This is a genomic window from Paenibacillus sp. FSL R10-2778, from assembly GCF_038593035.1.
Lineage (GTDB): Bacteria > Bacillota > Bacilli > Paenibacillales > Paenibacillaceae > Paenibacillus_AQ > Paenibacillus_AQ odorifer.
Window position 1 is genome coordinate 5,933,571 of record NZ_CP151956.1, and the last position, 57,671, is coordinate 5,991,241.

At 43.6% G+C, this 57,671-nt stretch carries 41 protein-coding genes (2 of these 41 cut by a window edge); 13 read left to right on the plus strand and 28 right to left on the minus strand.

Annotation, left to right across the window (positions count from 1 at the left end):
* Together NST40_RS26560 and NST40_RS26565 are read right to left on the minus strand one after the other, a co-directional pair.
* Positions 1 to 486, minus strand: partial view of a sensor histidine kinase gene (locus NST40_RS26560; RefSeq protein WP_076277209.1) — the 5' portion only. It extends 1,317 nt beyond the left edge of the window; only the first 486 of its 1,803 coding nucleotides appear in the window; the start codon lies at positions 484 to 486; its stop codon lies beyond the left edge, outside the window.
* 19 nt (positions 487 to 505) lie between these two features.
* Positions 506 to 2,044, minus strand: a complete 1,539-nt coding sequence (locus NST40_RS26565) for a response regulator (protein WP_342410147.1) — start codon at positions 2,042 to 2,044, stop codon at positions 506 to 508.
* A 261-nt stretch (positions 2,045 to 2,305) separates the two neighbouring features.
* On the opposite strand from NST40_RS26565, the gene NST40_RS26570 reads away from it, so the two are divergent.
* Together NST40_RS26570 and NST40_RS26575 are read left to right on the plus strand one after the other, a co-directional pair.
* Positions 2,306 to 3,508: an MFS transporter gene (locus tag NST40_RS26570; protein WP_076277184.1), complete on the plus strand. Its 1,203-nt coding sequence runs from the start codon at positions 2,306 to 2,308 to the stop codon at positions 3,506 to 3,508.
* Positions 3,501 to 4,166 (plus strand): TetR/AcrR family transcriptional regulator, encoded by a 666-nt coding sequence (locus tag NST40_RS26575; protein WP_076194117.1) that lies wholly within the window; start codon positions 3,501 to 3,503, stop codon positions 4,164 to 4,166. The genes NST40_RS26570 and NST40_RS26575 overlap by 8 nt, the downstream gene beginning before the upstream one ends.
* A gap of 37 nt (positions 4,167 to 4,203) precedes the next feature.
* On the opposite strand, the gene NST40_RS26580 is transcribed toward NST40_RS26575, so the two are convergent.
* From NST40_RS26580 to NST40_RS26620, 9 genes are all read right to left on the minus strand, one after another.
* A complete protein-coding gene (locus NST40_RS26580; RefSeq protein WP_076220200.1) occupies positions 4,204 to 5,274 on the minus strand; it encodes a trifunctional transcriptional activator/DNA repair protein Ada/methylated-DNA--[protein]-cysteine S-methyltransferase in 1,071 nt (356 codons plus the stop codon).
* A 7-nt stretch (positions 5,275 to 5,281) separates the two neighbouring features.
* On the minus strand, positions 5,282 to 6,070 hold the full coding sequence (locus NST40_RS26585) for an isocitrate lyase/phosphoenolpyruvate mutase family protein (protein ID WP_076277183.1): 789 nt from the start codon (positions 6,068 to 6,070) through the stop codon (positions 5,282 to 5,284).
* A gap of 162 nt (positions 6,071 to 6,232) precedes the next feature.
* A complete protein-coding gene (locus NST40_RS26590) occupies positions 6,233 to 7,159 on the minus strand; it encodes a DMT family transporter (protein WP_076130480.1) in 927 nt (308 codons plus the stop codon).
* Between the two features lie 208 nt (positions 7,160 to 7,367).
* Positions 7,368 to 14,744 carry a pectinesterase family protein gene (locus NST40_RS26595; RefSeq protein ID WP_342410148.1) on the minus strand — a complete coding sequence of 2,459 codons (7,377 nt, stop codon included), beginning with the start codon at positions 14,742 to 14,744 and terminating at the stop codon, positions 7,368 to 7,370.
* Between the two features lie 80 nt (positions 14,745 to 14,824).
* Positions 14,825 to 16,411: a glycoside hydrolase family 43 protein gene (locus NST40_RS26600; protein ID WP_342410149.1), complete on the minus strand. Its 1,587-nt coding sequence runs from the start codon at positions 16,409 to 16,411 to the stop codon at positions 14,825 to 14,827.
* A gap of 75 nt (positions 16,412 to 16,486) precedes the next feature.
* Complete coding sequence (locus NST40_RS26605) at positions 16,487 to 17,857, minus strand: glycoside hydrolase family 28 protein (protein ID WP_342410150.1); 1,371 nt, start codon at positions 17,855 to 17,857, stop codon at positions 16,487 to 16,489.
* Positions 17,858 to 17,862: 5 nt separating this feature from the next.
* A complete protein-coding gene (locus tag NST40_RS26610) occupies positions 17,863 to 19,020 on the minus strand; it encodes a glycoside hydrolase family 88 protein (RefSeq protein ID WP_076219934.1) in 1,158 nt (385 codons plus the stop codon).
* 94 nt (positions 19,021 to 19,114) lie between these two features.
* Positions 19,115 to 20,671: an extracellular solute-binding protein gene (locus tag NST40_RS26615; RefSeq protein ID WP_076219935.1), complete on the minus strand. Its 1,557-nt coding sequence runs from the start codon at positions 20,669 to 20,671 to the stop codon at positions 19,115 to 19,117.
* A gap of 88 nt (positions 20,672 to 20,759) precedes the next feature.
* Complete coding sequence (locus tag NST40_RS26620) at positions 20,760 to 21,725, minus strand: ABC transporter permease subunit (RefSeq protein WP_305954105.1); 966 nt, start codon at positions 21,723 to 21,725, stop codon at positions 20,760 to 20,762.
* 275 nt (positions 21,726 to 22,000) lie between these two features.
* Here NST40_RS26620 and NST40_RS26625 point away from each other — a divergent pair, with 275 nt between their 5' ends.
* A complete protein-coding gene (locus tag NST40_RS26625) occupies positions 22,001 to 22,885 on the plus strand; it encodes a carbohydrate ABC transporter permease (protein WP_076130456.1) in 885 nt (294 codons plus the stop codon).
* A 64-nt stretch (positions 22,886 to 22,949) separates the two neighbouring features.
* Here the strand turns inward: NST40_RS26625 and NST40_RS26630 are convergent, their stop codons facing one another.
* From NST40_RS26630 to ascB, 9 genes are all read right to left on the minus strand, one after another.
* The gene (locus NST40_RS26630) at positions 22,950 to 25,196 is read right to left on the minus strand and encodes an AraC family transcriptional regulator (protein ID WP_076130455.1); all 2,247 of its coding nucleotides are present in this window, start codon (positions 25,194 to 25,196) and stop codon (positions 22,950 to 22,952) included.
* Positions 25,197 to 25,394: 198 nt separating this feature from the next.
* On the minus strand, positions 25,395 to 28,064 hold the full coding sequence (locus NST40_RS26635; protein ID WP_342410151.1) for a copper amine oxidase N-terminal domain-containing protein: 2,670 nt from the start codon (positions 28,062 to 28,064) through the stop codon (positions 25,395 to 25,397).
* Positions 28,065 to 28,241: 177 nt separating this feature from the next.
* Entirely contained in the window at positions 28,242 to 30,314 is a 2,073-nt protein-coding gene (locus NST40_RS26640) for a penicillin-binding transpeptidase domain-containing protein (protein WP_342410152.1), read from the minus strand.
* 557 nt (positions 30,315 to 30,871) lie between these two features.
* Positions 30,872 to 32,430, minus strand: a protein-coding gene (locus tag NST40_RS26645; RefSeq protein WP_342410153.1) for an IS3 family transposase whose coding sequence is annotated in 2 segments (ribosomal slippage) — positions 30,872 to 31,797 and positions 31,797 to 32,430 — 1,560 coding nt in all. Because the reading frame shifts where the segments join, the coding sequence is not laid out codon by codon here.
* A gap of 105 nt (positions 32,431 to 32,535) precedes the next feature.
* The gene (locus NST40_RS26650) at positions 32,536 to 34,593 is read right to left on the minus strand and encodes an iron ABC transporter permease (protein WP_342410154.1); all 2,058 of its coding nucleotides are present in this window, start codon (positions 34,591 to 34,593) and stop codon (positions 32,536 to 32,538) included.
* Between the two features lie 8 nt (positions 34,594 to 34,601).
* Positions 34,602 to 35,624, minus strand: a complete 1,023-nt coding sequence (locus NST40_RS26655) for an iron-siderophore ABC transporter substrate-binding protein (RefSeq protein ID WP_342410155.1) — start codon at positions 35,622 to 35,624, stop codon at positions 34,602 to 34,604.
* 149 nt (positions 35,625 to 35,773) lie between these two features.
* Positions 35,774 to 36,613, minus strand: a complete 840-nt coding sequence (locus NST40_RS26660) for a PRD domain-containing protein (RefSeq protein WP_036685434.1) — start codon at positions 36,611 to 36,613, stop codon at positions 35,774 to 35,776.
* 129 nt (positions 36,614 to 36,742) lie between these two features.
* Entirely contained in the window at positions 36,743 to 38,587 is a 1,845-nt protein-coding gene (locus NST40_RS26665) for a beta-glucoside-specific PTS transporter subunit IIABC (protein WP_076277176.1), read from the minus strand.
* Positions 38,588 to 38,867: 280 nt separating this feature from the next.
* A complete protein-coding gene (gene ascB, locus NST40_RS26670) occupies positions 38,868 to 40,280 on the minus strand; it encodes a 6-phospho-beta-glucosidase (protein ID WP_076220000.1) in 1,413 nt (470 codons plus the stop codon).
* 112 nt (positions 40,281 to 40,392) lie between these two features.
* Between ascB and NST40_RS26675 the strand changes: the two genes are divergently transcribed.
* Complete coding sequence (locus tag NST40_RS26675) at positions 40,393 to 41,361, plus strand: LacI family DNA-binding transcriptional regulator (RefSeq protein WP_341003837.1); 969 nt, start codon at positions 40,393 to 40,395, stop codon at positions 41,359 to 41,361.
* Between the two features lie 89 nt (positions 41,362 to 41,450).
* Positions 41,451 to 42,044: a YdeI family protein gene (locus tag NST40_RS26680; RefSeq protein WP_076098816.1), complete on the plus strand. Its 594-nt coding sequence runs from the start codon at positions 41,451 to 41,453 to the stop codon at positions 42,042 to 42,044.
* Positions 42,045 to 42,264: 220 nt separating this feature from the next.
* On the opposite strand, the gene NST40_RS26685 is transcribed toward NST40_RS26680, so the two are convergent.
* On the minus strand, positions 42,265 to 42,975 hold the full coding sequence (locus NST40_RS26685) for a LysR family transcriptional regulator (RefSeq protein WP_342410156.1): 711 nt from the start codon (positions 42,973 to 42,975) through the stop codon (positions 42,265 to 42,267).
* A gap of 135 nt (positions 42,976 to 43,110) precedes the next feature.
* Between NST40_RS26685 and NST40_RS26690 the strand changes: the two genes are divergently transcribed.
* The 7 genes from NST40_RS26690 to NST40_RS26720 all read left to right on the plus strand — a co-directional run bounded on the left by NST40_RS26690 (position 43,111) and on the right by NST40_RS26720 (position 49,302).
* Positions 43,111 to 44,724, plus strand: a complete 1,614-nt coding sequence (locus NST40_RS26690; protein ID WP_342410157.1) for a carboxylesterase family protein — start codon at positions 43,111 to 43,113, stop codon at positions 44,722 to 44,724.
* Between the two features lie 44 nt (positions 44,725 to 44,768).
* Positions 44,769 to 45,566 (plus strand): sulfite exporter TauE/SafE family protein, encoded by a 798-nt coding sequence (locus tag NST40_RS26695; RefSeq protein WP_076098819.1) that lies wholly within the window; start codon positions 44,769 to 44,771, stop codon positions 45,564 to 45,566.
* A gap of 281 nt (positions 45,567 to 45,847) precedes the next feature.
* A complete protein-coding gene (locus NST40_RS26700; protein WP_076220537.1) occupies positions 45,848 to 46,345 on the plus strand; it encodes a DedA family protein in 498 nt (165 codons plus the stop codon).
* Between the two features lie 30 nt (positions 46,346 to 46,375).
* Positions 46,376 to 46,939 (plus strand): methyltransferase domain-containing protein, encoded by a 564-nt coding sequence (locus tag NST40_RS26705; RefSeq protein ID WP_341003840.1) that lies wholly within the window; start codon positions 46,376 to 46,378, stop codon positions 46,937 to 46,939.
* 31 nt (positions 46,940 to 46,970) lie between these two features.
* Complete coding sequence (locus NST40_RS26710) at positions 46,971 to 47,651, plus strand: response regulator transcription factor (protein WP_076304971.1); 681 nt, start codon at positions 46,971 to 46,973, stop codon at positions 47,649 to 47,651.
* Positions 47,652 to 47,706: 55 nt separating this feature from the next.
* On the plus strand, positions 47,707 to 48,741 hold the full coding sequence (locus tag NST40_RS26715) for a HAMP domain-containing sensor histidine kinase (RefSeq protein ID WP_341004322.1): 1,035 nt from the start codon (positions 47,707 to 47,709) through the stop codon (positions 48,739 to 48,741).
* Positions 48,742 to 48,747: 6 nt separating this feature from the next.
* Positions 48,748 to 49,302, plus strand: a complete 555-nt coding sequence (locus tag NST40_RS26720) for a methyltransferase domain-containing protein (protein WP_081383349.1) — start codon at positions 48,748 to 48,750, stop codon at positions 49,300 to 49,302.
* Positions 49,303 to 49,483: 181 nt separating this feature from the next.
* On the opposite strand, the gene NST40_RS26725 is transcribed toward NST40_RS26720, so the two are convergent.
* Both NST40_RS26725 and NST40_RS26730 read right to left on the minus strand, forming a co-directional pair.
* Entirely contained in the window at positions 49,484 to 50,269 is a 786-nt protein-coding gene (locus NST40_RS26725) for an RNA methyltransferase (RefSeq protein ID WP_076277170.1), read from the minus strand.
* Positions 50,270 to 50,310: 41 nt separating this feature from the next.
* A complete protein-coding gene (locus tag NST40_RS26730) occupies positions 50,311 to 50,970 on the minus strand; it encodes a TrkA family potassium uptake protein (RefSeq protein WP_036685517.1) in 660 nt (219 codons plus the stop codon).
* 234 nt (positions 50,971 to 51,204) lie between these two features.
* Between NST40_RS26730 and NST40_RS26735 the strand changes: the two genes are divergently transcribed.
* Positions 51,205 to 51,441, plus strand: coding sequence for a small acid-soluble spore protein SspI (locus NST40_RS26735; RefSeq protein ID WP_076130310.1), 237 nt, complete (start codon positions 51,205 to 51,207; stop codon positions 51,439 to 51,441).
* A 100-nt stretch (positions 51,442 to 51,541) separates the two neighbouring features.
* On the opposite strand, the gene NST40_RS26740 is transcribed toward NST40_RS26735, so the two are convergent.
* The 5 genes from NST40_RS26740 to NST40_RS26760 all read right to left on the minus strand — a co-directional run.
* The gene (locus NST40_RS26740) at positions 51,542 to 53,140 is read right to left on the minus strand and encodes a peptide chain release factor 3 (RefSeq protein WP_076184819.1); all 1,599 of its coding nucleotides are present in this window, start codon (positions 53,138 to 53,140) and stop codon (positions 51,542 to 51,544) included.
* A 556-nt stretch (positions 53,141 to 53,696) separates the two neighbouring features.
* On the minus strand, positions 53,697 to 55,247 hold the full coding sequence (zwf, locus tag NST40_RS26745) for a glucose-6-phosphate dehydrogenase (RefSeq protein ID WP_036685526.1): 1,551 nt from the start codon (positions 55,245 to 55,247) through the stop codon (positions 53,697 to 53,699).
* Positions 55,248 to 55,452: 205 nt separating this feature from the next.
* The gene (locus NST40_RS26750; protein ID WP_342410158.1) at positions 55,453 to 56,268 is read right to left on the minus strand and encodes a YwmB family TATA-box binding protein; all 816 of its coding nucleotides are present in this window, start codon (positions 56,266 to 56,268) and stop codon (positions 55,453 to 55,455) included.
* A 193-nt stretch (positions 56,269 to 56,461) separates the two neighbouring features.
* Positions 56,462 to 57,115 (minus strand): response regulator transcription factor, encoded by a 654-nt coding sequence (locus NST40_RS26755; protein ID WP_036685532.1) that lies wholly within the window; start codon positions 57,113 to 57,115, stop codon positions 56,462 to 56,464.
* Positions 57,116 to 57,133: 18 nt separating this feature from the next.
* Positions 57,134 to 57,671 carry the 3' portion of a sensor histidine kinase gene (locus tag NST40_RS26760; RefSeq protein WP_341003843.1) on the minus strand. It continues 497 nt past the right edge of the window, so only the last 538 of its 1,035 coding nucleotides appear in the window; its start codon lies off the right edge, out of view; it ends in the stop codon at positions 57,134 to 57,136.

The window sequence follows — 57,671 nt, forward strand, 5'->3', positions numbered from 1 at the left end:
TTTATTCGCAGCCTTCGACTGCTTATACCATTCACTATTCATTACCTTTTCATTGATGACCTGATAGTTGCTGCCAGAAACAATGGAATCATTGTTTGTAAATACAGTAATCCGTTCAATCTGATTATTCACCGGCATATAGCTGTTCATGCGGTCTCTCAGCTGTTCATCAAAAGTGTCATAAAATTCAATAGAGTTCCCATATGTCCGCTCAAGCAATTCATACAGGTTCTTATCGGCAGAAAGCGTATAGCTGACAGCTACCCCACCTTCAATGAAGTCATGAATATCCTTTCGGGCTCTTTCTAAGGATATCTCCAGATTCTGCTGCTCTCTCGATTTGATCAGATCGGAAATCCGATCCAAAAAAACAAGGTTAATAATAATGATAGGGAGAAGAACACCTATGATATAAATAAGGGAAAATTTATAATTCAAGGGAATATCATTCACTACTTTTCTAAATCTGAATTTTTTTCTCTCCATATGAAACACCTTGCTTCCCCTAGAGCTGTTGGTTCTTATTCTCATTTTTATACACGGATGGTACTACCCCTACAAGCAGCTTAAACTTATCTATAAAATAATCAGTGTTAGAGAATCCCACCTGCACCGCTATATCCGATATCTTTAACTGTGTTCGCTTCAGCAGACTTTTTGCCTCTTCAATCCGTTTGGCATTTAGGTATTCACTAAAACCCTGGCCCGTTTGCTTTCTGAACAGTTGTCCCAAATAGGTAGAATTAATATGAAATTGTTGTGCCAAATCCTGAAGCTTTAATTTATTCCGAAATTCCCGATCCACATACTGAATAACCTTGTAAATCGTATTTTGTTCATTCTGCTGCTCTAGTTCAGACAGATAGACGGCAGCCCGTTCACACAGATTTTGTACATAACGGCTTAATATAAAATAATCACTAAGCTCACCTAGATTTCCGTATTCTTGCTGAAGCTTAGTCATAATCGTATCCGGGTCTCCATTCATTTGAGCTATAATTCTACAGATCGTAAGCTCTAAATGGGCCACTTTTGCTTTTACAACTTCAAGGGTCAACAGATTCTCGACGAAAGCAGTGAACGCTTCTTTTACACAAGGCTGGATCTGTTCCGTATCATTCGTTTGGACCTTATGCAGCAGCTGTCTGAAATGATCCTCATGAGGTTCTTCCTTTTTCAGGTTCCTAAGCTCACTATAATAAAAGACCCCTTTTTTCTGCTGATGCGTTTTTCGTTTCCATACCTCAAGTGCCTGCTTATAAATCTCTCGAATCGAGCTCACCCCGACCATTCTGCTGCTAAGTGCTAGAAAGACCAGCTCCTGTGATTGTTCAGTGAGATCTGAATGCATCTGGTTGACGATAGTCTCCAGGCTCTCATTGCCGATAGAAGCAGACTGAAGAATGATCCCCGCTCTTCCCGATCCGTCTTGAAAGAAGCAGAAGTGTTCCTCGGAAAAATAATCATTTATCTGCGGTTGGAATGGATTCATAGAGGAGGACGGTTCGATAAGAATACACATTAACTCTGCATCCGCTTGAAGCTTCAAGGTGTTTCGGGTTAGAAGCTCTAAATTTTCGTTATACTCCCCTTGGATCAGGCGGTTGATGATATTATTTACGATAAAAAATTGCTTTTTATCAAACTCCTCATTGGAAGCGATTTCATTTTGGATTATTGGAGTGATCCTGCTTAATAAAGCCTCTATTTCTTCATCATCAATGGGTTTTAATAAATATTCATTTACCCGCTGGCGCAATGCCGTACGTGCATACTTGAAGTCATCATATCCAGACAGAATCACAAATTTAGGAGGTTTCTCCATCACCTCATTCAACTTTGTAATAAGCTCAAGTCCGTTAATTACAGGCATATTAATATCCGTAAGAACCAGTTCCGGTTTATTCTCCTGGATAAGCCTCATCGCATCCGTGCCGTTTTGAGCTTCACCACAAACTTCATAACCGAATTTTTCCCAGTCGATCATCGTCCTTAGCCCCTCAAGAACCCAGGGTTCATCGTCCACGATCAGAACCTTAAGCATGATGTTCGCTCCAATCTTATTAAGATAAGCCCGCGCTTTACACCAAAATATATAGATCATGCTATCATACTTGGATAATGATGTGAATTCATAAATTTTCCTTCTTTTGTTTAAAACAGTACTTTTTTTACTTGAAAAAACGTACAAAAAACGACGTATCCTAAATTTCAGATACACCTTTACAAGGGCCCATCATTCCATTATCATGGTTTACATCGAGTAAATAATTACACAGTGTAAACCATATGGGAGGGCTAAGATATGAGCAGCTTATCTAAGTCTGCTAGATTTCCACTTTTCATTCTGATGTTGAATCTATTTATCGCTTTATTGGGGCAAGGTATGGTTATTCCCATTCTACCTGAGTATCTGAAGCTGTTTAATGCGTCAGGGGCTGCTGCCGGATATCTTATTGCAGCTTTTGGAGCAGCACAGTTTATTTTTTCACCTATAGGGGGACAGCTTTCGGATAAATGGGGAAGAAAATCAATGATCATTTCCGGAATGTTTTTAACCGTACTTTCAGATCTGATATTTGCTGTCTCTACGACATTGCCCCTACTCTATGTCGCTAGATTTATTGGGGGTATAGGTATCGGAATCATGATTCCTTCCAATATGGCCTACGTCGCTGATATCACCACCCATGAAACCCGCGCTAAAGGTATGGGGTACTTGGGGGCCTCCATGAATTTGGGTATGGTGCTTGGTCCAGGGTTAGGCGGCATTATCGCTGGGTTTGGCATACGGACGCCTTATTTTTTTGCGGGTGGACTTGGACTTATCGCTACGGTACTTTGTTTTTATATGCCAGAGACACTCCCAAAGGAAAAACGGAAATCCGTTAATAAACAGGCCCCTCGGGAATCCATTCGTAATCAAATCGTAAATTCATTCCGGACGTCCTATTTCCGCTATCTTCTGCTCATTCTGATCATGACATTTGGTCTGATGAATTATGAAACGGTGTACGCCCTTTTTGTGGAACAAAAATACGGTTTTGATGCAACGAAAATCTCAATCATTATCACAGTTGGTGCTATTATAGGCATTATTGTGCAAATCTGGCTGCTTGATCATCTGATTAAGAGACTTGGCGAGATAAAGCTTATACGTATATCATTGGTGATGACCGCTATAACCTTATTGTTGATGATATTCAAGATCAATTTAGGTTATTTATTAGTTGTATCCGGTTTATTTTTTGCTTTTAATGCTTTTTTACGACCCACAGTAAGTACATTGATTGCTAACTCAGCTGGTGATCGGCAAGGATATGCTGCCGGATTAAATACAACGTATACCAGCATAGGAAACATACTTGGACCCATTTTAGCGGGATTGATGTTTGACAAACACATGGATATCCCCTATATTTTTGGGGCAATTATTCTGGCATCTGCCTTTTTCATCACCTTACAAAAACCAAAAAAAGAACAAGAAAGGAGTGTAACCCATGACTGAGAACTGGCACCAGAATTTAAAAAACAGAAACCGGGAAGAATTGATTGCTGCGGCGAAGGATCTTTTTATGAAGCAAAGCTTTCTCAAAGTTAATATTAAGGATGTCTGCGACGTGGCTGGTGTAAGCCGGGTTACCTTTTATAAGCATTTTCAGTCCATGAACGAACTGATTTTTGAGGTCCAAATGGAAATTCTGGAGAGCATGACGCAATTTGTTAGAAGCGCACCTTCTTCAATTGAAATGAATGGTAAGCAAATGCTTGCTTCGATGCTTAATGCTTGGATTGATTATGCCCGGCAACACCCAGGTTACATCAAATTCATTCTTCTATTCGATTTGCATTTTGAAGCCTATGATTACAGTAAAGAACTCAAAGAAAATTACAGAAATTTTGTGATGCGGGGTAAAGAACGACATTTCTTAATGGATGCTCTGGAGGCCGGAGTTAAAGATGGATCATTAAAATTTGATACAGAACCCTTATCCACTGCTCATTTCATCTTCACGTCTATGATGGGTTTATTGCAGAAAATGAGCCTGATTTCCAAAGACGATTTCAACAACGAACTTCAGGATATTCAAATTGCTAACCGATTTGTGGACATGTTAGTTCAATATTTAAGTACAGAAAGTGATGAATCTCCTGCCTTGAAGTAAGGGAACCCATCACTTTCTCCGTAATAGAAAGAAGTAGTTAAATGAAATTATTCTGCTTTAAGGAGCGGTTAGACTCATGTTTGATTAACCATTCTTTTCTGGCAAGCCCGCCTCCATAGCCCCCCAATTCACCATTGCTATTTATCACTCGATGACATGGAACCAAGATTGAAAGTTGATTGGTGCCATTCGCCCTTGCTACAGCGCGGCAAGCAGAAGGATTGTTGATTTTCTCTGCAAGCTCCTTATAAGAAGCTGTCTGTCCCAGAGGTATTTTCCGGAGTTCATTCCACACCTTTTGCTGAAAGTCTGAGCCCAGATAACGAACCGGCGTTGTAAATTCCGTAAGTTCACCGGTGAAATACAGCTTCAATTCCTCCTCAATTTGGTGAAGGACGGCTACCTTTTCAGGTAATATAGTTGCATTTAAGCGAATGCGTAATCTCTTGATTTCATTTTCAAGTCCCTTGCGATCCACAAATTCCAGCAGTAAAAGACTCTCTTCATCGGAGATGGCCAGCATAGAACCCAATATCGTTTCTATCCAATTACAGTACAGCACTTTAATCTGCTTGGAATGATTCGGGACAGTCCCCATCGTTCGTGAAAAAGCATCCCTAAACCCATTGCTCGAATCGTACCCGCTTTCCAGTTGTGCGTTAATGATTGAATCCCCATTCCTAATATGTTTGAATGCCAGTCCTAAACGTCTAGAACGTGCATATTCGATAAAGGTCATTCCAAATTGTTTCTTAAATTGGCGGCGTGCCGTGTTTGCACTAATAGACAGCTCATCAAAATCTTTATCTGTCCATTTTCGTTCCGGATTGCTCTCAATAGCTTCTACAAGCCGCTTTACTTCAGGAGACATTTTTGTTGGATTGGATAGCGGCTGACACCTTTTACAAGGTCTATATGAAGCTAATAAGGCTTCCTTGGCTGTAGCAAAAAACTCACAATTTTCTTTTAATGGCTTTTTAGCGGGACAAGTTGGCCTACACATGATGCCCGTTGTTTTCACTCCTACAAAAAATACGCCCTCATAATTCGAATTTTTCTCGACCAGCATCTTATAATATTTATCGATATCCTGCTCATTAGTTATCATAGTGTGGTTAGCTCATTTCTAAATAAAGTCCTGAGGCATCAAGCGTTTGCCGGGCATTTTCTTGGAGGTTATGTTGTGCCTGAAAGAAACTACGCGGTCCATAGCTAATCCGTTTCACGCCAATATTTTGCAATTCATGATTCGAAAGCATACTGTCCATAACCATGATATTCACAGGCAGTGGCGATTTTTTAACAAATTGTTCAATCAAGCTTGGATCAGCGAGCCCCGGTATAAAAATCCCATCCGCTCCAGCGTCTGCATAAGCATAGGTACGTTCTATAGCTTGATTGACTAGATCCATCGAATGTTCCTTAGCCTTGAAAAAGATATCCGTTCTAGCGTTAATAAACACGCGCTTTTGCAGTTCGGAGGCTACTTGTTGTATGGTTTTAATCCTCCGGCTTTGTTCGCTGGTCTCCCATAGTTCATTGTTAGGATGATTTACGATCTGATCTTCAAAATTGATACCACAGATATCTAATTGAAATAACTGCTCCATGTTATGCGCTAAAATATCCTCATCTATAGCATATCCACCTTCGATGTCTACGGTCAATGGAACTGCTACTCGTTCGGCAATCTTTGATATCATCCAAAGCATAAGCTCAAATGTAAGCTGTTCACCGTCCGAATATCCCCACGCTTCCGCCATGGAATAGCTGCTGGTTGCTAGCGCCTTTGATCCAGCTTGCTCTATTGCTTTAGCCGAGGCTACATCCCAGCAGTTGTACAGGATCAGTGGATTTTTTTGATCATGCAGCGTTTTAAAATAGTCATAGTTTTTAGTGTTCATAAGTGGTCATCTCCATTTAGTTAAGAATAGAACCACTATATAATAGACATCCATTATCGATACCAGAAAAATTAACACCAATCTTTTTTTCCACAAAAAAAACACCGATAGATAATCTAATCCTCTCAGGATCAGATCATACCATCGATGCCAGTTTGCCGATTAAAGTTCTACCTTACGGAGTGATTGTTTTGGTGATGGTTTGGATGACTTTTTCCCTGTCCCCATCGGTAGGATTTGTGGAGCTGCGATCCCGATCAGAACTACGATAATCCCGATCCAGCGAAGTAATGATACCTCTTCTTGCAGAACTAACACGGAGGCTACTACAGCTGCCGGTAACTCCGCTGCCCCTAAAATCGCGCCTAGACCTGAACCCAGCTTCGGAACCCCGATCGAAAAGAACAGAACTGGAATTACGATGCCCAACAAACCTAGAGGTAGGCCGTATTTCCAAAGCCCATCGGTAATCGCACCGTCATATAAAAACGAAGGCGAAAAAACAGTCATAATAATAACCATTGCACTAGTGGTCATATACAAGCTTTTATTAACGGCAGGCACCTGCGTAGCTACTCTTCCACTCACAAAAATATAGAAAGCAAACGACACGGCTGACATTAAGCCAAAAATCACACCAGTGGTCGTAATTCCACCTATACTCGGCTCAAGGATGCCCCCCGCTAATACTGTACCAATTAGAAGGATAACCATCGAAATCACTTTTTCCCGACTAGGAAGTTTTCGATCTACAACTGCCTCCAGAATTACACCGATCCAAGTAAATTGGAATAACAGTACAATCGCAATCGAAGCAGGTAATTGTTCAACGGCGAAGCCATAAAATATGCCAGTTAAACTGATGGTGATCCCAGCGGCTAATAATTTCCCGCCTGTTTTTAACCCTAATTTCTTTCGAGAAAATAATAAGACCAGCAAGAGCAGCATACACCATCCAAAAAAGTATTGTGATCCTACCAATTGTTTCATTCTAAAGCCATCGTTCATTCCAAGCTTGACGATCGTAGAGAGTGAGCCATAACTACAAGCGCCTAAAAAAACTAGTAAAGCATATTTGAATAACTTCATATTCATCGTAAACCTCTTCCCTTTCTCTTGAGCAAGCTCATTAACATAATAAAGCCCCTTGTCATCGAAATGACAAGGGGCGATTGAAACCAAAGAATACATCTTTGACAAAATTCCGCCACTCCATCCACTGGATAGAGTTTGGTTTATTTACTTATAACAACTCCAATCATAATATGATAAATCACACAGGGTGTCAACTTGAAATTTAAGGATTTAGCTGGAACAATCGATAGACAATAACAGCTGCCTGAGCACGAGTTGTATTGGCTTTAGGTGCAAAGTTATCTTTTCCTACACCTTGAATAATCTTTGCTCCGCTCATGAATTGTACAGCCTCACGAGCGTAGGCTGAAACGTCAGCGGCATCATTGAAATTCACTGGCTGGTCCACTCCCACGACCGTAAGCTTAGCGAGCTGTGCTGCACGATAAGCCATCAACGCCATTTCCTCACGGCTAATCGTTTCATTAGCACCGAAGGTTCCATCAGATCTGCCCTGAATAATTCCTAGCTGCTGAGCAGCAGCAACAGAGCTGTAGTACCAAGCATCCAGCGAAACATCCTTAAATGTACTTGCCGCATTACCTTCCTCTAGCTCTAATGCAAGCATCAGCATCTTCAAGAACTGTGCCCGAGTTACATTCAGCTGTGGCCCGAAATTATGATCTCCGGTGCCATTCAGGATGTCTCTGGCGGCGAGGGCTTGAATGCTATTTTGTGCCCAGCCTAGTCCAGCGATATCCTTAAAGGAATTTTCCGCATATGCTACTGCGAATCTGCTGGAATTGTCTGGTCTAAAGATGATCTTGCCAGTTGTCAGATTAAACTGAGAGTTTCTAACCACCTCCACAGTCCCGTCTTCACGGATTTGGTAGACTACTATTTGTTCTACACCTGAAGTTGTCTTTGGTTTGTAATCCCGTTCAACCTTCAGTCCACGCCCAAAGCTGTCAAACTGTTTGCCATCAACAAAGAACTTAAACTCATAAATATCCCCGACATCTGTCTGAAGCGACAGTGTCTTCGCGTCAACTTTGCCAACTACAAGCTTAACGCTTACGGCGTCAGATCCTGCCATCGCAAGAAGCAGGTCAGCATTTATTCGGAACGTAGACAATCCCATGTCTATTTCTAAAAGTTGAATTGCTTTTGCTCCCGCTCCAGCCAACTCACGAGCTGGCAAGGTCAGTTCAACCACCGAGCTGGCAGAGGCTGGCTTCACTGTGATTCTCAATACTCCACTCTGCATTGAGCCAATTGCTTGTTGCAGAATCGCTGAGGATACCTCTGCAATAGCTTTACCATTCACATCCGCTGTCACGGAAAGAGTAACTCCATTTGCGTTCACAGTTGGTTCCGGTTGTTTCACTGGTTTGACTGTCGTTGAAGATGAAGTACCGCCCGATTCTGAAACCTGCGATTCTGCCATAATCTCAATGGACATCGTGCCTACAACACCAGAGCCATCTTTAGCTGTCGCTTTCACGGTTACCTTGCCTGCTGCAATTGCAGTGAGCAAGCCGGTATCCGTAATAGATGCTCGCTCAGTAGCTGATCCATCCTCATTCACCACTGACCAGCTCACTGCTGGATCGGATGCATGGTCCGGCAGGATTACAGCTGCCATTTGCAGGGTTTGCCCTGACTTGATTTCGCTCACATTATCTTTGGAGGAGACTTTTATCTCCATGACGGATATAGGAATGACATGAACAACCGACTGTGCCTCATGCAGGATGTCAAAATCAACATCTGTGTTGGATCCCCGGAAGGAAATAAATCCAAGCGGCACGGCGATTTCACGGGTTGTCTTCTTCGCTTTGAAGATCATTTCTAAGAATTCCGCATCATCGGTCAGGATATTTCCTGCCTCCGTTCCAGCTACACTAACTGTTATTAGACCTGGACTGTCCTCATTAATATGAGTGATGCTGAATCCGTCTGGCAAGGTCTGAGCGGATACGAATTCCACACCAGATACGTCATATGCCATGGTAAAGTCTACAGCATACACTTCCTTGTAGACGGAGGTAGTAACATTTGTAAGCCCTACACGGTAAGTGAAATCCTGTCCTGCCGCCACTGTGACCGGTCCGTTAAGCGTTGCAGCGGGCAGATTACGGGCAATCTCATCTTGTCCGCTGATGTTAATCTCTAGGCTTCCGGATACTCCACTTCCATCTAGAGCTCGCGCCGTTACTTGAACGCTACCGTTCTTTCTAGCTGTAAGCAAGCCCTTCTCATTAATAACCGCTTTATCCGTTGAGGTTACCCCATCTGCTTCAGTTACCGTCCAGATAACTTTAGGATTCGTCGCATTCTGTGGAAGCACAGAGGCTTGCAGCTGCAAGGCACCGCCCTTCGACTCAATGCTGCTAATTCCATCTTTACCTGCTAAAGTAATTGAAGAGACATGTACCGCAGGTATCTGCTCTTGTCCCACTAAGATCTTAGATTGCTGTGGATTCCAGCCATCACTTCCACCAAGCACAGCTTCAATCGTATAGGCAGCCGCCTCTTCTGCTGTTAATTGTTTGGACCAGCTGTAACGTGAAGCTGCATTAGCACCCTCTCCGTAACTTAAAAACTCAGAGAACCGTGCAGTTTTGGAACGACCTTCATACCATTCATGCCAGCCAGTAGCACGAATATGAGCTCCCATCTCCGTATTAATGAAGGTAGAGCTGCCGTATTCTCTCCATGGCCGGCCCAAATCAACGGTTCCAGCAGCAACGCCCTCACTGGCAGTTAGTCGATTATTGATGAACACATAACCAGGCTTACCCGTTGCCGTGGAAGGCGCAGTAACATAGCCAGCACCCGCACTTTGAATCACATTATTCTCGAATACGGCAGCGGAATTACCGAAGATAAAGTCTACTGTACCTTCAATATGGCTGTCGACGAAATAGGCTCTTCCCTTATCTGCGAACAGGGTATCCTGATATCCTAGAAGCTTAACATTTCTGTACACTCCCCGGTCTCCTTCAGCATATAAAGCGACTGCCTGACCGGCATCCCGCCCAGCACTGTTCTCAACCGTCATGTTCTCCAGTGTGAAATCAGTTGCCGCAACCTTTAATGTATAGCTGCCGCTGGTGCCCATTTCTTTACCATCTGAGCCAATGGTTTTCGCGGAGTCACCGTTAATAAGTACGGTACCTTCCCGGCTCTCACCGATGATACTAATATTCATCTTACTAGAAGGTACAAGCACCTTCTCCTTATATGTGCCGTTCTTCACTTTAATAATCGTGGTTAGGGCACTGTTATCAGGTACTGCTTGAATAGCGTCATTAATCGTCCTATAATCTCCTGTCCCATTCTGAGCAACAATTATGACAGGAGCTGGATTTCCCTTGACTACCTCGGATGGAAGACTAGCCCCCTTATCACCGATGGCGATTACCGCATATTGATAGGCAGTTCCGTTGATCAAGCCTTTATCGGTATAATCGGTTGCTTCGATGCTGTCGGCCACGATCGCATAGCTGCCACCGCTCTCCGAGCGTAGAATTTGATAGCTGCTAGCTCCATCAGCTACATTCCAAGTCAGATGGATATCAGTGTTGCCAGGCTCAGCACTAACTCCTTGTGGAGCCTGCGGCTGGCCGGAATTCTGGTATGGAACCGCTGAGGCAACAGCTGAATCTAGACTACTACGGATACCTTTTATTGCTTGGACTTTGTAATAATACGGCGTTCCGTTTACGAGCCCACTATCAGCAAAGCTTGTGTCTGATAAATCAGACCCGAGCACTTCATAAGGACCATTCGCCGATGAGGCGCGTTTGACAATATACTGGCCCGCTTCCTCAATCGCTGGCCAGCTGAGTTTCATTACACTGTCACCAGCTTCAATGGAAACGACAGGCGTACCCAAAGGAGATTGCGGAGTAGCTTCAACAGGCGCTGATTCTTTTCCCTCTCCGGCCACATTGGTTGCAGATACGACGTAACGGTAGGTTTGCCCGTTGGCCAGACCTCCGACGCGGTAAGTTGTGCCGGTGATTTCTTTTGCCACGAGTTCATAGCTGCCTGAAGTCTCATTCCACTTCTTGATGCTGTAGCTGGCTGCATTCTCCACAGCATTCCAGCTGAGATCCAGCTGAGCATTCCGGCTTACAGCCGCGAACGATTCTGGCGCAGGCAATTTCACCGCCAAAGCGGATGGGGTAATACTAATTTCATTGGAATTTCCCGATTCACCAGTGGGCGCCATCGCCGAGATAACATAATAATAGGTAGTTTCGTTGGTAACTTCAGTATCAATATATGAGGTCTCTGTAATAGCGTTGGCAATAGTCTCATAAGGCCCCCCGCTCTTAAGACTTCTCTTAATATTGTAGGAAGTTGCCCCTTCAAGAGCAGGCCAGGATAGCTGGGCTGCTTGGTTTCCTGGAAGTCCAGTCAGTCCAAGCGGTGTTTCAATCGGCTCAACATAGATCTTTAAATTATCTAAGTAATAATTTCCTGAGCCGCCGCCCGGTGTCTTGGACAAAATACGCCCAATGCCATAGCTGGCGAAATTCGTGGTTGTGAACGGAAAAGAGCCCGCAGGCTGATCATCGATATATACATCCACTTTATCGTTGTTCACATCCACCTTTAGCTTCAGGTTATACCATTGTTTTAGGGAATAAGAGTTCATCAGTTGATGATACTGGCTGCTCCCCCTGCTCATGGTTAGCGTATATTTACCTGTAGCTTCAGGAAGCGTTGGCTTTCTGCTCTCAATGGAGAATGCCGTTTTGCTTCCATCTGTACTCTGGGCCTGCAGGAACACCGAGGTTCCCGATTCTGTCGCAAACATAAAGTCAGTGTCAATAACGAGTGCACCCGTAATTGGCGCGAATTTGCGGATAAACTGCACGCTGCCGTTCGCACCATCGAACACATTCAACACTTGATCTGACGTATTCCCCTTACTGTCAGACGGTGTGGGAGATACAATAACCTTTTGAATTTCAGTCTGTGGATTTGGAGTCACATCATAATACTCTGGTGTCACACCCACAGCAACTTGTTCAAAGTCTTCATCCACATAATACACATTACCTGCTTCACCTTCAGCCGTAGCGCTGGCCTCATCGGAATCAAAGCTTTCACCAAGCTCATTCACTGCACTGACCACGTAGTAATAAGTTTTTCCGGAGCTGAGTCCGGAATCAGTATACAGGCTATCTTTAATTTCAGTATTGATCGTCTTGTATGGACCGCCTGAAACCTCACTACGTTTAACACTATACGACTTGGCAGAACCAACATCCTCCCAGTTCAGCTTCACTTTTTCCTCACCTGCTGTCGCTGTAAGACCACGGGGTGCAGTAGGAAACTGATCACTAAGCGGTTTCAGCTCCACCTCACTGAAGACAGATGCATTATAACGATTAACCTCGTTATCTACCTTAGCGGCATCGGCTGCAAGACCAAAATAAACCGTATCATTCAGGTCAAGCTTCACCGTGCCTACCTTGCTCCATGTTACTTTATCCGGCGATACCAGACCTGTCACTTCATTACCAAGACGAACCAGTTTCACCCAATAAGGTGTATTGATGAAGCTGTCCGGTTCTGTTTTTACCACCTTGGCTCCTGTGGTGGAGCGGGTAATCATAACTCCCTTCTTGCCATATTTGACATAAGGAATTGCCAGCATTGTCATTTTAGAGTTCTCATTGAGATTATCACGAATCATGACACCTGCTTTGGCATAATCGTCAGTTCCCGTTACGGAGTCGATTCTAGCAATAATTTCACCATTGCCTGTCAGGGTTTGATAAGCAAAATGAAAATTATCAACAGCCGTTTCGCTCTCTGATGTTGCTCCGATAAGTCCAGCCGATTTGAGCGTAATCTTCCCGCTATCCGGATGAAGCGTAGTCACTCCCGCTATCCCTGGATGGCCAATATCCACCGAAGTCCAAGGAAGAACGGATCCAGACGTGTTGACATGAATAGCCACGTTATCAGATTGTGTCTTGAGACCCTTATTGTCTATAGCCTGAACAACGAGATAATAGGTACCATCCTGCACATTGTTCCAATCGAAACTATAAGGTGCTGTGGTAGCTTCGGCTTGCTTCACACCATTAACGATAAATTCCACCTTAGCAATACCATCACTATCACTGGCAGAGGCTGTAACCTTCACATTGTTGCCTGACTCTATGATTTGGTTATTCACAGGATAATTGATAGCGGTTACAGGATTGTCTGTATGCTCATCCCCTGCTTTTCCCAACACAATCAGATCATTCAGATACACTTCTAGATTCGTATAGCCCTCCGCAGATAACGTCGTCTTCTTACCATCCTCAGAATCGGTAGGGTCTAGTCCATTAGCAATCTCCCAGCTGTCATCCATACCGTCATGATCCATGTCGATTACATTGGAAGCTGTCTCTGTATAGTCTGGGTAACCGCCTATTTCAATAGGTGAATTAATATGCTGTCCAGTGCGATTCTTCACATCATTAATGACCCGCGCATCGTAAGCATCACGCCTTGGCAAAGTGGCACCAGCATCCGCCATTACATTTGCGTAGGCTTCCTCCGCCGACACTGCCATATAGGGGTTAGGCATCTTTGCCGGCTCCGTAAGCTTAGAGATATCCGAATACTTTTGCACACCCTTCCAGTTGTCTTCAGTAACCTTCGGATTACCATCCATGATGTTCCCATCTATAAACAACCGGGTTTCTGGTGACACTTCCCCAAACAATTGATTTTTTACACTGGTGTAGGTGTTTGGACCATTTTTATAATAATTGTTAGTGATATTATATCGATAATCTTCTGCTCCCCCACCATAGGTCGAAGCGAATCCCCAGTTATAGATAACGTTATTAGACATTTCCGTCAGGTCCACCAATTTGGTCACCGTCGGCAAACGGGGGTTGCGGCTGGTGCTATGAGCAATCAGATTGTGAAGGAAACTGGCATTTTTGCCACCCCAGATTCCTCCGTAGCCGTGACGTCCCTTCTGGTGCGTCGTCATCAGCATACTTTCAGCAGATATCGACCATTGTACGGTAGTATTCTCGTTGTCATACAGACTGACCACTTCATCCACCGACCAGCTGAATGAGCTATGATCGATAATGAGATCCTTATGGTATCTTGATCCAAAAGCATCATCTTCACTAGCTACCCGGTCGCCTAACCGGAAACGCATATAGCGCATAATAATATTGTCAGCTTCAACAGAGGTTGTGTAGTCGGCAATTGTAATTCCGTCACCTGGAGCCGTTTGTCCGGCAATCGTCAGATTTGAGCCGGTAATCTTGAGGGATTCCTTCAGATGGATGGTTCCCCCCACTCGAAAAACAATGGTCCGATTACTTTGGCTTACCGCATCGCGGAAGGAGCCGGGGATCGGAGTTTCCTTGATACCATAATCAGCCAACGTCGTTACTTCATACACAGGTTGAGCTCTTCCGCCGGTTACATATTTGCCGCCGCCTTCCGCGCCCGGAAAAGCAGGAAGCGCTTCCAAAGAAGCGGCCTCGACACTACCAAATGGCATACATGTTGCAAGAAGACTCGCGACCAGCGTCCCGGATAACCATTTTTTCTTCATATAAGACCTCCTAATATCTATTGGAATAAGAAGGGGGCCCTATCCTCAGAGCAACCCCTTCCTTAGTAAAGCCGTGTGTATTATTCCTTGCCCTGATAACGGAAATATGCGAAATCAGCACTGCTGCCACCGAACTGCTGCATATCATGCGCCGCAATGCCAACAAAGTTCCCAGTGAAACCTCCCGACAAAAAGCTGATATTCTGCGGATCGCCAAGTGGCTTCCACTCCGTATCGTCACCCTTAAGATAAACAAACTGCCCAGTCACTTCCTGCACCTCAACCGCGATCCGCAGTGTTTCCCCTGCATTTAGTTCAATCATTACAGGCTCCGCAGTGAATTCATCGCGCTGACAGCGCATTAACCGCAGCACCTTGCCACGTCCTTCTTCATGGCTGATATACGCATAAAGATAATTATCTTCATTCAGGTATAACAGTAGTCCTGCCATCTGCAGATAAGTATTCGGTTCATATTCAAGCGCTGTTTCAGCGCGGAAGCTTATATCCGTCTGGCGAATAGCCAGAATATGATGCTCAAACAGACTCTGCACGGACTCCCCGGCCCTGATTCTTAACCAGCCCGGTCTTTCAGCAAGGGAACACCAGCTTTCATTCCTAGGAATCCGCAATGTATTCCAGTTCTTTTTCAATTCCGGGCCGTTAAAATCATCCTCAAATTCAAGCGTCCGCACTTGGTTCAGGAACTGTGTTCCTTTAGGTGCTGGTACCTTGAGCTGTGGTGTATTTCCGCCTGAGGTTAGTCTTAACCAGCCCTCCTCATTCCAGTGCACCTGCTGAACGGCAGTCTCTCTCCCCAGTATGGCGTATTCGCCTTCCAGGGGTCGCGTACATAAATGGGCCATATACCATTCACCTTCTGGTGTCTCTACCAGACTTCCATGGCCGGCACATTGAAGCGGCAGCTCGGGATTATCCCGTGAGGTCAACATCGGATTGAGCGGATCCACCTCATACGGGCCAAGCAGCGCCTTGGAACGCGCTACGGTTACCGCATGCCCTGATCCAGTACCGCCTTCCGCTGTAATTAAGTAGTAATAACCTCCCCGCTTGTAAATATGCGGCGCTTCCGTCTTCTTTAGTGGCGTGCAATCAAAGATTTTCACAGGTTCACCTATTAATTGGCACTGCTCTGGATCGTACTCCTGAATTACAATCCCGCAGGATTTGTTGCCTTCCGTAATCCGATAATCCCACAGCTCATTCAGCAGCCATTTGTGCCCATCCTCATCATGGTACAGAGATGGATCAAACCCGCTGCTATTCAGGTATACCGGGTCAGACCAAGGCCCCTCAATATCCTCCGCAGTGATCAGATAGTTATGACAATCTTTAAAAGGCCGTTTAGTGCTCTTAACATCGGTATAAATCAGATAAAACAAACCGTCATAATAGCTAAGCTGTGGAGCCCAGATACTGCAATTTTTCGGATTTCCCCGCAGATCCACCTGATGAGTCAGAATATCTGTGCAATGCTTCCAGTCTGCTAAGTCCGCTGATTGATACACCCTCACACCGGGCAGCCATTCAAAAGAAGAAACAGCAATATAGTACATCTCCCCTGCTCTTACAATACAAGGGTCAGGATTGAAGCCTTTTAATATGGGATTGTGAATAACTCCAGTCTGAATGTTATCAGTAATCATCTTCATACTCCTTCCTATTTCCATACATCCGCACCCTTCACCCTAAGCAAATCTGCAGTCTATCCTGTTCAATTATCAGTCTGTCTGCTCACTTAGATCTTCCTGTGACGGGACAACGGTCACCTGCTGCACTAACTCTTCCACTTTACGGGTGTTTCTCGATTGGCAGCCGGTGATATCTACCATTTCTCCATTTTCAATATAAAAAGCCGGTCCCTCATGATTCTCGATCGTCACTTGGCGGAAGCGGATATCTCTTACGTTGCCCAGATAGAACCCACGGTTGTTCATATCCTGGATTCCTGACATCATGGCTGGACGACCAGGGATTGCATTCTCTGCCATCGAAATATCAATATCGGAAAAGGTAATTTCTGAAATGTATTGCTCCGCAAGGCCGTAAAGAAAACCTGCAGCTGCGTGAACATTCCGAGCAGTAATATTAGCAAAATGAATCCGTCGGAAGCAGGGAGTCTCCTCCGTCACCGGATAAGGATTCTTATCCCATACGTATTTGTCCTTACCACGTGGTCCGCAGAAATAGTAAAGATTAAGAATAAACGGACAGATCACGTCCTCCATCACGATATTGCTGACACGAATATCTTCGACAACACCTCCGCGCCCGCGTCTGGACTTCAGCCGAATGCCGCGGTCCGTCTGCTTGAACACGCAATTGCTGATCACGATATTGCGGATATCTCCGCTCATTTCGCTTCCCAGCACCACACCGCCATGACCATGAATCATCGTGCAGTTAGTTATCGTGATATTCTCGCAGGCAACCCGCTCCTTCGTATCCTCCGTCCCTGCTTTAATGGCGATGCAGTCATCACCCACATCGATATTGCAGTTGCTGATACGGACATTCACACAGGATTCTGGGTCAATACCGTCTGTATTAGGCGAATCCGCCGGATTATAGATCGACAGATTATCAATCGTAACGTCATGGCAACAGATAGGATTCACAGTCCAGCTTGGGGAGTTCACGAGTGTCAGATCTCTGAGCGTGACTCTACGGCAGTTGTCGAAGCTGATAAGCTTCGGGCGGGGATACAGCAATGAATCAGGAGAATTCCGATGTTTATCCCACCAAGGTGCACCCCTTCCATCCAGCTTGCCTGCACCTGTAACCGATACATTCTCTAGATTTATTCCAAAAATACATGAAGCATGGACGTTCTGCTTCACACCCTCCCAACGGGAATCCACCACCGGATAATCGTTAGGATCAGAGCTGAAGCTAAGCACAGCTCCAGGACTGAGCTTCAGCTCAATATTGCTTTTCATGAAGATAGCACCCGTCTGATAGTGCCCGGAAGGAACATAAACTGTTCCTCCCCCTGCCTCGCTTGCCGCATGAATGGCACTGGCTATCGCTTCCGTTGAAGGCTCTGCACGATTAGGATGTGCTCCGTAGTCATTTATATTGTAGATAGACATGTGCTTCACTCGCTTCCTTTCGTCACGGCGGGACGCTGCAAATATTCATATTCTCCACAAGCCAGGAGAAATGCGCCAAGCCCCTTCTGATCATTGGTTACGATCGGTTCACTGATATAATAGGCGTAAGTACCATCTCTCCGGTCCTCACCACCGAGTCCAGCGACCTGGCAGTTTTTATTCAGGTTAACCCAGCCATTTTTGGTTTCCAGCACAAATTCAGCAATAAGACCTTGATAAGCACGGTCAAGAGTCTCGAACCAACTATCATCGAGTACACCAATCCGAATGCCCTTAGCCATTGCATAGGTGATCATGCTAGAGGCGGAAGCCTCCAAATAATTGCCTTTACGGCCGCCCATGTTTACAACCTGATACCAGACTCCAGCATCCGCATCCTGAACCTGACGAAGCGCTGTCAGCGTATCTGTCAGAATACGTGCCAAGATCTCGTAATCCGCGTGTTCCTTAGGGAGCATTCCGAGTACATCCACTAGCGCCATCACATACCAGCCCAGCGAACGCCCCCAAAAGTTCGGAGACAACCCCGTTTCAGGATCGCACCACGGCTGTACCCGCTTTTCATCCCATGCGTGAAACAGGAGACCCGTCTCAGCATCCTTGGTATGACGCTCGCACAGAATAAATTGCCGGGTCACATCGTCCAGACCCTTGCCGCCTTCATACTCAAGTAAATACTCCAGATAGAAAGGAGAGCCCATATACAAGCCATCCAGCCAAATCTGATAAGGATATACATTCTTATGCCAAAACGCACCTTCCGAGGTTCGAGGATGCGTTGTTATCTGCTTTCTTAATAAATCTGCAGCCATTTTATATTTCGCTAACCCAGTTTCTTTATGGAGCACAAACAGGATCTTCCCGTTATTTAAGTGATCAATATTATGTTCGCTCAGGCGATATCCCTTCACAGAGCCGTCTTCCTCAATAAAATAATCCATATTATCTTTGATGTATTGATAATATTTAACCTGCCCGGTCTGTCTCCACAGCAGCTCAAAACCCTTCAAGATGACTCCATAATCATAAGACCATTTTCCATGATATCCGTTATCCTCATATAATCTTGGCGTTCGCTCCATAATCGAATCTGCCATTCGAACACCCCAGCCCATACTCCTAAGTGCATTGTTGTCTTTCATTTTTTCCTCCTGTTTGAATAGATATGGTCCTAAACGCAGCCTCCCCATTTAGGACCCCTCTACTATTTTCTTAGAATATAGTCTGTAGTACTTCTTAAGGATTTACAGCTTTATAAGCAGCTTCATATTCAGTAATGATTTTGCTGCCGCCGGATTTTTTCCACTTTTCAACCTCAGCTTTAAATCCGTCCAAATCAATTTTGTCTAGGATATATTTATAAGTGGCATCTGTCATAATCTTCTGCAACTCAGATCCTTGAGTAGAATAGGTCTCAGATTCCAGAGAGTAAGCAGGATTCAGTACAGCATATTTAGCATTCTCAACGATCAGCTTATCAGCTTCAACTTTGAGTGGATCAGCATCATGGATAATGAATCCATTTTCTAATGGACGAGATGCCGAAAATGGCTGAACTTCTTGCTTCCAGAGATCTGTATCCTTAATCGTAACCGCTTGTTCTCCATCGATTGTATAGTGGACATCCTTAATACCATAAGTCATCAAGCCATAGACATCTTCATTCATGAGATCATTAACAAATTTCAAGATCCGTCTTAACTCATTTTCATCCTTGACTTCGGATTTCGGGAAAGACAACAGTCCCCCAATTCCGTTATTACCAGCCCAGATGGCGCGATCCGCTTCATTACCGGTGGAAGTGATATCGTTAACCATAACCAAATCCATACCATCCTGTATGCCTTTAGACAAATTCAGCAGATTCTTGCTGTCAAACAAGGCACCCACATAAATTCCAGCCTTCCCTTGCGCAAAATTCTGCTGCTGATCTGTTTTAGCCGTCACAGCGAAATCCTGATTGATATAACCACCATCATAAAGAGTCTTCATATAATCCATGGTCTTGACATAAGCCTCTGTATCGAACTCCGGTGTCATTTTACCCGCATCATCTACACTCCAATAGTTCGGTGTTCCAAAGTATGAGCCTAATGTCTTAAATGCTCCATATACAAGATCACTGCGGTCCATGAAGCCTGTGGTATCCTTCTTGCCATTACCATCAGGGTCTTTTTCGGTAAACGCTTTCGCAACTTCCATCAACTCATCTGTTGTTTTTGGAACCTGCAACCCAAGCTTATCCAGCCAATCTTTACGGAGAACAACGCCGTTTCTAGCCAAGGACTTCTGGAAAGGAACTCCGTACAGCTTACCTGCAATCGATGCCGATGTACGTGTATCCTGTGAAATTTTAGCCAAATTCGGGAACTCATCAAGATAAGGACTTACTTCCCAGAACATACCGGCCTTCAGTGCATTACGTACAGAAGAGTTATCAAGAATAGTCAGGGTAACGATGTCTGCCAGGGAATTCGATGCTAATGAAGTATTAATACGTTCTTCTTTGGAAGGATCGGGAATCCATGAGAATTCAATCTCTGTATTCGTCAATTCTTCAATTTTGTCCAGAATAGGACCCGTTGGTGTTGTAGACGTTTGTAAAATGTTCAGCCAGCTAATCTTTGCTTTAGCATCTAGCACATCTGCAGGTGCAGCAGTTGTTTTAGCCGTTGAATCCGTTCCCCCATTTGAAGAATTTGACTCCTTCGCGTTATTGCCTCCTCCGCATGCAGTGAGTACTAACCCGCTACACAACATTAAGGCTGCAATTTTTTTGTAATTGCGATTCATCAACATTACCCCTTTTACTAATGTATTTGTGTTGTATCTTCCACCTCTGCCCTTAAGGCAGAGGTAAGAATTCAGCATACTGTGAAGCCTAGTAAACACCATCTTCACCGATTTTTTTGGCTAACTTGTTCGACAGCATAACGAGAATCAAGCCAACCACACCCTTGAACAGACCTACTGTGGTACTGAAACTCAATTGTCCGTTCTTTAAACCAGCTGTATAGATATAGGTATCGAAAATTTCTCCAACTTCGCGGTTCAAGGAATTGATCAGCAAGTACATATGCTCAAAGCCCAGATCCAGCGTGTGGCCAATCTTCAGAATAAGCAAGGTAATAATGATTGGACGAATCGCTGGCAGGGTGATATGCCAAGTTTTGCGTAATCTTGCCGCTCCATCCATCTCAGCTGCTTCATATAACTGCGTATCCACTACGGTAATGGCTGCCAAATAAATAATGGTTGACCAACCAATTTCTTTCCAAATGATCTGTCCGATATACACGGTACGCAACCACTCAGGAGAAGTCAAAAAGCTAATCTTCTGCATCCCAAGGGCCGCTAACATCTCATTCAACACCCCTCCATCCACATTCATAAATACATAGGAAATGGAGACGATGATAACCCATGACATGAAATGGGGGATATAAATAATCGTTTGTATGGTGCTCTTAAATAACTTGTGCTGAACTTCGTTAAGCATCAGCGCCACTATAATAGGTAGTGGAAAGAAAATAACGATGTTTAATGCAAATAGGATAAGTGTGTTACTCAATAGCATAAGGAAGGTAGGTTCTGTAAACAATCGGACAAAATGCTTAAACCCTACCCACGGGCTATCCGCTATGCCCAGAAACGGCTGATAATCCTGAAATGCAATGATAAGACCGCCCATAGGCAGGTACTTAAAAATAACAAAATACAAAAATCCCGGGAGTATCATCAGATACAATAACTTGTTTCTTTTTAAACTCAGCCAGCTAGGCCCCGTTCGCTTTTTTCTTACTGGATTAACTTTCGTGTTCAGCATGGTGACGTTTGCCTCTTTCACCTGATCGGCCTCCTTGATCGCGTTTCTTTACGATTCCCAGATTACGATCATTCGTCCATTACGTATATAATCATCAGATACTGATACTCCAAGAACCCTACAGCTATAAGGTTTTCCAGGTCCGTGCATCTTATAGTGATTACTACAATACATAAAGATCATCTATGCCTTATCTCGCTTTTTCCTCCCAAAACAAAGCCCAAGCTAATGATTATATACGGAATAACAGACCCCTGTTAAAGTTTCAATGAAACGATTACAAGGAGGATATCTGCATGTCGCAATCATCTTTTAAAAAAGAAAATATGGGTAGCCGGCTGTTTACTATTGTAAATACCACACTGCTTACACTCATTGCCCTAGCCTGTCTTTTACCCTTTGTCAATGTGTTTGCCAGTTCCTTTGCTTCAACACAGGAGGTAGTAGAAAAAAGCTTCATCCTGTTCCCGACGACATTCTCTTTGGATGCTTACCGTTATATACTGTCAACGCCTACTATCTTTAAAGGGCTTGGCGTATCCATCGGTGTAACCTTAGTGGGTACAGTTGTCAGTATGGTTCTTACCTCTTTAATGGCTTATGGATTATCTAGAAAATATCTATACGGAAGAGATTTCATCAATTTCGTAATCGTGTTCTCCATGCTCTTCAGCGGGGGAATGATCCCTACTTTCCTGGTAGTTAAATATTTCGGATTAATCGATTCGTACTGGTCCATGATCATGCCTGTTGCGATCAATGCTTTTAACCTGATCATTATGCGTAACTTCTTCCAGGCGCTGCCGGAAGGGCTAGAGGAATCAGCCAAGATTGACGGCTCTAATGATTTTGGTGTATTTTTCAAAATCATGCTTCCGCTGGCGATGCCATCTATCGCGACCCTCTCCTTGTTCTACGGGGTAGCTTACTGGAACACTTATATGAGTGCAATTTTATATATGACAGACTCCACTAAGTGGCCTATTCAAGTCCTGCTGCGCCAAATTGTTATCGTCGCCAGCGGGATGCAGGGAGATAATGCTTCTGTTGATATTATCCCACCTGCTCAAACCATCAAAATGGCGGTTATCGTAGTCGCAACCGTTCCAATGCTGCTCGCCTATCCTTTCGTACAAAAACACTTCACCAAAGGAGCCCTGCTGGGTTCTGTAAAAGGCTAAAACATTGCAGCTGCACAAACAGCCAGCCCCGGTCTCCCGGGGCTGGCTGTTTGTGTTCAGCGCCTTACTTCTCCTGTTTCTGGGTTCGGTATGCACCTGGTGTTACATGTTCTTTTTTACGGAAGGATCGAATAAAGTTCTGCGGATTATGGTACTGCAGCCTTTCAGCAATCTCTTTAATGGTCATATCCGTTTCCACCAGCCACTTCTTAGCCATTTCCAGACGATAGTTCATTAGATACTCGCTAAACGTCATCCCGTACTCTTTTTTGAAAATACTGCTTAAATAGTTCGGACTGTAATGGAGGCGATCACCAATTAATTCTAGCGTTAAGTCCTGATCAAATTCCGAGCGGACAATCACCGCAATTTTATCGGATAAGAGGCGGAACTGACGGTCTGTCTTCTCCTTAACGCTGGTCACCATCGGATGGATAACTTCTTTGACCAAAATGCGTTCGATCTCTTCCGGATTACGGATGTCTAACAATCGGTGATACAACGTAGAATTGTCCTCTGTCAGCAGAACCTCTACACCCAGCAGCTGCTCCAGCTGAATCAGATTGTTGACGAAACGTATTAATGTGACTTCGAAATTCAAAGGGTTCTTACTGTGCTTCATCATTTCCCCGAGTAATGGATACAGAGAACAGGAGACTTGTTCTTCATCTCCAATCCGAATCGCGTCAAATAACTGGGACTCAAACTCAGACGGATAATGCAGTAGAACTGGACCCGAGATCACCTTCGATATATCCTCATAGAAGATGATAGACTCTTTGCCCAGATTTAAACGATGATGCAGCGCCTGCTTACTCATCTCGCAAGCTTCCCTACTAAACAATAAATTATCATAAAAATTGCTGATTCCAACGCTAATGGATAGTTTCAGGATTTCTCTAGCTGTTCGAATAATTGTCTTGGCATAGTCCAGTGCTATTCTCCGGTTCTCCTGTTCATTCGCTCCCTCAAAGATCAGGATAGTCGCTTGTGTACGGTCATTTAATAAGATAGGAATCATCCGCCTCTCCTGCGGAATCAGCTCTTCCACCAGTTTGTTAACCGCTACAAGCAGAAGATCCTTATCACTAGCCTGCCGTTCCCCATAGTTATCCAGCTGTATTAGCAGCGTTGCGTACACCGAATTCTGTGACAGCTCATAACCGAAACGAGGCAAACCCAGATTAAGCTCTTCTTGGGATATCCGGCTACGAAACAGATTTAGAATAAACTGAGTTTCCAACTTAGGCATCTCAGACTCAATCAGACCCTCTAGGCTTTCTTTCTCCGATAAGATGGTATCAATCGAATTAATAATCCAGTCTACCTCATTCTTAGGCTCTAGCTCCGCATTGGCAGGCAATAATCGGCGCTGAATCTGCCGGAATGGCTTGGTGAAATACAAAGAGATCACATAAGCGACTACCGCAATCAACAACGTAATAAGCAGTACCATCATCACAATCCCGAATCGGGTTGTCTTTAGTGCATCAGAAATTTCTGATTTATCCAAAATAGTTACGTAAATCCAATTATTATAAGAAGATTTAGCATAAATAGCTTTAATCGATTGGTGATCAGCCCGCTCCATGGCAATCGTCCCCAATTGCCCCCCGCCTCCGGCAACATTAGTGATATGGCTAAGTTGATTATTAGTCAGCAGGGACTTTCCAGTTTCCGACTCATATAAAAGCTCACCCTCCCGGTTAAGAATAAACACCGGTGTGTTTCCTTCGGTCTGAAGGGTGCTCTGCAAGGTCTGAAGGGATATATCAGATAAGGCAATCGCCTGTTTGGTCTGTGAGAATACCGGCAGGGTATTTACAAAGCGGATACCCTTATCCGTCTTAACCCAAAACAACCCCCGGCTACGGTTATTAATATAGCTCTCATAAAGTGTCCTGCTCTCTTCTTCCGTTAAATGTGAAAGCTTACCATTGGAAATCTGCCATTTCTGCTCCAAACTGATTAGAGAATAATTAACAAAATCCATCCCCATGCTGGCAATGTAGTTAAGCTGGGAATTAATCTCGCGATACTTCTCAAAATCCTGCTCGGTGATCGGATTTTGCACGACCTCCCTGAAGGAACTGGTGGTACTGTAAGTATTAAAAGCGTATTCGATGGTCTGAATTTTCTGTTCCAGGGTGTTTTTAATTTGAGTAATTAAACTCTGTTTATCATCCGCTACTCTTTCATTTACCGAATTAATCGTCGTCAGATAAATATAGCCACCGAAGCTAATAACCAGGCCAATTCCCAGCACCAGAATAGGAACAAAAATCTTGTAGAATATCCTGCCTCTTTTCATGATAGACTCCTTAAGCATGTAATTATTTTCAATTATAGCGCTTCCAATAGGTTAAACCAAATGTTTTAAATGTGTATAATCGCAACCCTATTTTTATAAAAAATAGAAAACAAAAAAACAAGGCAAAAAGCGCTTCATCAAGCCCAGTGCTCAATAAAGGTTTTTTGCCTTATATTATAATGATTTTATTCCCTATCCTTATATTTCAATCTCTTCCGTTGAATACGAAAGACCACCACTTTGCACGCCATTGTTATTGGCTACCGCAAGAACATATACTTTATATTTAACACCCTTAACAATTAATGCACCATTAACATCTCTTCTCGAGGCAACAATTGTAGGATTCGTTCCGTTAGGCGTTATCGACGTATAATACGAGGATTTCACCTCAATTGCTTCCGCTGAACCAAAACCTTGTTTGGACGGAACCACCAGAATTCGATATTCCGAAATGTTAGACTCGTTAGAGGAACGGTTGAAACTCACTAGTATTTTACCCTCATCCACACTGTACGTTACATTAGTGACAGAGGTTACCGGCAGCTTAGTGGATAAAGTTATGGCATTCGACTCTGAGGACAACACATTAGTACCTGAGTACTTGCCGCTGCCAATCGTTAACACATACACTCTGTAACTGATTCCACTCTTTATTAAATTTCCGTTTACGTCTCTGGCTGAAGAATCCAAGACTTGACTGGTGTTATTTCCAGAAATGCCTACCGCTGTGTAATTGGAGCTAGAAACAGCATTTGCCTGTGTTAAGCTAAAGCTACTGTAATAGGAAGTAGGTACAATCAGGATTCGATACTGGCTAATGTACGTTTCATCCGTGGCATGGTTAAAGGATACTTTTATATCCCGGCCGTCTTCGTAATCATTAACGTCCCTTACATCCAAGCTCGAAATAGGAGCCAATTTGTAATCTACATTCAACGTAATTAAAGGTGAACCAGAAGAAAGAATATTGCTGCCCGAGTAATTCCCGCTTCCGACCGTTAACACATAAACTCTGTAATTGATTCCACTCTTTATCAGGTTACCCCGCACGTCCCTTGTTGACGAGGTTAACACTTGATTGGTGCTCGATCCTGTTGTGCTCACTGCTGTGTAGTTGGAACTATACACATTATTGGCGTCAGATAAACTGAAGCTGCTGTAATAGGAAGTAGGTACAACCATGATTCGATACTGGCTAATATAGGTTTCATCCGTAGCGTGGTTAAAGGATACTCTTAAATCCCGGCCATCATCATAGTCATTTACGTCGCTTACATCCAAATTGTAGACAGCACTCACATTGTAGTTAAGAGCCAACGTAATTAATGCTGAATCCGCTGAGAGAATATTGGTTCCCAAATTCTTGCCGCTGCCAATCGTTAACACATACACTCTGTAAGGTGTTCCATTCTTAATCAAATTACCACGTACGTCTCTTGCTGACGAGGCTAACACTTGACTGGTGCTAGATCCTGTTGTGCTCACCGCTGTGTAGTAAGCGCTGGAGACATTATTCGCTTCAGATAAACTGAAGTTACTGTAATAAGCTGTAGGCACAACTAGGATTCGATATTGGCTGATATACGTTTCATCTGTAGCGTGGTTAAAGGATACTTTTATATCCCGGCCATCGCCAATGTCACTAACGTCGCTTACACTTAAATTAGAGATATTAACCGAGGACAGCATAATCGCAGATGAAGCAGCAGACAACAAATTGTTGGCTGTATTACTGCTACTATCTACCCCCATAACAAAGATACGGTAACTAACTCCCGTCTTAATGACGGCTCCATCCACATCCCTCGCTCCTGATGATAGGACTTGGGTAATATTAGAGCCTGTTTTGTTAACCTGCGTGTAATTTGAACTGCTAACAGCATTTGCTGCCGCCAAATTAAAAGAAGAATAATTAGAAGCTTTGACCACAAATATTCGATAAGAACTCACCTTAGATTCATCCGATACCCTATTAAAGCTTACGGCTAAATCACGGCCATCACTATAATCGCTCACATCACTTACTTGTACATTACTTGGGGCAACGACTACAGTGTTAGTGTTAAGCGATATAGTCGCAGAACTATACGAGAGAGCGCTGGTATTATTGCCTTTACCCACTGCGTAAACATAAGCTACATAGGTTTGATTACCTTTAATGAGATCACCATGAACATCCCTTGAATTTGCTGTCATTCTAATCGTAGGATTAGTGCCTGTAGCTAAAACCGTAGAATAATTGGCAGATGTAACCTTTTGTGCAGATGAGATATTAAAAGTGCTCCAAGCCTTTACAATCATTACCCGGTAATGATCCACAAGAGCTTCATTAGAAGATTGGGTGAAGCTGACCTGAAGATCACGGCCGTCACCGTTATCACTTACATCCTTTAACTGTACATTCGATGCCGGATTTACAGTTCCAGTTTTACCGCCGGAAGTTGTTATGGTCACCACTTTGGTGCTCGGATTCCATCCCACATCATGACCCAATGCCTCACTTACAAACCGTGTAGGAACCATCGTTCTCCCTTTCAAATTCTGACCCGGCACATCTAGAGTTACAGCTTTATTGTTAATCGTGGCTGTCTTTGAGCCAATCTTTAACATAATCGTTGTATCATCCTTAGTTGCAGTTACAGTTTGTGTTTTCTGATTCCACTTGATAGTGGCATTAAAGGCTTCAAAGATTGCCCGTAAGGGTACCATCGTCCGTCCATTTACCATCACCGGTGCTTGATCTGTGGACAATCGAACTCCGTCAATAAAAATACTGATGGGCGCAGTAGCAGCTTTTACTGAAGATTGAAACATCATTGGCAAAACTAATAAGCCCACTAAAATAGAAATCCATAACTTCTTCACAGATTCACCCTCCTGGAATGACGAATACATTTTTTTCCTAACCTTTTGACGCTCCTACTAGGATAAAAGTTTCACGCTTTATGGTTACAATATTTTAATCTGGAACCCGTTCCTTCGATCCGCCACAAACCGCTCTGTAAAAAGAAAAAGAAAGCGCGGTTTGCGCTCTCCTTTGGGTCATTCGCTGATGCTTTTATCCACATTTTTCTTCGGAATTCCATCCAATCCGTACTCCCAATCATAAGCATCAAAAATTTTTCTCGCTACAGGTGCTGCACTGCTAGATCCAAATCCGCCTTCAGGAATAACTACAGCTACAGCCAGTTTTGGATTTTCGCGTGGTGCAAAAGCTATAAATACTCCGTTATCACGGTTTATGTTTTTACTATCCGTCTGTTGTGAAGTCCCTGTTTTACGTGCAAAATCATAAGGGAAGTCACCGAAGGCACCTTTAACGTCACTGTTCATCCCTTTCTTTATTTCCCGCCAATAGGATTTATCGAAAGTAGTCACTTCATCAAGCACTTCCCGTTTGAATTTTTTGATAACCTTACCTTTGGAGTCCGTGATCTTGCTTACTAGCTGTGGTTTGATTCGTTGCCCTTCATTGGCTAGTGTAGCCGCATATTGCGCCAACTGAAGAACGGTATAACGCCCCTGCTGCCCAAAAGAAGCATACACAAGTGCAGACTGCACTGAACCCGCTTTAGCTTCAGCTTTATAATTCAAATCACCCAAGTATTCCCTTGGTAAGCCTATTCCTGTTGGAACACCCAAACCGAATTCTTTCATATAGGTGTCCCATTTATCAATACCCTTAGACTTGTATTTGTCGTACAATTTTTTCCCGATCATATCAACCATATATACGTTTGAAGATTTTTCAATTGCTGTATGAGGATACAAAGAGCCGTATACATGATTGGATGAGTTCCTTACATTAGTCTCATGTCCTTCTCTACCAAATGAGGTGATCCCTTTATCTTGATAGGTAGAAGAAGTACTTATAAAGCCCTCCTTTAAGCCAATTAACACACTCAATGGTTTTATGGTCGAACCGAGCAGCACGGTAGATTCAAAATTATGCCCTGATCTTCCTGATGAGTATGGAGTTATCGTTCCATTTTGGTAATGCTTTTCAATTTTTTTATACACCTCTGGAGAGATCGAACCCGTAGCCCAGCTGTTGGTATCATAGTCAGGCATACTTGCCATTGCAATAATATTACCTGTATCCACTTCCATGGCCACAGCGTAACCTGTTAAAGCATCCGGATGTGTTTCTCCCTGAACGGTGTGTGAGTGCAACCACTGAATCTGATCTTTAATGGCTTCTTCGGTCTTCAGCTGAATTTTTTTATTAAGGGTAGTCCAGATAGTACTTCCTTTGACCGGGGGTTCAATACTGACAATTTTTTCCGCCATATTCTGCGGATCTACGGAAACTTCCTTATAACCATTCTGTCCCCGAAGCTCCTTCTGGTATTGCAGCTCCAAGCCATCAAAGCCTACTAGCTCATCCTCTTTATAGTTAAGTCCAGGGTGCTGATTATTTTTCATCGCCTGAAGTACATCCTTATAAAGATCTAAACTAGTAGAGGATTTGAAAAATTTCACGTAGCCAACAGCTTGTACAGCCACCGTATCGGTATCATAATGCCTGCTGCTTTCCTCTATCACTTCAAGGTTTGGATATTCGTTTTTGTGTTCTAAAAAATAAGCGATTTCTTTCTTAGTTAAACCTGATTTAATTCTTCGCGCTACATAACCAGAGAGTTTTTTTGAATATAAATCCATAGACTCAAGGATCTCTTCTGTGGTTAGTTTTTTCTCATTAGGATCACCATAAGTTTCGAAGGCTTCTGCTAACTTGGTGGCGAGTACCTTTGATTTATTATTTGCCTCAGCAGTTAAGGTAACTTTTTTCGTAGTTTTATCTGTTTTTGTTGCGGTATATTCCTTATCCAAAGTAAGGTACAAAGATTGAACGGGCGTTGAGTATGCCAATTTCTCACCATCAGCAGCGAGGATATTCCCTCTCAATGCCGATAATGCCACTATTTTCGTATCCCGATTAGCCTCAGCTTCAGATAACGTAGGTCCTTCGACAAATTGCAAGACCGCAAGGCGTAGGATAATTACACAAAAAATAATAAAAGTGCTAAAGAAAAAAATATTGATTCTTAATTCACCAGAGTTGTTAATAGCTTTGCTGCCATCTTGTATACCTTTTCTGTCGAAGAGTCTCACATAATCCCACTCCTTATTTCCAAAATTCTACAACATAAGATACAAGTATAAACTAGCAAACGAAAATATACAAAATTAAGAATAATAGTTAAATAATTGTTCACGAATCGATAATATCCAATTAAAAAAGCAGCGATCCCCAGTATGGGAGAATCGCTGCTTTTTGTTTATGGGCGTTGGTGGCCTGCACCAAAAATTTGTCATTATTCGCTGAGGCTTAAGGACTCAGAAGACGTTATATGCGGATTTTTAGCCTTTGGAGCTTGGTTTCGGACTCCAGCGACGTTACTCCATAGGAAGAGGGCCAATTGGGGTACTTTTTATGCCAATAGCGACTATGCGGTCCGTTGTCACTTCAAATGTGAAATAAAGCTGCGTTTAAGTTCATCTGTGTCCGATAGCTGTTAGCGTAAGGGAGGGGAATTTTAAACAGATGAAACGATGTTTGAGGAGTTCTTGATAGAGCAAGCTCTAATTAATCAGGGGGTGCCCAGCAGCCATTTTACGGCTGATGAACTGCACCCCGTCAAGTAGACAGCAAAAAAAATAAAAGTAGTTTAAGCGGCCTTAGTCCTAAATTCAATGGGACTGAGGCCGTTTAGTTTTGCCTGTAACCGTTCGTTATTGTAAAAATGAATGTAGGTATCAATATCTGTTTGGAGTTCTTCAAAGGTCTGGTAGGAATGTAAGTAGTACTTCTCACATTTCAATGTTCCCCAGAAGGATTCCATCGGCGAATTGTCAATGCAGCAGCCTACTCGGGACATGCTTTGCTTCAGTTCTGCATCGTCCAGCATCTTTTTAAAATGCAGAGAGGTATACTGAAAACCACGGTCGCTATGGAGTAAGGTTCGGCTCTCCGGTGCTGCCTTCAAAGCTAATTCCAGTGTGTTAAAAACTAGCGAATTATTATTGGAATGACCCAGAACGTAAGCAACAATCGACTTGTCATACAGATCTTTTATTGCACTTAAATACGCCTTCTTGCCGTTTCCGTATTTGAATTCCGTTACATCCGTTACCCATTTTTGGTTTGGAGCTTCAGCCTCAAAATTACGGTTCAGCACATTCTCTGCAACCTGCTGAGGCGTGGAGCCTACATACTTCTTTCTCTTTCTGCGGATGACTGACTGGATGCCTTGGCATTTCATCAGCCGGTACACTCGCTTTGCGTTAATAGATTTATCCATTTGTCTGCGCAAATGCAGGGTCAATTGGCGATACCCAAAGGTTCGCTCCACCTTCTCATACAAGAGGAGCATAGCCTCTGTCAGTTTCTCGTTGTCAGCCTCTCGAGAACTGGGTTTGCGATTCAACCATTTGTAATAACTTGACCGTGAAATCCCTGCGATGTCACACAAAAGCCGAATGGAGCAAGATTGTTCCTGCTGAACGGCCTGAATGGCCAGGTAAATGTTCACCTGGCGAATGGTCCTTAACGTCTCCTCCTTTCGAGCTCCTCTAACTTTTTTAGAAAAGCATTCTCCGCACGCAGGCGTGCATTCTCGTATTCCAGTTTTTGCATCGCGAGTTTGTGGCGATCTGCTTCCGTAAGTTCTTCAGGCGCTTTAGTGCGTCCTCTACCGTCTCGTAACGCCTCTTCACCACCAGCTTCGTACTTCTTTACCCAGCTATATACTTGTTGGTAAGACACGTGAAAATGGCTTGCCGTCTTCGCATAGTCTTCTCTGTTCGAAAGGCAGTACAGCACGATATTTATCCGTTCCTGCCAAGTGGTTACGCGTCCTTTGGTCATAGCTTTAGTTCCTCCTGAATGAGCTGTTAAGCTGTTGCTATGACCATTATACTTCCTAATCCAGTTGGCAAGTTGGGTTGAACTTGCAATCTTATACTTGCAGATGATTTGGTTTTGCGACAATCCTCCCTCGAGATAGTCCTTAACGGCATGGAGTTTAAGTTCTGCAGAATATGTACGATTGTAGCTTCGGACTTCCAGCCCTTCGTATCCATACAATTGATAACGTTGCCGCCACTTCACTAATGAGTTTTTGGATATTCCATACTTCCGGGCCGCAGTTTTCAAACCAATGTCGCCCCGTTCAATTTCTTGGAGAATCATTAACTTTTCCAGTGCTGTAAACTTCTTTTGTTCCATAAAAATGCTCCCCATACAGCGACAGGTTTTTATTATTTCACCTGTCTACTATATGGGGAGCATATCACTGATGGGGCACCCCCTGATTTTTTCTTATAACAAAAGCTACACTTTTCTAACCTGTGACCGGTACATTAAAAACAAGAAATACGGAGCCCCGATCAGCATAATAATAAGGCCTGAAGGAATTTCTTTTGGCGCCATTATGGTTCTTCCGAGCGTATCGGCAATCACGAGCATCAAGCCGCCAAGTAATCCTGACAAAACAATCGATCGTCTCGTATGATGACCAATCATCATCCGCACCGCATGCGGCGCCATGAGCCCGAGAAAGCCAATCGTTCCCACACTTGCAACAGCTCCCGCTGCAAGCAAAACGCCGATAATCATAGCCCAGAGCCGCGTTCCTCGAACCGGCAAGCCCAATCCTGTTGAACTCTCGTCACCAAATGCCAACAAATCGCATTTTCGGCCCAAATAGTATGCAATCGGTACAAGTACAAGCAGGAATACAAATAGGATGTAAAATTGATTCCAGCTTCGTCCATAAGTCGAACCCGTTAACCAAATTAAGGAGCTACTGCTCCATAAACTTCCTTTAACGATCATGACCTGGATTCCGGCAGAGGCAATGGCAGAGACTGCGATTCCAAGCAAGATCAGAACCGATGGATTCAAGGACCTGCGCCAAGCCATAAAAAAGACAAAAGCTGCAGCCAGTGCCCCACCCACGATTGCGGCAAGCGGAACGGCAAATACCGTCAATGCTGGCCAAACGATCATTACGGCCAAAGCACCAAAGCCAGCCCCTGAGGTCACACCAATAATAGAAGCATCTGCCAGTGGATTTCGAACAGCACTCTGAATCAGTACACCACTGATTGCAAGTGCGATCCCTCCTGCAGCAGCTACGAGTGTACGGGGAAGCCGTAAATTCAGCAGGACGGAATAGGATTGATCCCCCCTATGGAACAGACTGCTTAGCAATTCGCTGATCGGTATTTTTGTTCCCCCAAACGATAAGCTTACAAGGATAATAACAATGAGCAGCACGGCCATAAATATAGCCGTCGGCACAAAGCGCAGACGCAGCCCCGCTCCACCGATGCTCATCGATGATTGGGCAGAACCTGAGCCCGATATATTTTTCATCTTGGTGAGTACCAGCCAAATGAGCCATGGTGCTCCAATAATCGCCATAACTGCACCAACAGGCATTTCACCCACACTGCTTCGCACTACACGCGCAAGCGTATCCGCTGCCGTGATGAGCAGTGCTCCCCACAACGCGCTTGCAGGAATGAGCAGGCGATGCTTGCGAATCCCACTAAGCCGGACAAGATGAGGAGCCACTAAGCCGACGAAGCCAATCGGTCCGACCACACTGACTACAACCGCGGCCATTAATACCGATAGGCCAAGACCCGTCGCCCGAATTAACCCTACTCGCTGTCCAAGAGAACGGGCGGTTGACTCATCGAGTTCTAGCGCATCAAATTGTCTGCCGGCAAATATCGCTGCCAATAGCAGCACTACGACAAAAGGCCAGGCATATATAACACCGTCCCAATCCAACTGGATTAGGGAACCTGAACCCCATAAAAACAGATTTTGAGTTTCTGTTCTTTTAAAAATATGTATGGCCGATGTAAACGCTCCGAGCACCATGGAGACGATCATACCTGACAAAGCCAGCCGAACAGGTGTGGCCGCCTTGCCTCCACTCAATAAATAAGCGGCTAAAGCAGCAAGTAGTCCCCCTGCAACTGCGAGCAAAAATGGAAACTCATGCTGCAAAGCAGGAAAAGCTACCATACCAAGAACGACCATAAAGTAGGCCCCGGCATTAATCCCAAGTGTATCTGAGGAAGCAAGCGGGTTCTTCGTTATAGTTTGCAATAATGCCCCAGCCACAGCCAGAGCAGCCCCGGCCAGCAGACCAATAACTGTACGTGGCATGCGGATATCCCAGAGCAGATTATGTTCCATTATATCTTGGCGATTCAGCAAGCCATCTATTACAGTAGCTGCAGGGATCTTGGCTTCCCCAAAGCCTAAACTTAAAACGAACAGAATGAAGAGGACGGCAAAGCCGCCCCCAAATATTCCAATGATCCGCCAGTTCATGCCGATAGAGGCTTCTTTGCTACTCTTTTCGTTCATAACCGCACTCATTTCGTTAATGTATTTACAACTTCATCCACGATAACTTTGGAGGAGATCGGACCGCCGAACACCCAAGTAGTACTGCTCAATCCGAAGGTGCGATTCTCTTTCACAAAGTTAAGGCCATTCCAAACGGAATTATCCTTCAGTTCTTTCGTGAAAATATTATCATCCTCTTGGACGATATAGATCAGATTTGTATCCTGAACCGCAGGCAATGCTTCAACTGTAGAGGTGCTGAATCCGTAAACTTCGAAATTTTCAGGTTTCCAGTCGTTTTTCAGACCGATCCGATCCAAAGTTTGTACCGCAAGTGAATTATCTGTAAAAAGACGCATCGTTGCTGCATTCTGGTAGCTGTATGCTTGTGTCAGTACATAGTTCAAGCCTTCTTTGCCTGCATCAGCCAGCTTTGCCTTTGCATCTGCATAATGTGCATCCAAATCATCAAGAACCTTATCGGCTTCTGCTGTTTTACCTACTGCCGCTGCAATTGTTTTGAAAGTATCTTCCATCAGTGTGTACTGATTACCTTCTCCTTCATTCGGATACAAGCCGAAAATCAATGTTGGAGCGATACTTTTAAGTTGATCATAGATTCCTTCATGCCCACCCGTATTGGCAATAATCAGATCAGGCTTTAATGAAGCAATTGTCTCCAGATCTGGCTCGTCACGGGAACCAACATCAGTCACGTTTGCATCAAGCGGTGCTTCAGAAGTCACATACAGCTTATAGTTTTCGTTATCTGCGTTACCTACTGGCTGCACTCCCAGTGCAATAACATCCTCCGTAAAGGTCCATTCCAATACCACAACTCTTTGCGCAGGTTTGTCCAGCGTAATCTCACCTTTAGAATCCTTTAAAACAATAGGACCGCTTGTAGATTCACTGCCCGCGTTTTCAGCAGCTGGTTTATCAGTTGCTCCCGCGTTCGATGTTGAATTGTTCTTTTGGTTAGTACCACAGCCTGATACGACCAATATAATAGCAACAACCATAAATAAACTAATTAACTTTTTGTGCATTTACTTTATCCCCCTGGATTCAACGTTCGAAGTTTATTCTATGATAACAGTTATCAATCTATTGATAATGATTATCATAGAAAACATATTAGTAATCTTATACGCGATTCTCCTGAAAGTCAAAGTTAAAATTTAATGCTTAACCGTCTCTACTCCATGATCTGGTTTGTAATTCTTTCAATGTGTATGGTCAGATACAGCATTTCATCATTTGTTAACTCCCGATTATATGTTTTATCAATATAGATTTTAATTTTCTCAACGCTTGCGAAAGCTTCCTTATACTGCTGCTTTACCAAAATAAATAAGCCATTCTCATTATCAGGAGGTGGAGTACCGTTGATGAGACGTTGTGCAAAAAATTTCAAATGAGTGATAAAACGGTAATAAGCAAGGGACTCCTCGTCGTACTCTAGCCTGAAATGGCGCTTCACGATATTTAGGATGTCGTTCATGATCTTGGTGATATTCACCATGTTAGGCATCTCTTCATTTAGTTCTGCATTCACCAGATGGAGCGCAATATGTCCGGCCTCATCTTCGGGAAGTCTGACTCCGAGCTTGGAATGTATAATTTGAAGCGCAGCTTTCCCAACCTCATATTCTTCTTTATAGAATCTTTTGATTTCCCAAAGCATGGCGTTTTTAATCTTCATCCCTTTTGAGAATCTCTCCAGCGCAAAACTGATATGATCTGTCAGACTAACATAAATACTGTCATCCAGCATTTTACCGAGCTGCAGTTTGGCGAAGTTAATAATCTCTTCTGAGAGCTCCATGTGCTCGATTGGAATCTCGGAAAGCAGCGTTTTTAGCTTATCTGAAAGTTTTTGATTACTTAAAGTGAATATCTTTTCAATTTTATCTTCTTCTAAAAAGTCTCCACGTTTTTTCTTAAAGGCCAGTCCTCTTCCCATAACTACTAGTTCAAAATTTTGGTCATCTATGACAGTAACAACATTGTTGTTTAACACTTTTTCGATCCGCATATTACAGCTCCTTACCTTTTCATTTTACGAAGCTAGCACTTTTTTATAGTATTCTATAATAAAAAATCGATCTCTAAGTAGCAGTACTAAGAGATCGATTCCATTCATACCTTATGACTCTTCAATAGATCACACTACAACAGTCAGCAAATCTTCACCCGGTGTAATAACTGTTTTATTGGTACCAATCACATCACTATAATTAGCCGTATTGGTAATAATTATCGGTGTTGTGCATTGATAACCTTCATTTTTTATTTGTTCAAAATCAAACTCAATCAATAGATCACCCTGTTTAACGGTTGCTCCTTCTTGCACCTTCACATCAAAGTATTTACCTTTTAGCTTCACGGTTTCTATACCGATATGAATCAAGACCTCAACACCCTCATCCGATACTACCGCAATACAATGACCTGTTCTGAAAATAGTGGATACAACTCCACTTACCGGTGAATAAAGCTTACCTTCTGTGGGTTCAATTGCAATCCCCTTGCCCATTGCTTCAGAAGCAAAGGCAGCATCATCTACTGAGGTTAACGGGATTACGTTACCAGCCAAAGGGCTTACAACGGTTGAACTTTTAACGGCGTGAGGGAGGATAACCCCGCTTTTTTCAGTATTCGTTTTTTCTTCTACAATATTCACTTTCTTTTTATCTTCATAACCAAATACCATGGTAATTACCATAGCCAATACAATGGTCACACCTGCTATAATCGCTTGAACGACCAGCGGAGAGAATGCGGGAAGACTTAATACGCTCACAAATGCGAAGACTTCCATCTTCACTTTGAAAAGACCACTAAGTGCTCCACCTACACCGCCGGCAATGGTTACATAAATGAAAGTCCGTTTGTAACGAGTCAGCAAACCGTAAATAATAGGTTCTGTTACACCGGAAAGCGCGCCTGGTATAAATGTACTGCCGGCCAATGTTTTCAACTGTTTGTCCTTTGTTTTCAGGAAGATACCCAACGCTACACCCAGCTGCGCGAAGATGGCCATGCCGGCCATTGCATATATTGGATCTCCACCCTTAGCAATGTTCTCAAGAATAATTGGCACAAGTCCCCAGTGCAATCCGAGTACAGTCAAATACGTCCAAGCTATTCCCACAATTGCCCCTGTAACAATACCGCTTTTCGTACTGAGGAACAAAATAGCGTCTCCAATTAAATTCCCTACATTCACGCCAAACGGTCCGAAAGCCAAAATAGTTAACGGAACAATGACAATCAAACATAGCATAGGGACCAAGAACATCTGCAAATCCTTGTGTATAAACTTTCTTAGCTGCTTATCCAATAAAGCGTATATACAGATGGCGATAAAAATCGGAAACACGCTTGATGAATAGTCCGAAATTACTAAAGGAATACCTAAAAAATGTGGAGATTCAACACTTGCTAATCCCGTAATATTAGGTTCAAGTAAAGCCGCACCGATACTACCACCCACATAAGCATTAACACCCAGCCTAATCGATAACGTAATTCCTAAGAAAATGGGTAGAAAATAAAACACAGCATTACTAGCGCCGGCTAATACTTTGTAAGTTTCACTATCCGCACTTAGAACATGTAACGAAGCAAGTACGGTTAATAGCGCTTTCAACATACCCGCACCTGCTAAAGCACCAATCAGAGGCGAAAAGCTTCTAGAAATAACATCAAAAATCAGAGTCCCTATAGGTTTCTTTACCTTGTTCTCGCCAGAGTCACTGTTAGGGGATATGGATTTGGCAATTTCTTTATACACATCAGCAACATGGGTACCCACTATAACTTGAAACTGTCCCCCTTTGCTAACTACCCCAATAATCCCTTTCATTTTTTCCAAATTTTCTTTATCAGCTTTTTGCTCATCGTTAAGTGTGAATCTTAGTCGCGTGGCACAATGAATCACATTGTTAATATTTTTCTCCCCACCGACAGATTGAATAATGTCTTTACTTAGCTGTTCATAACTCATTTTTATACACCCCTTTGTAACAGATCAATTAATCACGGTTATCAGGGAACACAAAAAAACCTAAATCACATCTATGTACGAGAGAGATTATCCCCGTAATCATAAATGAAACTTAGGTTTTGCCTGCTATGCAGTAGCAATCCTGATATCCGATTAATTTATTATTTACAAATTAACATGTTCAATTAATGATGTCAACAATAAACCACGGTCTGTATAATATTGGATAACAAAAAAAGCCCTGATAGATCAAGAATATCTTGATTATCAGGACTTTTTTTTAGAACAGGCTTTGTCCGTTGGATTCAATTACTTCTTTGTACCAGTGGAAGGACTTCTTACGGTATCTCTCCAGTGTACCTGAACCATCATCATGACGATCTACATAAATGAAACCATAACGTTTCTTCAGCTCGGCGCTTGTTGCGCTAACCAAGTCGATGCAGCCCCAGCTTGTGTATCCCATAACTTCCACGCCATCAGCAATAGCTTCCGCTACTTGAACCAAATGATCTTGCAAATAATTGATCCGGTAATCGTCGTTTACGATCTTCTCACCGTTCCCGTCTACAACCAGCTGATCGACGGCGCCAAGGCCATTTTCCACGATAAACAGCGGTTTTTGGTATCGGTCATAGAACATATTCATCACATAACGCAAGCCCTGCGGATCGATCTGCCAACCCCATTCGCTCGCTTCCAGATACGGATTCGGTACCCCGCCCAGCAGGTTTCCTTCTCCTCTGATCTGTTTCTCCGGATCAGCCGTTTCACATGTGCTCATATAGTAACTGAACGATATGAAATCCACGGTATGCTTCAGAATTTCCTCGTCCCCTGGCTCGAAATGAATGTGAATTCCATTTTCCTTAAAGAACCGTTTCATATAGCCTGGATAATAACCTCTGCTATGAACATCCGCAAAAAACATATTTTTGTGATCACTTTGCATCGCCTTGATCAAGTCGTCCGGATGCGGAGTGAGCGGATAAATTGGCATGCTCAGCACCATGCAGCCTATTTTGAAATCAGGATTGATCTCATGACCGATTTTTACCGCCAAAGCACTTGCAATGAACTCATGGTGAATGGCCTGATACAGATCCTGCTTACTCAATTTTTCCAATGGAGTATTGATTCCGCCACTCATAAATGGGAACTCTAGGATAGAATTGATCTCATTAAAGGTCAGCCAGTATTTGACCTTGTTCTTGTAACGATTAAAGATCGTTCTCACATAACGCTCGTAAAATTCCACCATCTTACGGTTAACCCATCCATCATACTCTCGTGCCAAATGCAGCGGGGTCTCATAATGGGAGATCGTAACTAGCGGTTCGATGCCGTATTTATGACACTCGTCGAACAGGTCGTCGTAGAACTGCAAGCCCTGTTCATTCGGCTCCAGCTCGTCCCCTTTCGGGAAAATCCGGGACCAGGCAATAGACGTCCGGAATACTTTAAAGCCCATTTCCGCAAACAGCTTAATATCTTCTTTATATCGGTGATAGAAATCGATACCAATCAACTTCATGTTATCGTCGGTAGGAACTTCTGTAGGCGCAGACTTAATGCCATGCGGCATGACATCTTGGGTAGACCAGCCTTTGCCATCATCCTGATATGCCCCTTCAAGCTGGTTAGCGGCTACAGCCCCACCCCATAGGAATCCTTCTGGAAATTGTAAGTTCATATTTCTTCCCGCCTTTGCTATTGTGATAGTATAGGTTTACTGCTCTAATCCGAATCCTAAACCTTGGAACGCGTTACATGTCAAGGATTAATCTTGCAAAGGAGATAAGCCGATGTCCACACTTGACGAAATTGCTAAGCTGTCGGGCTTTTCCAAAGCTACGGTATCCCGAGTCCTGAACGATTCTCCCCATGTCAGCAAGGAAACTAGGGAGAAAATTCTCGCCATTATGAAAGAGACGGACTATGTTCCCAATCGGAATGCCATATCTTTATCCAAAGGCCAAACCCAGCAAATCGGCATGATTACCTTAGACCTCAACGAGCTTATTTTGTGCTTCATGAACAGCTTCGTCGAAATTTCCGGCCGTTACGGGTACCAGACGATTATTTATACCACCGGTGGAGATAAGCAAAAGGAACTTCAGGCCTTCGAGGATCTCAAACAAAAAAGAGTCGACGCCCTGCTTATTCTGACCGCTGTTAACGATAAAAATGTCATAACTTCCTACTGCAAATACGGCCCGATTGTGTCTTGGCAACGCATGGACCATCCTGAAATACCGTCAGTTGCCATGAACCAATATGATGGATATGCACTCGCTCTAGAGCATTTGATAGAGCGGGGTTATACGCGTATCGCTAATGCTTTTGGCCGCCCAAGCAGCATAAATACCCAGAGTAGACGACTAGCTTATGAGCAAATCATGACCAAATATAATCTTCCCATCGTTGAGAAATGGTATTACTCCACGATTTATGGAATCCGTGACGGAGAGCAATTGGTGCGAACCCTAATTGGACAACCCGATCAGCCGGATGCCATTCTGTGCTCCAATGATTTGGTGGCGGTGGGCGTTCTGAGCGAAGCACGTAGACAGCAGCTGGATGTGCCCGGTGATCTAGCCATCATTGGTTTTGATAATTCGGAGCTGTCACAGACACTCGGAATTACCACTGTTCGGAATCCGATTGCGGGACAGGCGGAGAACGCCTTTCTTCTGCTGGCTCCAACCCTGCTTGGACTGGATATGGAGCTGCAGCCCCTATCGTTCCAACTGATCGAACGGGAGACAACATAGGTTGCCCATTCTCAGAAGATTCCGACTGTACATTCCATAAAAAAACAGTAAAATTGTATTGAAAATTTTGATGAAGATAGGTGTTTTTTATGACAAATAATGTATTGAATCCTAGGGTTGATAAATTCTTAAGTAAAGCGAAACAATGGCGGGAAGAATATGAGCAGTTGAGAACGATCGTGCTTGATTGCGGGCTGACCGAAGATTATAAGTGGATGCATCCATGTTACACATTTGATGATAAAAACATAGTATTAATTCATGGATTTAAAGAATATTGTGCGCTTCTCTTTCACAAAGGTGCCTTGTTACAGGATCCCAATGGGATTCTAATTCAACAAACAGAAAATGTGCAGGCAGCGCGCCAAATTCGGTTTACGAATGTGCAACAAATCGTTGAAATGGAAGCTGTTCTGAAAGCCTACATTCAAAATGCCATAGAAGTTGAAAAAGCGGGTTTGGAAGTCGAATTAAAAAAGAAAGAGGATTACCTCATTCCTGAAGAGCTTCAGACCAAATTCGCTGAACTTCCTGGCTTGAAAACTGCTTTTGAAGCCTTAACGCCTGGACGGCAAAACGCATATATTTATCATTTTTCTCAAGCGAAACAATCCAAAACCCGCGTATCCCGAATTGAAAAATTCATCCCGCAAATCCTTGAGGGTAAGGGATTAAATGATTAGCGTTGCTGACAATGAGTCAATTAAGCCTTAGGGTTTATTGGCTCTTTTTTTAAATTGTCTTCTTTTAACTGCTTGTAATAATCCTCAACAAAGGCCTTGAACTTTTTAGCGACATTAGTCATGTACCGGTTGGTATACCATGAGATTTCAATGGTGCGGGTACTTATGGGTTCTTCAATGGGAAGAAGCACAACAGAGGATCCTTGAGAACCCCCCCAAGTTACAGCGGGGATAAAAGAACCCCTAGTCCCGAACGGACTAGACTGCGTACCATCGAAGGCTCATCGCATTCATAAATGATACGCGGAGCAAATCCGGCGGCGTGACAGAGAGAATCCGTCGTTTCGCGCAGCAGCTTGCCTATTTTCAAACTAATAAAACCGTCTTCCGCGAGTTCATTCAGACGTACACTTTTACGGGTTGCGAGCCTGTGCTCATTAGGAACCGCCAGCAGGATTTCTTCCGTTAATACCGGTGTGGACACTGTTCCTGGAATCTTGAGCGGAGTAGAAGAAATACACAAATCAAAAGCCGGATAACGTGAGATCTCCTGATCCTGCTGCAATAGCTTGAATTGAGCTTCCGGGTACTTCTGACGAAATAATGTGATCATATCCGGAAGCAAATAGGAACCCGCTTGGATAAAAATCACTACAGTTCCTGTGGGTCGCTCAGACAAGTCCAATAGCTCTGTTTTCCCCTCCTCTAACGTTTGTAGGGCTAAATCAACTTTCACAAGAAACCGCTTTCCATATTCATTTAATCGAATGTATTTTCCTGTGCGATCAAACAATTTGACGTTTAATTCGCCCTCAAGATTTTTGATCATTTTACTAATAGCAGGCTGTGAGATTTGGAGTATTTCGGCTGCCAGGGTCATATTCTCAAGCTTTGCAACCGTTTGAAAGTACCGAAGCGAAAGTAAATCCAACGAAACCACCCTCTTCTATAACCTTAGAGTTATGTATTTTATATATAATAATATATTTTTCATCATCATAGCAGAACACTATAATAAAGAGAATTAAAAATACATAAGAATCTGCAGGAGAAAGGGGAACTATAAATGAGCACACGAGAACCCATGGAAGAAATTATTACAGTCTCCAGTGGTCAGCTTAAGGGCATACGTCTGCCAGCACTTGGGGCGATCGCATGGTTAGGGATTCCTTATGCGGAACCTCCCATAGATAAGCTCAGATGGAAAGCACCGCGTGAGATAGAACCTTGGACAGGTGTATTGCCTGCATGCCATTTTAATAATAGCAGTGTCCAATTCATTCAAGGGGAACCTGGCGGCAGTGAAGATTGCCTCTTTTTGAATATTTGGCGACCGGATCATGCCGAGGCAGGCTTACCCGTATTCGTCTTCCTCCACGGCGGCGGAAATATTGGGGGTTCGGGACGGGATTTTCAAGGTGGAGAATTGGCGTGTAAGACAAATAGTATAGTGGTTACAGTGAATTACCGTTTAGGAGCAATGGGATTTTTCCGGCATCCCTCACTACGAACCGGGGACCCCTTGGATGACTCAGGAAATTACGGTCTCCTCGATGTTCTTCATGCGCTAAAGTGGCTGCACAATAACATTGTTTGCTTTGGGGGAAATCCAGGGAACATAACATTAGGGGGCCAGTCTGCAGGTGCAAGAAATGCATTAGCTGCTTACCTTTCACCGCTGGGCAGAGGGCTCTTTCATAAGCTTTTTATTATGAGCGGAGGTTTAACAACGGCTGTTACGGAGCAAAGCGAAGAAAAAGCAGATGACATTTTAACAGAGTTATTAATAAAAACAGGAATGGTCAGCACTCAAGATGAGGCAAGAGTATGGATTTCCACACAATCTGCGGATAAGATTTCTGCCTTCCTATATCGTCAGAATGCCTTTCACTTTGTCAAAATCATTCGTGAGACGGGGCTTCAGATGGCCGCTTTTCCCCATTTGATCGAAGATGGCACGGTCATTCCTATTGGTGGCTTCGACAATCTAAATAACCGCGAGCACCCTTCCCTGCCGATCATCCTTGGCAGCACTGCCAGCGAATTCTCCGAGTTTACTTTATGGGATACTCATTTCTTCTCCCTAGTGCAAAAGGAAGAGTTAGCCGGAAATCTGGAAGAAAAGAAGCTCTATGAAGCTGCAGTCCAATATGGGAGCGATCTGTATGCAGAATTTAATGTAGAGCAGACTACAGAGATATTATTAAGTGCGAGCCCGAAGATGCCCATCTATGCTTACCGCTTCGCCTGGGGGTTAAGAGACGGAGTGATCGATCCTTATATCCGTTTTCTTATGGGTGCCCCGCATGGTGCAGACATTCCCTTCTATACAGGTGACTTTTCCGGTGTCCAGGAAAGATTTCCTGCGGATGTAATTTCCGAGCATAACGAGCCTGGGCGTAACATGCTCTCTTCCCTAATGAGGGACTATTTACGGCATTTCCTATATACCGGTAATCCTAATGCTGAGGGACAACCTGCTTGGCAACGATACACCCCTAATCCCCGGTCTGCGGAAATTCTCTGGTTAGATGCTAGCCAGGATCAAACTATTGTTCAATCCGTCTGCAAACTTGTAAAAAAAGATATCGTGTCCCAAATGGACAATGATCCCCGTTTAGCAGCAGAACAGCGCAATTGGCTAAAAAACAATTTATTTGCGGGACGTTTTTTCTGGTAAGATAAATGATTGTAGAATTCACGTAGAGGAAGGAACATGCTGTTGTGCTAACTTACTTACTGCTCTTAGTCATCGGGCTAGCAGCTGGCATTTCCGGTTCATTGGTCGGACTTGGCGGCGGGTTCATCGTTGTGCCTGCGTTGGCTTTCCTTTTTCCTGATATGGAGCCTTCACATCTGGCTGGAACATCAATGGCGATGCTGCTTTTCAACTCCATCTCAAGTACTTATGTGTACGCAAAGCAGAAGAGAATCGATTATCAAGCAGCGCTCACCTTTGCCGCCGTTTCGATTCCGGGTTCAGTAATAGGTGCACTCTTTACCAAGCAAATGGGCGGGAGAATGTTTTTCGTAAGCTTCGGTATTTTCTTAATCCTTGTCGCTTTATTGCTCTTGTTCAAGCCGAACAAACCCATCCATTGGCCTTTCAAACCAACCGTGAAGCGAAGCTTTTCCGATAATAGCGGTGCTCATTTCGAATATGCTTATCATATGCCTACCGGCATAATCATCAGTTTTCTCGTTGGCTTTGTAGCAAGCCTATTTGGGATTGGCGGCGGGAGTCTTATGGTTCCGACAATGACCTTACTTCTCGGCTTTGCCCCCCATATCGCTGTTGCAACTTCTATGCTTCAAATTTTCCTGTCAGCTATCGTAAGCACCACAACACATGCCTTTTTATTGAATGTTGAATGGTTTATGGTGTTAGCCCTAGCACCTGGCGCAATTATCGGCGGTCAAATTGGCGCACGCCTGGCAAAACGCCTTCCTGCCAAGCTGCTTTTAAAGCTATTAGCCGTTTTTCTCATCATCGTTTCGCTTCGTTTGATGATGAAAGGGTAGGTCATTATGTAAAAAGTCCTGATGGATCAAGAGTTTCTTGATCCATCAGGACTTTTTTATTGTGACTGTGGGACTGATCCCTTGATATCAACGATATTTCAAAGTGCAGGGCAGAAACGAATCCCCTTTTCTATCATAATGTGCCCCCTATGGATAAGAGAGACTTGGCCAATCCTATCGAATTGTAAGTCTCTTCAGGATTTCTTTAGAATTCCCCCACCTAATTCCTCAGTTTTTTTAGTTAAGATTTCTGTATTGAAGTAAGCGAAGGAGGTGGCATATTGGCCAGTAATACGATCTTAGAGCTAATCAATCAGTATGGATATCTGATTTTTTATCTTGCTTTCACGTTAGGCCCTTTTGGAATTCCAATCCCTAATGAAATTACAATCCTCACTGGAGCTACCCTAAGCCACATGGGGATTATCAATTCCTGGATGACTTATTTCTGCATTTTATCAGGGCTATTAACGGCCTTTACGGTTGCCTACTTTGCAGGTAAATTCTTTGGGCAAAAGCTGAAGTGCAAATTTGAAGCTAATAGACATTTTAAAAAAGCAGAGCAGATTCTAAAAAAACGTGGGCGTACAGCTATGTATATCGGCATGTTTATTCCAGTTGTACGTTACATCATTCCCATGTTGATCGGGCTCAGCGGTACAAGCTATAAACGATTTGCCCTTATTTCATATCCCAGTGCTTTAAGTTGGACCTTACTGTTCTTTTTTGTAGGAACGTACTTTGGAGATCACATCCTATCAAAATTAATAAACATCTAAATCAATTCTAAAATTATGGAGGAATTCCGAATGAGCTTCAATGAAAAACTCTTATTTTTAAGAAGTTTTATTCATGATCCAAAACAGGTAGGCAGTGTTACCCCGAGTTCCCGGTTTCTGGCACACAGCATGGTTAACCAAGCCCCTTGGCATGAAGTTAAAGCAGTCGCTGAACTTGGATCAGGTACAGGTGCAATCACCCGTGTAATCAATACTAAGGTAACTAGTACAACGAAAGTGTTACTATTTGAGATGGATAAAACCATGAGGCATAACCTGAAGACAAGCTATCCGGACTTTTCCTGTTATCATAATGCTGCTAGTTTAGTAGAAACAATTAAAAGTTCACATATTCATCAGTTGGATTGTATTTTTAGTGGGCTGCCCTTTTTCAATTTTGAGCCCGAATTAAGAAATACATTGGTTGAACAGATCTACCAATCCCTTAAACCTGAGGGATTATTTATTGCCTTTCAGTATTCACTTCAAATGAAGAAGCAACTCTCCGAAAATTTTAATATTGATACAATAAAATATGTGCCATTTAATTTTCCTCCCGCTTTCGTCTACGTCTGTCGTAAAAGGGAAACATAATAAAATAAATATAGAAGAGGGGCAGCGTCCATTGAATACAATTCTTGTTGCAGATGATGATTCTGAAATTCGAGATGTGATTCATGTTTATTTAAGAAATGAAGGTTACCAAGTGCTTGAAGCTGCAGATGGTCAAGAGGCATTGAGTACAATACAAACAACTTCCATTCAATTAGTTATCCTGGATGTCATGATGCCTCAAATGGACGGTATCACAGCCTGTCTCAAAATTAGGGAAATATCAAACATCCCAATTATTATGCTCTCAGCCAAGCAAGAGGACATTGATAAAATCACAGGTCTAACTACCGGGGCAGATGATTACATGATCAAACCGTTTAATCCACTGGAACTACTGGCCCGTGTAAAAGCTCAGTTACGGCGTCAGTCCTTAATTGGAAAGGAAGAATTCAACTCTCTGCTTATAATTAAAAACCTGATCATAGATAAAAATAAACATTCCGTAAAGTTAAATGGAATGGAAGTTTCATTAACTCCACTAGAGTTTGCGATATTAACCCTGCTTGCAAGCCGGCCTGGGCAAGTTTATAGTTCGGAGCAAATTTACGAGAGTGTATGGAAAGAGCCTTACGGATATTCTGACAATACCGTAATGGTTCATATTCGTAACTTAAGAGAAAAATTAGAAGAAAATCCAAGAGAACCTCTGTATATTAAGACAGTCTGGGGAGTTGGTTACAAAGTTGATTAAAATCATACGAAATCTACAAATAAATAAACGCATTCAATCCAATATCTTAATCAGGATGGTGTTGAGTTTCATAATTACCATTGCGATAAATACCTCACTTAGCATCTTGTTCTTTCATTTTGGAAATGCAACAAAATTGGATTGGGTGTTCAATTTTCTTGCCTACCTTCTTACTCCGATGTTTTTCATTATTTTCGTTATTACATTTTTTACATTGACCCGGCGAATCGTCAAAGATTTAATTGCGCTGGAACAAGGACTTCAGATTATATCCGAAGGTAATTTGAGTTATCGGGTAAATGTTGTGCGCCAAGATGAACTAGGACTGGTGGCTTTGAACATCAACCGGATGGCAGAGCGCTTAGAGCAACAGATCATCAAGGAACGCGAAATAGAAAAATCCAAGATGGAGATGATCACGGGGATTTCACACGACTTACGTACCCCTCTTACAAGTATTATCGGGTATATTGAGCTTTTACGTACAGAATCGTACCAAGATAAAAAAGAATACACACGTTTTATTCAAAACACCTATAACAAGGCGCTTCATTTGAAGAAACTCCTCGATGATTTGTTTGAATATACCCGACTTAATTCGGTGGACTCCCGTTTAAATCTGGAGAGAATCGATTTGTCACAGCTTTTGAATCAATTATTGTTCGAATTCGAACCAATCGCTCAAGAAAACAATGTGCATCTTATAAAAGATATAGATAAGAGTCCAATCATCACCTTAATCGACAGTGAGAAAATAGCCAGAGCCATAGATAATCTACTTATGAACGCCTTAAAATATTCCATCAGCCCGGGAAGCATTAGCATACGAATTACAACTGATTCTGTACACTGTACCATTGAGATTGAAAATAAAGGAACTCCCCTCTCACAGGATCAAGAAAACCGTCTATTTGACCGATTTTATAAGGTTGACCACTCAAGAAAAAGCCAGGGAATTCAAACCGGAGCAGGACTTGGTCTTTCGATAGCTAGGAATATTGCTGAGTTGCACAAGGGTACTTTAACGCTTAAACACACTCATGACGTCTTCACATTCCAACTGAGATTGCCTTTCGGAGAGGATTGCTAATTGATTATGTCTGAATACTTACTTTTCTTACAAGGCTTCCTCAAAGATCCAAAGCGGGTAGGAAATATTCTACCCAGTTCGCAATTATTAGCCAATAAAATAGTCCAGTCTGTACAATGGCATAATGTAAATGCCGTTGCAGAACTTGGAGCTGGTACAGGTGCTATTACACATCTCATGACATCACAATTAACGAATTCTACAAAAGTGCTTTTGTTTGAGCGGAATAAAAAAATGAGAGAACACTTAAAAGCAATTTATCCTGAATGCATTTTCCATTCCAACGCCAGCTACTTACTCAAGAAATTGAACCAGGAAGGCATCCGTGAGTTAGATTGCATAATTTGCGGATTACCATTTTTTAATTTTTCAATTGAAATGCGTGACAAAATCCTACATCAGATTGTTAAGTCACTTAAACCAGGCGGAATTTTAGTTGCATATCAGCACTCGCTGCACATGAAAAAAAGATGGGCTAAACAACTACTTATTGAGAAAATTGAATTTGTGCCTTACACTTTCCCTCCAACATTCGTATATATTTGTCGTAAAAAAGAATGACAGATGAATATTCGGAAAACAGTAATTTCTAAAGAATGTATAAGTATTGAGAATGGAAATGACCAGCCCAATATGCAGCCAATACTGTTGCAGGATTATAAAAAAGTCCTGATGATCAAGATTATCTTGATCATCAGGACTGGATTTACTGTGAGAAAACTACGTTACAAACGGTGACAATTTATCCCCGCTGTCTCATTCCCTCAAACAGCAAAATCGTCGCCGCCATTGCGGCGTTCAGCGATTCCGCGCGGCCTGCCATCGGGATGATGATACTCTTGTCCACGAGTCGCGCCGTTTCCTGCGAAATGCCTTTGCCTTCGCTGCCGATCAGCAGCCACTGGCTGCCCTGAAAATCGTGCTCATAGCACGATTCTTCGCCCTGCAGCGAAGTGCTCACCAGCAGCGCCCCATTTTCCCGGGCCTGTGGCAAAATCTCACTTAAATCTCCCTCCACCACCGGAAGATGGAACATCGAGCCCATCGTGGACCGGATGGTCTTCGGATTATAGAGGTCGGCACAGCCTTGTCCGAGGATCACTCCGTCTGCTCCCGCTGCATCCGCACTGCGGATGATGGTGCCGACATTGCCGGGATCCTGCACGCCGTCCAGCACAACCACAAGGCTATCCTTCTTCGCTAGGATAGCTTCTACAGCCTGCTGTTCCTTCCGCACGATGGCGAACACCGGCTGCGGCGTATTGGTGCTGCTGCATTTTGAGATGATCGCCGCCGAAACGCCAATCACTTCCATTCCCTGAACGGCCTGAAGCAGCCCCTTAAGTTCAGCAGGCATTCCTTTGTCGAGGTCATAAGCAAGGCATTCCACATCTGCTTCAGCCAGCAGTGCTTCTTGAACCAGATGAACGCCCTCTACGATATATTTACGAGCCTTGTCACGATGCTTTTTCTCCTGTAACCCGGCCCACTCTTTAACCCGCGTATTTTGCGGAGACATGATTTCCATAAAGTCTTCCTTTCTTCTGCCTTGCCATTTATTCTTTGTTCCTACTGATACGCCATCTCCAGCTTCGTCAAATTATCCTTATGCCCAACAATAACAAGGATATCGCCATCGATCAGGCGATCCTCTGCACGGGGAGAGATGTTCATTTCTTCACCTTGGCGGATGGCCATTACGTTGCAGCCAAATCTTGCGCGGATGTCGAGCTCCTGTAGATTTTTTCCGAGCATCGGTCCGGATACCTTCATATCCAGAATACTGTAGTCCGGCGACAGCTCAATATAATCCAATATATTAGGCGAAGCAAGATGATGCGCAACCCGCATTCCCATATCCCGTTCAGGATAAATCACCTTGTCCGCACCAATTTTGCTTAATACTTTGCCGTGCAGTTCACCTTTGGCTTTTGCCAGAATTGCAGGCACACCCAGGTCTTTTAGGATAAGTGTTGTCAGGATGCTAGCTTGTATGTCCTCGCCAATGGCTACAACCACCACATCAAAATTGCGAATACCAAGGGCACGCAGCGCCTCCTCATCCGTGGAATCTGCAGATACGGCATGAGTTACAATACTTGAAATTTCCTGTGTTCGCTGCTCGTCAGCATCAATCGCAAGTACATCAAACCCCATGCCGCTGAGCGCCTTAGCAACACTAGATCCGAAACGCCCCATACCGATGACGGCATATTGTTTTTTGGCCATGTCTATGTACCTCCCGTAGCATTCTATATCTCAAACAGTATAGCATAAGCCAAGAAGAAACGTCATTGCCGTCCTTATGGATGACAACCGTTTCTCGTAGGAATATAAGGATGATATATATGTGTCAAACTTATACTATCTTATATTTGGACAAAAACTTGAATTTCCAGCACCTTTGCAGGGCACATTATAACGAGGTCAATATCACTATATTTTCAAAAAAGGAGGTACATTATGCCCGTTACCATTGACTTGCGCCAGGCGATTATTCATAAAGTGCACGGTCAATCTGAAGAGGATTTACGTCATATGATTGAAGGCTCTGTGGATGGTCCGGAGGCAGCACTCCCGGGACTTGGCGCCGTGTTCGAAATGATCTGGAAGGATTTAGATCCCGCTAAGCAAGATAGGTTGGTTACCATGCTACATGATCACCTGGAGACTATTACCCCTGGGGATATCACATCGTAAACTGACCGCAACTAGTCAAAAACCTCCGCTCACCATGGTGTAACTTCACCTATGGAGGCGGAGGTTTTATTATTACATTCAGAAAGTTATAGCGTCCTAATTATAGTAATGCTTTTGGAGCCATTTCCAGGAATTTAGCTGTCGGGTTCTTATCCATCGCTGTCCGCATAGCATATTCGTTCTCGAACAACACGACAAAATTGCCCTTCTTATCCGTCACCAACGTTGAGTTGATTCTGAATTTGCTCGCATCCGGCTTAGTTTCATCTACGATCCAACGTGCAAACTGGTACGGCATTCTCTGCAACTGAACATCCACACCATATTCACCCTTCATGCGGTACTCAAACACTTCAAACTGCAGTTGTCCAACTACGCCAAGCAAAATATCGTCAAAGTTGACCGTGCGGAACACCTGGATCATGCCCTCTTCAGTCAGCTGATCGACACCCTTCTGGAACTGCTTCGATTTCAATGCATTTTTAATACTCACTTTAGCAAAAATCTCTGGTGAGAACGTTGGCAGCTCATCGAATTCCATATCTCCTGCTTGGCTCAAGGTATCACCAATTCTAAAAATACCTGGATCAAACAGACCGATGATATCTCCCGGATAAGCTTCCTCTACGATATCGCGGTCCTGCGCCAAAAATTGCTGTGGTTGCGCCAGCTTGATATCTTTACCGGCACGTACATGCTTCACGCTCATACCCCGTTCGAATTTCCCGGACACAATACGCAGGAAAGCAATCCGGTCACGGTGAGCCGGGTTCATGTTCGCTTGAATTTTGAACACATAACCAGTGAATTTCTCATTCGTTGGTTCTACTACCCCTATAGTACTGCGGCGTGGTTCAGGCTTCGGTGCCAGATCCAAGAAATTATCGAGGAAAGTCTGTACGCCAAAATTGTTGATCGCACTGCCAAAGAACACAGGTGTGAGTTCACCACTTAATACTTTTTCATAGTCAAAAGCATCGCCTGCTACATCCAGCAGCTCCAGATCCTGACACAGTTGATCATGCAGATACTCTCCAGCCATTTCACGAATGATTGGATCACGGTATCCGTCAACCTTTTGAACCTTGATTACGGAATGATCGTCACCTTGGAATAGCTCTACCTGATTTTTCATCCGATCATATACCCCGCATAGCTCACGTCCACTACCGATCGGCCAGTTCATTGGCACAGAACGAATACCAAGAACCTGCTCCAGCTCTTCCATCAGATCAAACGGGCTACGTCCTTCACGGTCCAGCTTGTTAATAAAGGTGAAGATCGGTATGCCCCGTTTAGCACATACCTGAAACAGTTTAGTGGTTTGAGCTTCCACACCTTTTGCCACGTCAATAAGCATGACCGCACTATCCGCTGCAGTTAGGGTACGGTAGGTGTCCTCACTGAAGTCTTGGTGACCCGGTGTATCCAAAATGTTCACGCGATGATTCAAATAATCAAACTGCATCACGGAAGACGTTACAGAAATCCCCCGCTGCTTCTCAATTTCCATCCAGTCACTCGTCGCATGTTTATTCGCTTTACGGGCCTTAACCGTTCCCGCCAGACGGATCGCGCCACCGAATAACAGCAGTTTCTCCGTTAAAGTTGTTTTCCCCGCATCCGGGTGGGAAATGATCGCAAAGGTTCTGCGTCTATCCACTTCCTTTTGCAGCTTCTGATCTATTGCTTTGTTCATTACACATATCCCTTCATATATAAAATTCCTGCTTCTGCTTCAATTACACTGGGGTTCATCAAATCGGTGCTCTGCTCATTGTTCATACCCCTTCATTTCTGAATGAATAGCTCTTAGGTCTAGCTCCAGTCCGCTTCAAGTGAAAGCATCCTCTAAAGTATATCAAAATCCGGCAGACATTATCTACTAAAAAGCGCGTGCCGCAAAATATCTCCCAAATGGTCTGGATTATGATCCCCACATATCATCGCTCAAGAAAATAGATGTATTTCCTACACTTACTTGAAGTATTAGCATTTTCATTAGCCTTTAGTTGCATTTGATGCAATTAAAAATAAGTTGTGCACGTTTTTCCGCCTTATGCGGTGATTATAGTTGCAGAAAATACATCTAAAAGACTAATCACAACGAGATAAGCGATTTTAATTGTACAAAGTGCAGTTATTAGAACAGTGCCCAGATTCCCCGAACACCGTCTGAAGTCCAATCTTTTAGATCTTAGCATTACAAAAAATCTCCCTGCATCCTCTGCAGGGAGATAGCATTAACTCAAGGTTTAGTTATTCTTCAGCCAAACCACATTATCTTCATCTTGGCCGTTTACAGGCCACCAATGGAAACCTTCTTTAGCAAGCAGTTCATCTGCTTCCACTGGACCCCAAGAGCCAGCAGGATAAGAAGATAAGTCGCTAGACTCTTCGCTCCATGCTTTCGCAATACGATCCACGAATGACCATGCCGAGGATACCTCATCCCAACGAGTGAAATAAGTGGAATCGCCGCGTGCGGCATCATGTAGCAAGCGCTCATATGCTTCAGGAGAATTGATTCCAACCAGGCAGCTCTGACAGAAGTCCATAGCCAGCGGTTGAATCTCAGACTCTGAACCCGGTTTCTTGGCATTAATCTTTACATAAATGCCTTCCATTGGGTTCACACGGATTACAAGGAGGTTAGGCTCAAGTTTATGCTTTTGTCCCAAATAAACGTTGGTTGGCATACCTTTGAACTCAACTACCACTTCCGTCGTCTTCACTGGGAGACGTTTACCTGTACGGATGTAGAAAGGAACTCCAGCCCAGCGGAAGTTATCTACAAATACACGGGCAGCAAAATACGTCTCTGTATTCGACTCAGGGTCAACCTTATCTTCCTGACGGTAAGCAGGAAGGGTTTTGCCTTGGTGTAAGCCTTGAATATATTGTGCTCTTACGACATTCTCACGCACCTCATCAGATGTCGCATAAGGACGAAGGGAACGAAGTACCTTCACTTTCTCATCACGAATATCTTCTGCGAGCAGACGGCTTGGTGGTTCCATAGCAATCATAGTCAGCAGTTGCAGTATATGATTCTGGCCCATGTCCCGTAAGGCTCCCGCATGGTCATAGTAACCACCGCGTTCTTCTACACCTACGGTTTCGCCAAGTGTAATTTGAATATTGGCAATATGTTTATTATTCCAGAGCGGTTCGAAAAAAGCATTAGCAAAACGAATCACTTCGATATTCTGTACCATTTCTTTACCAAGATAGTGGTCAATCCGGTAAATTTCCTCTTCTTTGAAGACCTGACGAATCTGTTCGTTCAGCTGTTCAGCCGACTCCAGATTATAACCAAAAGGCTTCTCAATTACGAGGCGATTCCAACCCGTACTATCCAGCATCCCGCCAGCTTTAAGATTGAAGGAGACACTGCCGAACAATTCAGGCGCCAGCGCAAGATAGAACATCCGATTGCCCGGAATACTGAATTTCTCTTCAAGAACTTCAGTTTGTGCTCTTAACTCGCGGAAACCATCAATATTGTTAATGTCCAGAGATTTGTATTCGAAATGCTGAACAAACTCATTCCATTCGCTTTCTTCTCCCGCTTTGTAACGGCAGAATTCAAGGATGGATTCCTTCACATCACTTCTAAATTCTTCCTGAGTACGCGGGCGCCGCGCCACGCCAATTACCGCAAAATCTTGTGCCAGCTTACCTTCACGGTACAAGCTGTAAATCGCCGGGAAAAGCTTACGCCGGGCTAAGTCTCCGGTTGCCCCAAAGATAAAAAAGACAGCACCGGGTGTGTGCAGTGCATCAAGGGTTTGATTTTCAGCCATGGCTCCTCATCTTTCTGTATGTAATATAGTTTATTGACATGCTCAGCGTCGGTACTAACATAAGGTGAATAACGACGTTATGTCATTTTAGCATATTCCTAAAAAGGATGCTATCACATTCCTGACAAATACTCTCGGGATTTCGCAAATTTCAATTAATATTTCTTATTATTAACTATATCTGCGCTTATATAAGAGAAAATTGTCAATATTCGATGGTTATTAAAGGAAAGCCTATAGTTACGCGGTTTGTCCCCTTCTGATCTTCATGATGCACTGCGATTTGGGCAGAAACTGACTGATTTCCACTCATCACGAAGCGATTCAAATTAGGAATCGAATACGTACGGCTAACCGTTGAGATATCCTTGTAGCTTTCTCCTCCGGTCACAGCTTCAAACCGGTCATGCATCAATGACTCCGTCTGTGCTAGAACTTTTTCAGGTGCTCCCTGTTCTTGCGCGCTTCCTTGAAGGGATACATTCCATTCCGCCTTAATTTTATTCTGTTCAAGAATCATACTTACTTCACGAGCAGCCGCTTGAAAGCTGGCTTCATTTTGCAGATCAGCCGCTTCTAACGTTACAATCACATAACTGTTGCCTTCGCTAAGCTCACTCCAAAATAAGGAGAGCCGCGATTCATATGGTTTTACAGCTTCTGTACGATACGTCATATGTCCCTCTTCCTCAGTACCTGACGGTACATTCAATCCGAGACTTGTGCTTAGCTTAGCAACTTCGGCAGACAGATCCGCGTAATTGCTGCTTTCTCCCTGCCACTTTAACACTAAACGCAGCGGTGAATCAGAAACGGTTGTTTCTTTTCCGAGATCAATTAAGCTCACAAGAGCATGATTCAGTTCGGCTCCTGTTGAAGCTTGGTTATCGCCCTCATCAAGAACGGGTGAATTCGCTTTAACACTTTGCAGATTAACTAGCAGAGCCGCAGCGCAGCACACGATTATCATTATAAAAAAAGTCCCTTTTTTTGTTCCGTTGTTCAGCTTCATCTTCCGCATATGTCATTCTCCCTTCGAACCTCTCTAGCAATCTACTAGACAGTATGTTCGAATTAGGAGATTCTATACCTGAAATATCCCCACCAAGTGAGGGTTTATACTTCGATGCGTACTCAAGTACTTTGCGGGAGCCCCAAAACACACTTTCTTGTACAATAAAAAGGACTGAAGCAGAGGCTTCAGTCCTTTATTGTTATTCAGCTAGTCCATTTTTATATGCATAAATTGCTGCTTGGGTCCGGTCTTCCACGCCCAGCTTCGCGAGAATATTCGTCACATGAAATTTCACAGTTTTGATTCCAATAATTAGTTGATCGGCAATATCCTGATTGGATTTACCTTGCGCCAACAGACGTAATACTTCCATCTCGCGCTCCGTAAGCTCTTTATAAGCAGGTGATTCTCCTTTTGCATTGTTTCTAAAACGGTTCATCATTTTAGAGGCCACCTGTGACTCAAGCACGGACTGTCCTCTTGCCGCAGCGCGGATCGCATCCGCCACTTCACTAGCCCGCGAAGTCTTCAGCAGGTAACTAAAGGCGCCCGCTTCAATAACAGGATACATCTTTTCATCGTCCAAATAGCTTGTAAGAACAATAACTTTGATCTCTGGGTACTGCTTCATCAGCTGTTTAGTCGTTTCTATGCCATCCATCCCATCCATTACGAGATCCATTAAGACCACATCGGGATTGTACTCCTGAGCCAGCCGAATGCCTTCTTCTCCACTTCCAGCTTCACCTACGACCTCAATTCCATCCTCGGTACCTAAAACAGCTGCTAGTCCGATCCGTACCATTTCATGATCATCTACGAGTAGTACTTTAATTGCTTCCTCCATCTCCATGGTTACTCTTTCCTCCTATTATTCATTGACTAACGGAACGGTAATCTCAATACGCATCCCTTTACCCGGAGCGGTAATGAACTGAATGGAGCCTCCGATTTCATTAATCCGCTCCTGCATGTTCGACAAACCATAGGAAGCTTGTTTGGTGTCGTCCATCTCAAAGCCGATCCCATCATCACGCAACGTCAAGCGAACTGTATCTCCCCGTCTATGCAGCCGGATTTCCATTTTTTCTGCCTTCGCATGACGAAGTGTATTAGAAATCGCCTCTTGGACGATACGGAACAAGTGATTCTCTACCCCTTTTAACAGCTGCACATCAGGGTCCATTTCAAATACAATTTCGATTGGAACCTTGATCTTAAGCTCCTTGATCAATTCCTGCAGACCTTGTTCGAGGCCCTTTCCTTCCAAATAAACAGGTCTCAAATGCAGCAGCAATGCCCTCATCTCCGATTGGGCTACGGCAGACATTTCTTCTATAAGCGCAATTTGCCGCTGGGCTTTATCGAAATCTTTCTCCAAGGTCCGGCCTACCGCCGTGGCAGTCATG

Coding starts and splice junctions, on each gene's coding strand:
- NST40_RS26565 (WP_342410147.1), bottom strand. CDS start 2,044: ATGCTTAAGGTTCTGATCGTGGACGATGAACCCTGGGTTCTTGAGGGG.
- NST40_RS26570 (WP_076277184.1), top strand. CDS start 2,306: ATGAGCAGCTTATCTAAGTCTGCTAGATTTCCACTTTTCATTCTGATG.
- NST40_RS26575 (WP_076194117.1), top strand. CDS start 3,501: ATGACTGAGAACTGGCACCAGAATTTAAAAAACAGAAACCGGGAAGAA.
- NST40_RS26580 (WP_076220200.1), bottom strand. CDS start 5,274: ATGATAACTAATGAGCAGGATATCGATAAATATTATAAGATGCTGGTC.
- NST40_RS26585 (WP_076277183.1), bottom strand. CDS start 6,070: ATGAACACTAAAAACTATGACTATTTTAAAACGCTGCATGATCAAAAA.
- NST40_RS26590 (WP_076130480.1), bottom strand. CDS start 7,159: ATGAAGTTATTCAAATATGCTTTACTAGTTTTTTTAGGCGCTTGTAGT.
- NST40_RS26595 (WP_342410148.1), bottom strand. CDS start 14,744: ATGAAGAAAAAATGGTTATCCGGGACGCTGGTCGCGAGTCTTCTTGCA.
- NST40_RS26600 (WP_342410149.1), bottom strand. CDS start 16,411: ATGATTACTGATAACATTCAGACTGGAGTTATTCACAATCCCATATTA.
- NST40_RS26605 (WP_342410150.1), bottom strand. CDS start 17,857: ATGTCTATCTACAATATAAATGACTACGGAGCACATCCTAATCGTGCA.
- NST40_RS26610 (WP_076219934.1), bottom strand. CDS start 19,020: ATGAAAGACAACAATGCACTTAGGAGTATGGGCTGGGGTGTTCGAATG.
- NST40_RS26615 (WP_076219935.1), bottom strand. CDS start 20,671: ATGAATCGCAATTACAAAAAAATTGCAGCCTTAATGTTGTGTAGCGGG.
- NST40_RS26625 (WP_076130456.1), top strand. CDS start 22,001: ATGTCGCAATCATCTTTTAAAAAAGAAAATATGGGTAGCCGGCTGTTT.
- NST40_RS26630 (WP_076130455.1), bottom strand. CDS start 25,196: ATGAAAAGAGGCAGGATATTCTACAAGATTTTTGTTCCTATTCTGGTG.
- NST40_RS26650 (WP_342410154.1), bottom strand. CDS start 34,593: ATGAACGAAAAGAGTAGCAAAGAAGCCTCTATCGGCATGAACTGGCGG.
- NST40_RS26655 (WP_342410155.1), bottom strand. CDS start 35,624: ATGCACAAAAAGTTAATTAGTTTATTTATGGTTGTTGCTATTATATTG.
- NST40_RS26660 (WP_036685434.1), bottom strand. CDS start 36,613: ATGCGGATCGAAAAAGTGTTAAACAACAATGTTGTTACTGTCATAGAT.
- NST40_RS26665 (WP_076277176.1), bottom strand. CDS start 38,587: ATGAGTTATGAACAGCTAAGTAAAGACATTATTCAATCTGTCGGTGGG.
- ascB (WP_076220000.1), bottom strand. CDS start 40,280: ATGAACTTACAATTTCCAGAAGGATTCCTATGGGGTGGGGCTGTAGCC.
- NST40_RS26675 (WP_341003837.1), top strand. CDS start 40,393: ATGTCCACACTTGACGAAATTGCTAAGCTGTCGGGCTTTTCCAAAGCT.
- NST40_RS26680 (WP_076098816.1), top strand. CDS start 41,451: ATGACAAATAATGTATTGAATCCTAGGGTTGATAAATTCTTAAGTAAA.
- NST40_RS26690 (WP_342410157.1), top strand. CDS start 43,111: ATGAGCACACGAGAACCCATGGAAGAAATTATTACAGTCTCCAGTGGT.
- NST40_RS26705 (WP_341003840.1), top strand. CDS start 46,376: ATGAGCTTCAATGAAAAACTCTTATTTTTAAGAAGTTTTATTCATGAT.
- NST40_RS26715 (WP_341004322.1), top strand. CDS start 47,707: ATGGTGTTGAGTTTCATAATTACCATTGCGATAAATACCTCACTTAGC.
- NST40_RS26720 (WP_081383349.1), top strand. CDS start 48,748: ATGTCTGAATACTTACTTTTCTTACAAGGCTTCCTCAAAGATCCAAAG.
- NST40_RS26725 (WP_076277170.1), bottom strand. CDS start 50,269: ATGGAAATCATGTCTCCGCAAAATACGCGGGTTAAAGAGTGGGCCGGG.
- NST40_RS26730 (WP_036685517.1), bottom strand. CDS start 50,970: ATGGCCAAAAAACAATATGCCGTCATCGGTATGGGGCGTTTCGGATCT.
- NST40_RS26735 (WP_076130310.1), top strand. CDS start 51,205: ATGCCCGTTACCATTGACTTGCGCCAGGCGATTATTCATAAAGTGCAC.
- NST40_RS26740 (WP_076184819.1), bottom strand. CDS start 53,140: ATGAACAAAGCAATAGATCAGAAGCTGCAAAAGGAAGTGGATAGACGC.
- zwf (WP_036685526.1), bottom strand. CDS start 55,247: ATGGCTGAAAATCAAACCCTTGATGCACTGCACACACCCGGTGCTGTC.
- NST40_RS26750 (WP_342410158.1), bottom strand. CDS start 56,268: ATGCGGAAGATGAAGCTGAACAACGGAACAAAAAAAGGGACTTTTTTT.
- NST40_RS26755 (WP_036685532.1), bottom strand. CDS start 57,115: ATGGAGATGGAGGAAGCAATTAAAGTACTACTCGTAGATGATCATGAA.